Raw genomic sequence first — 56,681 nt, forward strand, 5'->3', positions numbered from 1 at the left:
GGGTCGATCGGGGGAAGCCCCTGCCTTAACGGCTCGAGCATGGTCGATCCATTCATCCCCATGCGAGGCACTCCCGGGATTCGCGGTCGCGGCGATACTGCGGTGGTGCGAGACCATGGTTCCGAATGCGTACGGCAGATGCAAGGGCAGATGCACGTGCACGCGCCGGAGTTGAGCACTCTAGTACCACTTCTTGCGCATTTCTTCCTCTCTCTACTTCTGTCACTCCTCGAAAGCCTTTCCATTTCTGTAACCGCACGAGTACGGGCTGGAGCGTTTTAGTGGCAGACTTCGGGCTCTGAAACGTTGGGAAGGGTGACGAAGTGACCGCAGGCGAGTCATGGGGGTCTCCCCAGGCGTTGAGTCCTGGGGGCGGCTCCGTGGTGCGGCGCATCCTGCTGGGCTCACAGCTCCGGCGGCTGCGGGAGGCGCGCGGCGTCACGCGCGAGAAGGCCGGCTATTCGATCCGCGCGTCCGAATCGAAGATCAGCCGCATGGAGTTGGGACGGGTGAGCTTCAAGGCGAGGGACGTGGAGGATCTGCTGACGCTGTACGGCGTCACGGACGAGGCCGAGCGCAACGCGCTCCTCGCCCTGGCGAAAGAGGCCAACGTCGCGGGCTGGTGGCACAGTTACTCGGACGTGCTGCCCGGCTGGTTCCAGACATATGTGGGTCTGGAGGGTGCCGCCTCCCTCATCCGTGTCTACGAGGTCCAGTTCGTGCACGGCCTGCTGCAGACCGAGGCGTATGCGCACGCGGTCGTCGAGCGCGGCATGGGCGAGGGCGCGAATCCGGCCGATGTCGATCGGCGCGTCGCGCTGCGCCTGGAGCGCCAGAAACTGCTCGTGTCCGAACGCGCCCCGGACTTCCACGTCGTACTGGACGAGGCAGCGCTGCGACGGCCCTATGGGAGCAGGGACGTCATGCGCGGACAACTCCAGCATCTGATCGACGTGTCCGAGCGGGCGAACGTCAAGCTCCAGGTGATGCCCTTCAGTTTCGGCGGGCACTCGGGGGAGAGCGGTGCCTTCACCGTGCTCAGCTTCCCCGAGTCCGATCTCTCCGACGTCGTCTATCTCGAACAGCTCACCAGTGCGCTGTATCTGGACAAGCGGGAAGACGTCACACAGTACGCAAAGGCCATGGATCGGCTGCAGAGCGAGAGTCCGGATCCGGCCCGGTCACGGGACGTTCTCCGAGGACTGCTCCAACTCATATAAGACACAAGTACGATGACGTCTCATTAGGCGTCTGCCTCTCGCAGTTGGGGATCGTATGTCCTTCTTCACCGACCTGGCCCAGCAGTACATCGACGGCGAGTGGCGGACCGGCAGCGGCTCGTGGGACATCATCGACTTCAATCCGTACAACGGTGAGAAGCTCGCCGCGCTGACGGTGGCGACCGTCTCCGAGGTCGACGACGCCTTCCGTGCGGCCGAGCGGGCCCAGAAGTCCTGGGCGGAGGCGGGCCCCTACGCGAGACGGCAGGTGCTGGAGAAGGCGCTGCGGATCACCGAGGCCCGCGAGGAAGAGATCGTCGAGGCCATCGTCGACGAACTCGGCGGGACCTGGTCCAAGGCGCGGTACGAGGTGCATCTCGCCAAGGAGTTCATCCGCGAGGCGGTGCAGGTCTCGATGTGGCCTGAGGCGCAGATCGTGCCCTCGCCCGTCCCCGGCAAGGAGAGCCGCGTCTTCCGGCAGCCGGTCGGTGTCGTGACGGTGATCAGCCCCTTCAACTTCCCCTTCCTGATCACGCTCAAGTCGGTAGCGCCGGCGTTGGCCCTGGGCAACGCCGTCGTCGTCAAGCCCAACCAGAACACGCCCGTCGTCGGCGGCGGACTCATCGCCCGTATCTTCGAGGACGCGGGCCTGCCGGCCGGGCTGCTGAACGTCATCGTCACGGACATAGCGGAGATCGGCGACGCCCTCATCGAGCATCCGCTCGCGAAGGTCATCTCGTTCGCGGGGTCGGACAAGGTGGGTCGGCACATCGCCTCCGTGGCCGCCGGTCACCTCAAGCGCGTCGTCCTCCAGATGAGCGGGAACAGCGCGCTGGTCGTCCTCGACGACGCGGACATCGACTACGCCGTGGACGCCGCGGTCTTCAGCCGCTACGTGTACTCGGGGCAGGTCTGCATGGCCGCCAACCGCATCCTGATCGACCGCTCCGTGGAACAGGAGTTCACGGAGAAGTTCACCGCCCGGGTCGAGGCGCTGAAGACCGGCGACCCGCGTGACCCGGACACCCACATCGGCCCGCTCATCAACGCCTTCCAGGCAGACGCGCTCACCGCCCTCGTCGACCAGGCGATCGAAGGCGGCGCCACGGCGCTCGTACGCGGGCGGACCATGGGCAACCTGGTCGAGCCGACCGTCCTCACCGGCCTGCCGGAGGACTCGCCCGTGCTGCGCCAGGAGATCTTCGGCCCGGTGGCCCTCCTCATCCCGTTCGACGGCGAGGAGGAGGCGATACGTATCGCCAACGACACGCCGTACGGGCTCAGCGGCGCCGTGCACGCCGCCGACATCGAGCGTGCGGTGGGCTTCGCACGGCGCATCGAGACCGGCATGATCCACGTCAACGACGGTACGGTGCACGACGATCCGCTGGTCGCCTTCGGCGGCGAGAAGGACTCGGGGCTGGGGCGGCTGAACGGCGAGTCCACGGTGGACGCGTTCACCACGAAGAGGTGGATCTCGGTGCAGCACGGGCGGAGCGAGTTCCCGCTCTGAGCCCGCGTTGCCTTCACTGAGCCCGCGTTCCGTTCGCTGATCCCGCGTACTTTCGCGGAGTCCACGTTCCTGCGCCCCGCCGCGAAGTTGCGGACCGAACCTGACCGCAAGGGTTTCTAACGTCGTACGTACGCAAAGCGCGACGCAACGACGAAAGGCGGCCCCTCATGGTCATGCACGTTTCCGCAGAGGCACACGGCGACGAGCGCGGAGCCCTGCTCGGCTTCCTGGAGGAGGCGCGGGGTGGCATCCGGCGGGCACTCCTCGGCCTGACCGAGGAGCAGGCGGCGAAGAAGCCCAGCGCGAGCGAGCTGTCGCTGTCCGGACTGCTCAAGCACGTGGCCGAGGTCGAGCAGAGCTGGCTGGCCCGGGCCAAGGGTGAGGAGCCGCCGGTCCATCGCACCGAGGAGAACTGGCACGAGTGCTTCCAGCTCGTCGGCGAGGAGACCGTCGAGCAGCAGCTCGCGCACTGGGCGGAGATCGCCGGTCAGATTGAGGAGTTCATCCGCGCGGTGCCCAGCCTGAACGACACGTTCGCGCTGCCGGACCAGCCCTGGTTCCCCAAGGAGCGCGTCTCCATGCGCTGGCTGATGCTCCGGCTGATCAGCGAGATGGACCGGCACGCCGGACACGCCGACATCATCCGCGAGTCGCTCGACGGCAGGACGGCCTTCGAGCTGGTGGCCGTGGAGCAGGGCTACGCTGGTCAAAGTTGACCAGCGTGGAAGCGAGGGGCGTGGGGATGTCGGCGATCCGGTTGCTGGTGCTCGGTGCGGTCCGCCAGCACGGACGGGCCCATGGGTACCAGGTGCGCAACGACCTCGAGTACTGGGGCGCCCACGAGTGGTCGAACGCCAAGCCGGGGTCGATCTACCACGCCCTCAAGCAGATGGCCAAGCAGGGCCTGCTGCTCGCCCACGAGATCGCGCCCTCCACGGCCGGCGGCCCGCCGCGCACCGAGTACGAGATCACCGACAACGGGACCCAGGAATACCTCAAGCTGTTGCGCGAGGCCCTGACGGCGTACGACCAGAAGCCGGACGTCCTGTCGGCCGCCATCGGGTTCATGGTGGATCTGGAGCGCGAGGAGGCGCTCGAACTCCTCGAGGAGCGGGTGCGCGTCATAGAGGAGTGGCGCGCGTCCGTCACCGAGTACTACACCCCGGCGGACGGCCCCGAACAGCTCGGCCACATCGGCGAGATCATGAACTTCTGGGTGTACTCGGCGGACCGGGGGGCCGAGTGGACCCGGGGTCTGATCGAGCGCATCAAGGGCGGGGCGTACACGTTCGCGGGCGAGGGCGAGCCGTTTGTGGGCGTGTTGGCGGAGGGTGAAGAGAACCCGTATGCGACGGGTGAGTCCCATCCGGGAGACCGCCAGTAGTTCCCGGCGCTCAGGCGTGCGCTGCCGCGGGTAGTTCATCCGCGCGATTAATCAAGTTTGACCAGTCGCTGCTCGGGTACTAGCTTGTTGCTGATAGTCAAGTTTGACTAATACCTAGGGAGAGGTCTGTGACCGACTCGGCGATCCTCGTCGAAGGGGTACGGAAGAACTACGGAGGCAAGCGCGCACTGGACGGCCTCGACCTGACGGTCGGACGCGGCACCGTCCACGGCGTGCTCGGCCCGAACGGCGCGGGCAAGACGACGCTGGTGCGGGTGCTGGCCACGCTGCTGCGGCACGACGAGGGCCGCGTCGAAGTGGCGGGACAGGACGTACGCACGCGTGCCGACGAGGTGCGCCGCCGCATCGGACTGCTGGGGCAGCACGCCGCCCTGGACGAGGACCTCGGGGGCCGGCAGAACCTCGAGATGTTCGGACGGCTGTACCACCTGGGCAGGCGCCACGCGCGCGTGCGCGCCGGCGAGCTCCTGGAGCGGTTCGGGCTCGCGGACACCGGACGCAAGGCGGTCAAGCAGTACAGCGGCGGCATGCGGCGCCGCCTGGACCTCGCCGCGTCGCTGATCACCGAACCGGAGGTGCTGTATCTGGACGAGCCGACGACGGGGCTCGACCCGCGCGGCCGCGCCGAGGTGTGGGGTGCGGTGCGCTCGCTGGTCGACGGCGGTACGACGGTGCTGCTCACCACCCAGTACCTCGAAGAGGCCGACCAGCTCGCCGACCGTATCTCGGTGGTGGACCACGGCCGGGTCATCGCGGAGGGCACCGCGGACGAGCTGAAGTCGAAGACGGGCGGCGACCGGATCGACGTGGTGCTGAGGGACGCGGGCCAACTGGGAGCGGCCGTCGCTCTGTTGCCGGAGGAGACGGACGACGTCTCGGTCGACACGGACCGCCGGCTGATCAGCGCCCCGGTCGCCGACCGCATGGCCGCACTCACCGGCACCGTACGGGCCCTGGAAGAGGCCGGAATCGAAGCGGAGGACATCGCGGTGCGGAGGCCGACGCTCGACGAGGTCTTCCTGCACCTCACGAAGGGAGTCGCGGCATGAGCGTCATGAGCGGCATGAGCGGAACGGTCGACGCGAACGTGAGGGGCACGCCGCTGGGCTGGGCGCTCGCCGACTGCTGGACCATGACCCGCCGCGAACTCGCCCACTGGGGGCGACAGCCCGTGCAGGTCGTCGTCGGGCTCGTCTTCCCGGTGATGCTGCTGCTGATGTTCGGCTATCTGATCGGCGGCGGCCGGGGCGTCGAGGGCGACTACGTCGACTTCCTGGTGCCGGGCATGCTCGCGCTGACCATGGCGTTCGGCCTGGAGTCGACGATGCTGGCCGTCACCCAGGACCTCAACAAAGGGGTGATCGACCGGTTCCGGTCGATGCCGATGACCAACGGCGCGGTCCTGGTGGGCCGTTCGGCCGCCGACATGCTGCAGTCGGCGCTGAGTCTGGCCCTGCTGATCGGGGTCGGTTACGCGATCGGCTGGCGGCCGCACGCCTCCTTCGGTGCTTTCCTGGCGGCCGTGGGGCTTCTGCTGCTCCTCAGGTTCGCGATGCTCTGGATCGGGATCCACCTGGCGATGGTGGCGGGCCGCCCGGAGATGGTGCAGGCAGTGCAGATCCTGGTCTGGCCGGTCGGTTTCCTGTCCAACGCGTTCGCGACGCCTGAGTCGATGCCCGGCTGGCTGGGCGCGGCGGTCGAGTGGAACCCGATGTCGGCGACGGCGACGGCGGTACGGGATCTGTTCGGCAGCCCGGGCGCGGCGGGGTCCTCGGGGGCGTCATGGGCGGCCGAGCACGCGGGAATGCTGGCCGTGGCCTGGCCTCTGGTACTGGTGGCGGTGTTCTTCCCGCTGGCGGTACGGAGGTTCGGGGCGCTCAGCAAATAGTTCGCGCCAAGGGGGAACCCGGAGCCGGTCCCCGGTGTACCAGAGGCAGTTGCCGTTCGTCGCAGACCGGGGGTTGCCATGGCATGGGGGAAGGCACGGGCGAGGACCGGGGCACCGGCGCAGGCGAGAAGGCGGGCGTTCGGGGCGGTGGGCGGGTTCGCACCCGCGACGGTGCTGGCGCTCCTGGTGCTGCTGGCGGGCTGTGCGGGTGCGGACACCGGTGCGCGGTCCGGTGGGACCGGGGCCGGCGGGTCGACGACCGTCACCCTGCCCGGCGGGAAGCCGCTGCGGTCGTACCCGGCCCTTCCGTACGCGGCGCCGCCCCCACACATCCCGTCGGCGGCCCACCTGCCCGGCTGGTCGCACAGCGTCGGATTCGCCGCAGACGGCAGCGGATTCGTACTGCTCGCTGACTGCACGTCGGGGGGCGAGGCGCGCTGCCGGCAACGGGTGGCCGTGCTCGACAAGGGAGCTCGCGCCTGGCGGCTCGGTCGATCCCCGCTGCCGGACGTGACGGGCGACCTCGGTATCGGATCGGGGCTCATGTCGCTGGGCCCCGGCCGTGCGCTGATCACCGAGGGCTGGACGCCGGAGGGGGAGCGCACCTGGTTCACGCGCGACGGCGGCCGCACCTGGCGGCGCGGCACGACGGAGGCCGTGGGCAGCACACCGTCGGTGCCGCCGGGCGGTGCCCTCGTCGACGACTGCCTGCGGATGGACGCCGACGGCAACGGCTGTGTGCGCAGCAGGCTGGCCGTGGTCATGCCCGACACGGGCAAGTACCGCGTACTCGCCACGCAACCACCGCTGAAGGGCGTGATGCGCCCGGCAAGTGAGCCCACCGGCGATCTTCTCTTCGCCTCCGGCACCGACCCGGAGTCCGGCCTTCCCACGCTCGCCGTGAGCGAAGACCGTGGTCGGAGTTGGCGGATCGCCCAGATGCCCGGCGTCGCCGAACAAGGCTGGTCCCTACAGGTCGTCGCGGGAAGGGACGGACTCTTCGCGGCTCAGCCCGGCCAACTGCCCGAGGACGAGACGGTGAAGAACGGGCTGCTCACCATCCACCGCAGTGTCGACAGCGGCCGCACCTGGGAACGGATCTGGCAGTACCGCAAGGGCGTCGAGCCGCGCTCGCTGCTCGGCGCCCTCGTCGTAGCCGACGACTCGAGCCTCACCGTCCATGGCGAGAACGGAGTCTGGCGCAGTACGGACCGTGGCCGCACGTTCCAGCACGTCGGCGGCACGCGAGGTATTTCGGGGTCCGTGGCCGTGACACCACTCGGCTATCTGTGGAGCGACAGCATCGGTGGCGGGAGCCATCGCATATCCACCGACGGCCTTCACTGGGCGGACTTCCACCTCGGCCGCTCCTGATGTCCATGGGGCGAAATGGGACCTGCACCTCATGTGGCAGCGTGCCGTAGAGACGGGGCTTGCGCCTCACGTCGCGTGAGGGCTCATCGTGAGGGGAGTACCGAGAAGGGAGCGGGAACGATGAGCTACTCCGTGGGACAGGTGGCCGGGTTCGCAAAGATCACCGTGCGCACTCTGCACCACTACGACGAGATCGGGCTGCTCGTACCGAGTGAGCGAAGTCACGCCGGCCACCGCCGGTACAGCGACGCGGACCTCGACCGGCTGCAGCAGATCCTCTTCTACCGGGAGCTCGGATTTCCGCTCGAGGAGGTCGCGGCCCTTCTCGACGACCCGGGCGCGGACCCGCGGGAGCACCTGCGGCGCCAGCACGAGTTGCTGACCGCCCGGATCGCCGAGCTGCAGAAGATGGCCGAGGCCGTGGAGCACGCCATGGAGGCGAGGAAGTTGGGCATCAATCTCACGCCCGAGGAGAAGTTCGAGGTCTTCGGGGACAAGGACCCAGAGGCGTACGCGGAAGAGGCCGAGGAACGCTGGGGCGGCACGGAGGCGTACGCCGAATCCCAGCGGCGTGCCGCCCGCTACACGAAGGCGGACTGGAAGCGGATGCAGGACGAGGTCGCTGACTGGAGTGCGCGCTACGACGCCCTGATGGCGGACGGGGAGCCGTCGTCGGGCGAGCGGGCCATGGACATGGCCGAGGAGCACCGGCAGCACATCACCAAGTGGTTCTACGAGTGCACCCTCGAGATCCACCAGGGCCTGGGCGAGATGTACGTCTCGGACGAGCGGTTCAAGGAGTTCTACGACTCCATGCGGCCAGGGCTTGCCATCCATCTGCGGGACGCGATCGTGGCCAACGCCACACGGCGCCAGGGCTGACCCGGGCCGGGCCGTGGGGTGCCGGGAGGCCGTCGGCCCGGCGCACCACCGGCCCGAGCCACGGACAACTGTGCAGCTCGCCGGGGCGCCCACAGAATTGCCCCAGTTCGCTCACAGTGCACCCCGAGGCCGCCGGTGGAACCTGGCGGAGTCACCGCGCGTTGGTAGCTTTGTGCGGCAAGACCGCCCGCCAGGACGCCCGACTGTCCCATGACGCCCCAGGAGCCCGGAACCCGTGAACACGCTTGCCCTCGGCCCGGAGTGGCTCAGCCCGGACTACCTGATCGAGACTTTCAGCCTGCCGGGCATCCTCCTGATCGTCTTCGCCGAATCCGGATTCTTCGCGTTCCTGCCCGGTGACTCGCTCCTGTTCACGGCGGGTCTCCTCGTGGCCCAGGGGAAGTACATCAGCGAGCCGCTCTGGCTCGTCTGCTTCCTGATCGTGCTCGCGGCCGTTCTCGGTGACCAGGTCGGCTATCTCATCGGCAAGTTCTTCGGACCGAAGATCTTCAACCGGCCCAACTCGAAGGTCTTCAAGCCGGAGAACCTCGAGAAAGCCCACGAGTTCGTCGAGAAGTACGGCCCCAAGGCCATCGTGCTCGCCCGGTTCGTGCCCATCGTGCGCACGTTCGCCCCGATCGTTGCGGGCGCCGGCCGTATGAAGTACCGCACGTTCATCACGTACAACCTCATCGGCGGTGTCGCCTGGGGCACGGGCGTCACGGTCGCCGGGTACTGGCTGGGCCAGATCGACTTCATCAAGGACAACGTCGAGTCCATCCTCATCCTGATCGTGCTGCTCTCCGTGGTGCCGCTCGTCATCGAGTACCTGCGCGAACGGTCCAAGAAGAAGCGCCTCGCCGCCGAGGCCCCCGCGGCCGGGGCGGAGACCACACCGGCGTGGGCGAACAGGGATCGGGAGCGCGGCCGTCACGCCAAGCGCTGAGGCCCCTTCTTGCGCCTGAACCGGCGCCGCTCTCGCGGACCGGGTTGCTCGGCCCCTTTTTGCGCCTAAGCCGGCGCCGCTCTCGCGGACCGGGTTGCTCGCCGTCTTGGTTCCTCAACTGATGGCTGAGGTGACCTGGGGACTCAGAAACCTCTGGTTCGCTTGGCCGCTCGGCGGCCCTCCGCCGTGGCGCCCGGCACCCGGAGGAACAGCCGGGAGATCTCTGACCCCAGGTTCACGCCGATCGCGATGGCCATCGCGAGCGCGGCGGCCTTGGTGAGCGAGACCATGCCCTTGTCGACGTTGTTCTGAGCGATCGCCAGAAGGCCGAAATACGTGGCAGAACCGGGCAGCAGGGGGCCGATCGCGGCCGTGACGTACGGCAGCGCGGACGCGAACCGGTAGCGCGACAGGAGCTGGCCGAAGAGGCCCACCAGGCCCGCCGCGACCGCCGTCGACGCGACGGGCGAGAGGCCCCCCGCGTAGTGCAGCGCGCCGTAGACCACCCAGGCCACGCCGCCGTTCAGCGTCACCAGCAGCACGGTGGACCGTTCCTGCTGGAGGAGCACCGCGAAGGCCAGTGACAGCAGCATCGACGCGGCGATCTGCCACACCGGGCGCTCGACGGTGAGCAGCGCCGCGTCAGGATTGAGCTTGGCGCCGAACTTCACGCCGAAGTAGAGCACCACCAGGACGCCGGTGACGATGCCGACGAACAGGTACAGAACCTCCAGCAGACGCGCTGAAGCGGTGATGTAGTAACCGGTCAGCCCGTCCTGCACGCCCGCCACGAGGGCCCGCCCCGGCAGCAGTGCGAAGAGCCCACCGGTGACCACCGCGGAGGCCGCCACCGGGACGTGTGCCAGCGTCAGGGCGATGCCCATCGCGGCGGGTGGCATCGCGGCCACCACGAACTGGTAGAACTCCGGCAGCCCGCGCCCCGCGCAGAGCCAGGCGAGCCTGTCGCCCAGAATCGCGCCGACTGCCGCCGCCACGAAGACGATGAAGCCGCCGCCGACCAGAATCGACGCGGCACCCGCGAGAAGGCCGCCCGCCGCGGTCAGCACCCAGCCCGGATACGGGTGCCGGTTTCGGCGGATCTCCGCGAGGCGCCGGTAGGCCTCCTCCAGGGAGATCTCGGTGTCCGGGTCGCTGATGTCGTCGACCAGCCGGAAGACGGCCGCGAGCCGCGTGTAGTCGGTGCCCCGGCGGCGGACGATCCGCGAGGCCGTCACCGGATCGTCCACGAGCGACGGCTGGTGCGTGATCGACAGCTGCGTGAACGTGACGGTCGGCTCGCAGCGGTCCAGGCCGTAACTGCGGCAGACGGCGAACATCGCCGCCTCCACGTCCTCGGCGCCCTCACCGCCGGCGAGCAGCAGTTCGCCGATACGCAGGGTCAGGTCCAGCACACGCGGTACCGCAGGCCCGGACTCGTCGTCGTGCTTCTGTACGGGTTCCGGCGCCGGGCGCTCGGCCACCGGCATGCGCAGCATCGTGCGCATACGGTCCTGCCAGGGAGCCTCCTTGGTCAGCCGGACCATGGGGATGCCCGACGGCGGTGTGAACGTGGGGATGCTGTGCCGGGCGCTGTACGCGCTGGGTGTGCTGAACGCCGAGCCCTCCGGCTCCGCGGTGGCGGCCGGAGGCGAGGCCAGCCCGTCCGGGATGGCGAACTCGGACGTCGTCTGCGACTCGTCCTCGGCCTCCGGTGGTTGGGACACCACGCCGGTCGGCTGGGTGAACGCGCTCCTCGCCTCGTCCGACTGCGGCTTGCGGTCCTCCGCCTCGGGGTGAGCCACTGACTGTTGCCCTCCTTTTTGCGGCTAAACCGCCGCCGCTCTCGCGGACCTGGTTGCTCGCCGTCGTGGTTCCTCAATTGATGGTTGCTGTCGCAATACGCCCCAGTATGCGCACGCGAGGGGCACCACCCGTCCGGCGCGGATGCACGAACGGGCCGCGCGGTCCCGTGAGGGATCACGCGGCCCGTTCGGGAACGCGGGGGTCAGTGACCGCCCTGCTCCTTCAAGCGCTTGTAGGAACGCTCGATCTCGGCCTCGGCGTCCGCGCGGCCCACCCAGTTGGCGCCCTCGACGGACTTGCCGGGCTCCAGGTCCTTGTAGACCTCGAAGAAGTGCTGGATCTCCAGGCGGTCGAACTCCGACACGTGGTGGATGTCACGCAGGTGCTCCACGCGCGGGTCGTGCGCCGGGACGCACAGCAGCTTGTCGTCGCCGCCCGCCTCGTCCGTCATCCGGAACATGCCGATGGCACGGCACTGGATGAGGCAGCCGGGGAACGTCGGCTCGTCCAGGATGACCAGGGCGTCCAGCGGGTCGCCGTCCTCGCCGAGGGTGTTCTCGACGAAGCCGTAGTCCGCCGGGTAGCTGGTCGAGGTGAAGAGCCGACGGTCCAGGCGAATCCGACCGGTCTCGTGGTCCACCTCGTACTTGTTCCGCGATCCCTTCGGAATCTCGATCGTGACGTCGAACTCCACCGGTGGCTCCTCCATGATCAGCACATGCATGCACATACATCGGGTGGTGCTGCATCCTCCCGGGGCCGTATGTGTCAACGGCTCCGCCGCAGGGCCCCCGGACACCCGGCCGGACGTGTGGCCGGGCCTGCCGTGGAGCGGTCCCGCGGCAAGACGCAGTGATTAAGTGTCCCTCACGCAAGTGTGTGATCGCGAAAGGGGCTGGTGCTCGTGCCAGAGCTGACGGCTGGGCGGTTCGCGAGGCGGTGCGGGGTACGGTTCGCGAAACTCACAACCTGGCAGCTCACGGGGGGCGCGGCCGTGGTCGGCCTGGCCCTCGCGGTCGGCTCGGTTGCCGCGGCCGGTCCCTGGGACTCCGGCCAGCGTACGGCCGAGCGGGACCGGGCCGCCGCACTCGAGGACGGGGGTGGCACAGATCACGGCAGCCCCGCCTCCCGTAAGGACGGCAACGGAAAGGACACGCGGGCCCGGAAGACACCGGCGGCCGCCCCGAGCGCTCCATCCGTACTGGCCGCGCTCGCGGCACCCACGGGCACGGGCTCCGCACCGGTCCCCGACGAGCGCGCACTCGCCAAGGCGCTCGACCCGCTGCTGAACAGCGGCTCCCTGGGCGCCCAGCGCACGGCCGCCGTCGTCGACGCCGCCACGGGCAAGCAGCTGTACGGCAAGGGGGCGGGCGAGGCCCTCACGCCCGCGTCGACCACCAAGATCGCGACGGCTGTGGCGGTGCTGACCGCGGCGGGCCCGGACCACCGCATCACGACGCGGGCGGTCGTCGAGCCCGGCTCCGACAAGGTCGGGAAAGTCGTGCTGGTCGGCGGTGGCGACCCGACGCTCACTGCCCGCAAGGACGCGGAAGGCAACGCGAGCCTGCGCGCTCTGGCCGACGACACCGCCCGCGCGCTCAAGGCCAGGGGCGTGGAGAAGATCTCCCTCGGTTACGACACGTCGCTGTACTCGGGGCCGCTGCTGCACCCCATCGGCCCGAACTGGAACATCGCGCCGGTCAGCGCGCTGATGGCCGACGAAGGCCGCCTCGACGACTCCGCAAGCGGTCCGGCGCCGCGCAGCGGGGATCCGGCGGCGGATGCGGCGGGTACGTTCGCGGAGCTGCTGCGCGACCGCGGCATCAAGACCGAGACGCCCGACCCGTCCTCGGCCAAGGCGTCGGACCATGCCGAGTCACTGGCCTCGGTGCAGTCCCCGACCCTGGCGGCGCTGGTCGAGCGGATGCTGACGAACAGCGACAACGACATCGCCGAGGCGCTGGCCCGGCAGACGGCGCTCGCCACGGACGAACCCGCGAGCTTCGACGGCGGAGCGAAGGCGATCAGTACGCAGCTGAAGAAGCTGAAACTCCCCCTGTCCGGCGCTCAGTTCGCCGACGGCAGTGGCCTGAACCGTGCCGGCAGGCTCAGCGCGAGCCTGCTCACCGCGCTCCTCGCCCGCGCCGCCGACCCGGACCACGCGGAGCTCCGCCCGGTCCTGACAGGCCTGCCGGTCGCAGGCTTCACCGGCACACTGCGCAACCGTTACGCCGACGACGCGGACGCCCCTGGCACCGGCCTCGTCCGCGCCAAAACCGGCACCCTGACCGGCGTGAACACCCTCGCAGGCACAGTGGTCGACACAGACGGCCGCCTCCTGGCATTCGCTTTCCTGACGACCGGCACGACAGACCCGAAGACGGCCCAGTCAACGCTGGACAGAGCAGCGTCAGCACTGGCGGCCTGCGGCTGCAACTGACCGATACCGCTGTGGGCAATCGTTCCTCCTCCAGCTACCGCTGAGGGTGCCCCCAGGAGGTGCCCCAGACGATGGGGGTACCTCCCATGCCCTTGAGGCAATAGGGGAGGGCGGGCACAGCACCACGACGCACGGTGCCGTCGACCCGGAGGTCCGCCAAGGCTGGGGGCTCCAACAACCTCCGCAGCCGGACATGCTCACGTACCGTTGACGCATGACGAGCATCGGTGGTGCCGAGATGGTCGACTGGAATCTCGCGGTGGCGACCGCGACCCGGCTCGTACGGCCGGGTCCCGAGGTAACCCGCGACGAGGCCCGCGCCGTCGTCGCGGAGCTGCGCCGGCATGCCAAGGCCTCCGAGGAGCACGTCCGGGGGTTCACCCGGTTGGGCACCGACGAGGCCCACGACACCCCCGTACTCGTCGTCGACCGGCCCGGCTGGGTCCGGGCCAACGTCGCCGGGTTCCGCGAACTCCTCAAGCCCCTCCTGGACAAGATGCAGCAGCGCCGCGGCGGCGGCCCGGGCGGGGCCGTCCTCGGCGCCGTCGGCGGCAAGGTCACCGGCGTCGAGCTGGGCATGCTGCTGTCCTTCCTCGCCTCGCGCGTCCTCGGCCAGTACGAGACCTTCGCCCCGGCGACGCGCGAGCTCCCGGCCGGCAGCAACGGCGGCGGCAGGCTGCTGCTCGTGGCGCCGAACGTCGTCCACGTGGAGCGCGAGCTCGACGTGGACCCGCACGACTTCCGGCTCTGGGTGTGCCTGCACGAGGAGACGCACCGCACCCAGTTCACGGCCGTTCCCTGGCTGCGCGACCACCTCGAGGGCGAGATCCAGTCGTTCCTTGCCGAGACGGACGTCGATCCCATGACCGTCCTCGAGCGGATCAGGGAGGCCGCGCAGTCGCTGGCCGGCGGCCGCCCGGAGGGCGAGGAGGACGACGGCGGCCACTCCCTCGTCGAGCTGGTGCAGAGCCCCGCCCAGCGGGAGATCCTCGGCCGGCTGACCGCCGTGATGTCGCTCCTCGAGGGCCATGCGGACTTCGTGATGGACGGCGTCGGCCCGGCGGTCGTGCCGTCCGTGGGCGAGATCCGCGAGAAGTTCCAGCAGCGCCGCGCCCGAGGCGCCTCCCGCCTGGACGTGGCCCTGCGCAAGCTGCTGGGCCTCGACGCGAAACTGCGGCAGTACAAGGACGGCGAGCGGTTCGTACGGTCCGTCGTCGAAGAGGTCGGCATGGACGGCTTCAACCGGATCTGGACCTCGCCCAACACGCTCCCCACCAAGTCCGAGATCTCCAAACCGGCGGACTGGGTCGCGCGGGTGCACCGCAAAGCGGAGTCGTGAGCTGGGATGAGCCGGGCAGCGACGATCTGGATGCACCGACCGCGAAGAACGCCCGTTATCACCCGTCCGAGGGACCGTGAGGCTTGAGAAGGCGTGCAATGCTCGGGTAACGGCTCGGCTCTGTCACCATCGAACCACTCTGAGTGACTGAACGGCCCGTGCGAGACGGGCGGCCGGCGCAGGCACTCGGTGACCGAGTGACAGATTCCGAGGCACACTCCCGAACTCCCGAAGGGAACCGGACATGGGTCCCCATCCAGCGGTCGCGGCGATACGCCTGGCGGTCCGCCGCGTCCTCCACGACGTCCTCATCGACCTCAGCGCCCAGCGCACTCCTGAGCCCCATGCGGCCCACGCCGAGCGCGCGCCCGGGGATGCCCTGGTACTCGTGGCCTGCTCCGGCGGCGCCGACTCCATGGCGCTCGCCTCCGCCCTCGCTTTCGAAGCCCCCAAACTCGGCATCCGCGCCGGTGGCATCACCGTCGACCACGGTCTGCAGCCCGGCTCTGACCTCCGCGCCGCCGAAGTCGTCGCGCGGCTCACCGCCCTCGGCCTGGACCCCGTCGACTCCGTCGTCGTGTCGGTCGGCCGCGACGGCGGTCCCGAGGCTGCCGCCCGCGAGGCCCGGTACGCGGCGCTGGACGCCGCCGCAGAGCGCCACGGCGCCGCGGCGATCCTGCTCGGCCACACCCGCGATGACCAAGCGGAAACCGTCCTGCTGGGCCTCGCCCGCGGCTCCGGCATCCGCTCCCTGTCCGGAATGGCTGCTGTTTCCGGGGGACCGGGAGCCGCCGGCCGTTACCGCCGCCCCTTCCTGCACCTCGACCGGCAGACCGCCCGCAAGGCCTGCATGGTCCAGTCGCTGCCCGTCTGGGACGACCCGCACAACACAGACCCCGCGTACACGCGCTCGCGCCTGCGCCACGAAGGCCTGCCCGCCCTGGAGAAGGCGCTCGGCAAGGGCGTCGTGGAGGCCCTCGCCCGCACGGCCCAGCTCTCCCGCGACGACGCCGATGCCCTGGACGCCTGGGCCGCCGAGGCCGAGGCCTCCGTCCGCGACGCCTCCGGCCTGCTGGAATGCGCCAAGCTCTACGCGCTGCCGCCCGCCGTACGCCGCCGCATCCTGCGCCGCGCGGCCATCGCCGCGGGCGCCCCGGCCGGTTCGCTGTTCGCCCGCCACATCGAGGAAGTCGACCGGCTGATCACCGGGTGGCGCGGTCAGGGCGCCATCAATCTCCCCGGCCGGGTCGTCGCCCAGCGGCAGGGTGGCAGACTGGTGATTCGGCAAGGCTGACGAAGAGCCCCGGTACGCCTGGTACGGCAGACGACCGGGACGTCGGCGGACACGACCGAAAGTGATGCGGGTGGACGCGAAAGACATGGGTGCCGATCTCAAGTCGGTGCTCATCACCAAAGAAGAGATCGACGCGAAGCTGGCCGAGCTGGCCGCGAAGATCGACGCGGAGTACGCGGGCAAGGACCTGCTGATCGTCGGTGTCCTCAAGGGCGCGGTGATGGTCATGGCCGACCTGGCCCGTGCGCTGTCCACCCCCGTCACCATGGACTGGATGGCCGTGTCGTCGTACGGCGCGGGCACCCAGTCGTCCGGTGTCGTGCGGATCCTCAAGGACCTCGACACCGACATCAAGGGCAAGCACGTCCTCATCGTCGAGGACATCATCGACTCGGGGCTGACGCTGTCCTGGCTCATCTCGAACCTCGGCTCGCGCGAGCCGGCGTCGCTGAAGGTGTGCACGCTGCTGCGCAAGCCGGAGGCGGCCAAGGTCGCGATCGACGTGGAGTGGGTCGGCTTCGACATCCCCAACGAATTCGTCATCGGGTACGGCCTGGACTACGCCGAGAAGTACCGCAACCTCCCGTTCGTCGGTACGCTCGCGCCCCACGTCTACGGCGGTTCCTGAGCGGCGACGGGTGTTCCCTCAGCCGGTGGTCCGGGTGTGCCCGGGCCCACAGGACATTCGGGAACCCCCAGGCGTTTTCCGCCGTTGGACCATCCGAGGCGGTATTGCCGGTCTTCTCCGCAGCGTCGGGTGACGATCCTGGGGTACCGTCCGAAGAACAGTCTTTATCAAACTCACTATGGCAGGAGGGACGGAGCGGCACCGCTCCGTATGGATGGACGTGAAGCGATACTTCCGTGGGCCGGTCATGTGGATCGTGCTGGCCGTCCTTGCCGTGGTCGTGTTGATGCAGGTCGTCGGCTCGTCCGGCGGCTACAAGACAGTGGACACCGGTCAGGTCGTCCAGGCCATCAACGACAACCGGGTGAAGTCGGCCAAGCTGACCACCGGTGACGAGCAGACCATCAAGGTCGAGCTGAAGGATGGCCAGAAGGTCGAGAACAGCGGCAAGATCCAGGCGAGCTACATCGGCGACCAGGGCGTCGACCTCGCCAAGGACCTGCAGGCCAAGTTCGAGGACAAGCAGATTCCCGACGGCTACACCGTGTCGCCGTCGAAGCAGAACCCGTTCGTCGGGATCCTGCTCTCCCTGCTCCCCTTCGTCCTCATCGTGGTCGTCTTCCTGTTCCTGATGAACCAGATGCAGGGCGGCGGCTCCCGGGTCATGAACTTCGGGAAGTCCAAGGCCAAGCTCATCACCAAGGACACCCCGAAGACGACGTTCTCCGACGTCGCGGGCTCGGACGAGGCCGTAGAGGAGCTCCAGGAGATCAAGGAGTTCCTGCAGGAGCCGGCGAAGTTCCAGGCCGTCGGCGCCAAGATCCCCAAGGGCGTGCTGCTGTACGGCCCGCCTGGTACGGGCAAGACGCTGCTCGCGCGCGCCGTCGCCGGCGAGGCGGGCGTGCCGTTCTACTCGATCTCGGGTTCCGACTTCGTCGAGATGTTCGTCGGTGTCGGTGCCTCCCGGGTCCGTGACCTGTTCGAGCAGGCCAAGGCGAACGCCCCGGCGATCGTCTTCGTCGACGAGATCGACGCCGTCGGCCGGCACCGCGGTGCGGGCCTCGGCGGCGGCCACGACGAGCGCGAGCAGACGCTGAACCAGCTGCTCGTCGAGATGGACGGCTTCGACGTGAAGGGCGGCGTCATCCTGATCGCCGCCACCAACCGGCCCGACATCCTCGACCCGGCGCTGCTGCGCCCGGGCCGCTTCGACCGGCAGATCGCCGTCGACCGCCCGGACATGCAGGGCCGTCTGGAGATCCTCAAGGTCCACCAGAAGGGCAAGCCGGTCGCCCCGGACGTCGACCTGTCGGCCGTCGCGCGGCGCACCCCGGGCTTCACGGGTGCCGATCTGTCGAACGTGCTGAACGAGGCGGCGCTGCTGACCGCCCGCAGCGACAAGAAGCTGATCGACAACCACTTCCTGGACGAGGCGATCGACCGCGTCGTGGCGGGCCCGCAGAAGCGGACCCGGATCATGTCGGACAAGGAGAAGAAGATCACCGCGTACCACGAGGGCGGTCACGCCCTGGTCGCGGCGGCCTCGCCGAACTCCGACCCGGTCCACAAGATCACGATCCTGTCCCGCGGCCGTGCCCTGGGCTACACGATGGTCCTGCCGGACGAGGACAAGTACTCGACCACGCGCAACGAGATGCTCGACCAGCTGGCGTACATGCTGGGTGGCCGCGCGGCCGAGGAGCTCGTCTTCCACGACCCGACCACGGGTGCGGCCAACGACATCGAGAAGGCGACCGCGACCGCGCGGGCCATGGTCACGCAGTACGGCATGACCGAGCGGCTCGGCGCGATCAAGTTCGGCGGCGACAACACCGAGCCGTTCCTGGGCCGCGAGATGTCGCACCCGCGGGACTACTCGGAAGAGGTCGCGGCGCTCGTCGACGAAGAGGTCAAGAAGCTCATCGAGAACGCGCACAACGAGGCCTGGGAGATCCTCGTCGAGAACCGCGACGTCCTCGACAACCTGGTCCTCGCGCTGCTGGAGAAGGAGACGCTGAACAAGGAGCAGATCGCCGAGATCTTCGCTCCCATCGTCAAGCGCCCGGCCCGTCCCGCGTGGACCGGCTCCTCCCGGCGTACGCCGTCGACCCGTCCGCCGGTGCTCTCCCCGAAGGAGCTGTCGCTGACGACCGGTGCCAACGGCTCCACGCCCGCGGTGACGGCAGGCGCGGCTTCGGAGGCGGCACCCGTGTCGTCGACCGAGATCGCTCCGGCCCCGGAGGAGCGCACCGACAGCTGACCGCCTCGGCCCCACCGAGGGTGATCACTTCGGTGGTCGCGCAGCTCACAGCTGTACCGGAATGATGCCGCGCCCCCCAAGGTTTTAGCCTTGGGGGGCGCGGCATTGTCGTTTGCCCGTATGCGACACCACAGGAACGAGGCACACATGACCGACCCCGTGACGCTGGACGGCGAGGGCACCATCGGCGAGTTCGACGAGAAGCGCGCCGAGAACGCCGTACGCGAATTGCTGATCGCGGTCGGCGAGGACCCGGACCGGGAGGGCCTGCGCGATACGCCGGGGCGCGTGGCGCGCGCGTACAAGGAGATATTCGCCGGTCTGTGGCAGAAGCCCGAGGACGTCCTGACGACGACGTTCGACCTGGGGCACGACGAGATGGTCCTGGTGAAGGACATCGAGGTGCTCAGCTCCTGTGAGCACCATCTCGTGCCGTTCGTGGGGTTCGCTCACATCGGGTACATCCCGTCCAACGACGGCAAGATCACCGGGCTGTCGAAGCTGGCACGGCTCGTGGACGTCTTCGCGCGCCGCCCGCAGGTGCAGGAACGTCTGACCACGCAGATCGCCGACTCGCTGATGGAGATCCTGGAGCCGCGCGGGGCGATCGTGGTCATCGAGTGCGAGCACATGTGCATGACCATGCGGGGTGTGCGCAAGCCCGGGGCCAAGACGATCACCTCGGCGGTCCGTGGCCAGCTGCGGGATCCGGCCACGCGCGCTGAGGCGATGAGCCTGATCATGGCGAAGTGAGCGCGCTTGCAGGTGCCTCGTGAGAGGCGTTTCCTCCATCGCACGGAGGACCCTGGTGCGGTGCCGCCCGGGTGCCGGGTGCCGGGTGCCGAATGCCGGGTGCCGGGTGCCGCTCGGGTCCGGGGCCCGCGCGGCGGTTTACGTCGCCGGCGTAGCGCCCTGGCCGGGGGTGTCCTCGTCCTCGGGAAGCTTGCACACACGCTCCATGAAGAACGCGGCCGCGATCACGGCGATACCGGCGAGGACCGAGAAGCCCGCGTAGATCGCCTGGTCGCGGCGGGCCGGGACATCGAGGGACTCCAGCAGGAAGACGCCCGCCCCGCCGTACATCCCGGAGACGAGGGCCGCGACGAGTGCGCTGGCCTGGCCGAAGACGACGGCGCGGGCCGCCATCAGCGGGTCGACGCCCTTCGCACCCGGGCGGCGCTCGCGCTGGGCCCGGAGCCGCGTCCGGATGGAGAGCGCCGTCGCCAGCAGGACGACGGCGATCAGCGCCAGCACGATGGGCGCGGCCAGCGGAACCCGCGGCAGGGTGCCGACCGAGTCCCACAGCCGGGCGCCCGCCCAGGACAGCACCCCGGCTACCACGAAGAGGCCGGCCAGCACCCTGATGCGCAGCTGTTTCACGTCGTCCCTTCGTCGCCACCGGCCTTCGCAGCCCTCGGCGAAAGCTTGGTCCGCTCGACCCTAACGTGGGTCCGGTAGACCCTAACGACTATTCGGGCAGCCGGAGTTCCAGGTCGGCGCGCGGCGTCACACCCGCTCGGGTGACGCCGGCCAGCAGCTGGGCGACGGGGCCGCGGCCGGGCAGCTGGGCCTCCGGCTCGACGTCGTGCCACGGCGCGAGGACGAAGGCGCGCTCATGGGCGCGCGGGTGGGGGAGCGTCAGCGTCGGGTCGTCCGAGACCACGTCGGCGTAGGCGACGATGTCCACGTCGATCGTGCGCGGGCCCCAGCGCTCGTCCCGTACGCGGCTGAAGGCCTCCTCGATCGCGTGCGCGCGATCCAGGAGCGAGGAGGGCGGGAGGGTGGTCTTCACGACGATCACCGCGTTGAAGTAGGCGGGCTGGCTGCCCGGCTCGACGCCCCAGGGCTCGGTCTCGTAGACGGGGGAGACGGCCTTGACGCGCATGCCCGGCGTGTCCTCCAGGGCGTCGATGGCGCCCTGCAGGGTCTCCAGGCGGTTGCCCAGATTCGACCCCAGGGAGATCACAGCCCGTTTCGGATTGCTCAGGGTCGTGTCGGCGGCGTCCACCTGTTCCACCACGGACGCGGGCACTGGCTGGACGGTCGGGTCGCTCTGTCCCCAGCTGACAAACGCAGTCATACTCGGCTCCGGGTGATCGTGACGGTCACGTCGTCGAAGGGCACGGTGATCGGGGCGTCCGGCTTGTGGACGCAGACCTCGACCTCCTGGACCCCGTCGTGCTTCAGGCAGGTGCGCGCGATGCGGTCGGCCAGCGTCTCGATGAGATCGACCGGCTCGCCCTCGACGACGGCCACGACCTCCTCCGCCACGATGCCGTAGTGCACGGTCTTCGCCAGGTCGTCGTCGGCCGCGGCAGGCCGCGTGTCCAGCCCCAGCACCAGGTCCACGATGAAGACCTGGCCCTCCTCGCGCTCCTTCGGGTAGACGCCGTGGTACCCACGGGCCTTGAGGCCGCGCAGCGCGACACGATCCACGCGAATCACTCCTGCAGTCGTCGGACGGTTTTCATTTGGCGGACACGACCTGTTCCCCACGGCCGGGGCGCCCGGCCGCAGTGGGGTCAACGCCCATGATCCGAACCGCCTCGTCCGAGAGCGGTTGGCTCACCAGCACGGTCGAATCTACCCGTGAGCACCGACAATCCCAGCCCACGGAGGGTCAGGGCGGGCTGGATCAAGGGCCCTCCGGGCGGCCGGACGTGGCCACGACCGGGGTGGTAGCCGTCCATACCCGGGCCGACGTGATTCCAACCACTCCTCGTCCCTGCCAGGCCCCTACCCACTCAGGCGGGGGTCTCGTCGTCCTCGTCCCCGTTGGATTCGGCCAGTACGGGAGAGGCGTGGTGGGACCAGAGCTTCCAGCCGGCCGAAGTGCGGCGGAACACGTTCGTGGCGACGACCAGCTGGCCGACGAGCGGGCCGGGTTCGGGGCCGCCGTCCGGGGCGGGGGCGCCGCTGAGGATGTTCTCGGTACAGGTCACCAGCGCGGTGTCACCGCTGACCGAGACGTGCACATCGGTCAGGAAGAACTGGATGTACTCGGTGTTCGCCATGATCAGCGCGTACGACCTGAGGACCTCGCCGCGGCCCGTCAGCAAAGGCCAGCCGGGGTGCACGCAGGAGATCTCGGGCCGCGCGGAGACCACGGCGTCCGGCATGTCCTCCTCGTCGGTGATGTCGGTCTCGTCGAGTGCGTCTGCCGTGACCGCGGCATCCGCTCCGTCCTCGCTGTCCGAGGCTGTCAGCCACAGGGCCGACAGCTCCTCGAAGTCGCCGCGCTCCATCGCCTCGTAGAAGGCGGTGTTGGCGCGTTCGACCTGCTCGACGTCGGTACGGGGGCCGGTCACCGGGCTCCTTCTACGGCGCGGGCGACGCGGACCGCGTCCGCGGTGGCCCGGACCTCGTGGACACGTACCGCCCACGCGCCCTGGTGGGCGGCGATGGCCGAAACCGCGGCGGTGGCGGCGTCCCGCTCCCGGGCGGGCGGCGGGGCGCCGTCGGGGCCCGCCAGCACCTGGCCGAGGAACCGCTTGCGGGACGCGGCGACCAGCAGCGGGTAGCCGAGCGCGTGCAGGCGGTCCAGGTGCGCAAGCAGCGCCAGATCGTGCGCGGTCTCCTTGGAGAAGCCCAGGCCCGGGTCGACGACGATCCGGTCCGGGGCGATGCCGCCCCCGATGACGGCCTCCACGCGCGCGTGCAGCTCCGATACGACTTCGGCGACCACGTCGTCGTACGTCCCGGGGATGTTCCCGCCCTCCAGGAGCCCGCGCCAGTGCATGACCACGAACGGCGCGCCGGCCTCGGCGACGACGGGGACCATCGCGGGATCCGCGAGACCGCCGCTGACATCGTTGACGAGCGCGGCACCGGCCGCCAGGGACTGCTCCGCCACGGAGGCGCGCATCGTGTCCACGGAGACGGTGACGCCCTCGGAGGCGAGGCCGCGGACGACGGGGATGACCCGGCGCAGCTCCTCGTCGGCGTCCACCCGGGTCGCGCCCGGACGGGTCGACTCGCCGCCGACGTCGATCAGGTCCGCGCCCTGCGCGACGAGGTCGAGGCCGTGCTTGACGGCGGCCGTCGTGTCGAACCAGCGGCCGCCGTCCGAGAACGAGTCGGGGGTCACATTGACGACGCCCATGACCGCGCAGCGGTCCCACTTGGGCAGACCGGTCACCTGGCCGTGGCTACGCAACGTACTCATGGCTTCCAGCCTAGGCCCGAGGGCGGGGTGCTTGGGTCTCCCCGCCTCGGCGGGGGATCACTCTTGCGGCCAGGGGCGGGGCGCCCCGATGCGCCTGCGGCGGGGCTTTCCCGCCTCCGGCGGGGGCTGTGGGCCGCACCGCGGCCGGTTCCCATGCACCCGCCCTTTCTTTTGCCCGCCTTGGGCGGGGTGTGTCCGGCGGAACGTGCCCGAACCCCGCGCCCCTATGGGGCCGCCTCGACCCTCCGCCTCCGCCCCACCTCCGCCCCATGCGCGCACTGCCGCCGCGCCTGCGCACCGATGCCGGTGAGCCGGGTCAGCCTCGGTGTCACGAAGCCCTCCGCCTGCAGCGCGGCGAAGCCGATACGCGGCAGGTCCCGGGTGCTGCGGAACACCACGAACCTCGGCTCCCAGCGCGGGTGGAACTTCGCGTTGAACCTGTACAGCGACTCGATCTGGAACCAGCGCGAGAGGTACACCAGCAGACCGCGCCAGGCGCGCAGGACCGGGCCCGCACCGAGCTTCTCGCCGCGCGAGAGGGCCGAGCGGAACATGGCGAAGTTCAGGGAGACGCGCTCGATGCCGAACCTCGGGGCGGCCTGCAGTGCCGCCACGATGAGCAGTTCGTTCATGCCGGGGTCCGCGGCGCGGTCGCGGCGCATGAGGTCGAGCGAGACGCCATCCGTACCCCAGGGGACGAAGTGGAGTACGGCCTTCAGGTCGCCGTACGACCCCGGTGCCGGGTCGTCCCGCCCGTCTCCCACCACCGCCCTACCCGAGGCTCCCCCAGAGCCGAAAGCCTGGGGGGACCCCCATCGCGCCGCCCCTTCGATTCTGTGCGCCGTCGCGATCAGGCAGTCGCCGTCGGCGGCGTCGCCCACGCGTCCGAGGGCCATGGAGAACCCACGTTCGGTGTCGGTGCCGCGCCAGTCGTCGACGGCTCTCCGGATCCGGTCCAGCTCCTGGTCGCCGAGATCACGGACGCGCCGTACACGGGTCTCGTAGCCGGCCCGCTCGATCCGCCTCACCATCTGGCGCACATTGCGCATCGCGCGCCCGGAGAGGGAGAAATCCGCGACGTCCACCACCGCTTCGTCGCCCAGTTCGAGCGCGTCCAGACCGGTCTCGCGGGCCCACACCTCGCCACCCGTCTCGGAGCAGCCCATGACGGCGGGCGTCCACGAGTGGATCCTGGCCTCGTCCATGAAGCGCTCGATCGCGCCAGGCCAGGCCTCGACGTCGCCGATGGGGTCGCCGCTGGCGAGCATGACGCCGGATACGACGCGGTAGCACACGGCGGCTTTGCCGCTGGGCGAGAAGACGACGCCCTTGTCGCGGCGGAGCGCGAAGTGGCCGAGCGAGTCGCGGGCGCCGTGCCGGGCGAGGAGCTCGCGCAGCCGCGCCTCGTCGTCCGCGGTGAGGCGCGCGACCGGGTGCTCCGGCCGGAGCGCGAGGTAGATCGTGGTGATGGCGGTGAGCAGGCCGAGGGCCCCGAGCGAGTACGCGACCGTCCATGACGTACGACCGGTGTAGTCGACGGGGCCCTCGAAGCCGAACAGTCCGTACAAGACGTGCTCGAGACGCTCCGCGAGACTCGGGTCGCCGACCGTCTCGCCGGGGTGGACGCTGACGATGACCAGGCCGAGGGCGAGAGAACCGGCGCCCACGAGGACGAAGTTGGCGAGCGCGAGCCAGCGGCTGCGCGGATCGGGCAGCGCCGCGAACTGGTCCCGGTGGCGCAGCAGCAGCGCCAGCAGCACGAGGGAGATCAGCACGCCGACGATCGAGTGCCGGTACAGGAACTCCGCCACGGCGCCGGCCGGCAGCAGCCCCACGGCGGCCCGCCAGGCCCGCCGCTTGTGGCGCCGCAGCCCGTGGGCGAGGAGCAGAAGCAGGATGCCGGCGCTGAGCGAGAGGGCGGCGGCGAACGGGCCGAGCGCGCCCGGCAGTACTTCTGTGATGGCGTGCACGCGGCTGTGCCGGAAGCGCGGGAAGACGCCTGCCGCGATGTCTACCAGGCCGACGAACGTACAGGCCCGGGTGACGATGGCGGGCACGGCGTCGGCACGGGGGCCGCGAAGCATGCGCCCGAATGTGAGGGGCTGAGGCTCGGTGTGCCGAAGCGTGCCTGCGTCTTCGGGCGCCAAGTGCCCGCGAATCCTGCCGCCCTGCACGGTGCCGTCAGGAGTCATGCCCGATATGCCCCTATCTATCCTGGCGGGCATCGTCTCCCGTAGCTCTGCCAACACCTTGTCGGCCAACACCTTGACCCCAGGCGGTTCCGGGGGCCCATGAGGCCCGACGCCGAACCGGCGTCGGGGGGACGGTGCGTTCTCTAGGAGGGCGCACCGGCGGGGCGGGTTCACCCAGGGAAGGACAACAGGGGGAAAAGCGACGGCAAAGGTATGCAGGGGGTACAGGCCTGGGTCCGACGAACGACCGCAACAGCCGGCACGCGGTCGTGTCGGGCGGTTGTGTCTGCGGTCGGCCGGCTGCCCGCGAGATTCAGGAACGGGAGTGGGAGAAGGGCGCAATCGACGTCGTTCCCGAATACGCCGCGACACTCGCCGAATTCCTCGATCTCAAGGAGAACGGGCCGAACACGAAGCAGGTCGCCTCGAGTGATGAGGTGGTGCTTCACCGCGAATTCCGCACTCACCGCGAACGCGTTCTGGTCGACCGTGTCGCCCGCCGGAAGCAGCTTTAGCCCCCGCGTGCTCCACGAGCCTCCGCAACGCGGTTCGCCGCACGGGGCGTCGGGCTGCCGGTCGCATCACGCGGGCAGCACCGATATAGCCGACGTACTGGGGAAGTTGACGAAGACAATCACGACGGCCGGTCTCGTCGAACTCGGCGGGTAGGTCAACGCGGAACGCAAGCTGATCAAGAAGGGCGCGACCGGCGTACCATGTTTTTGCCTGCCGGGGCACCATGATTCGCCTACGCGCGGTAAGTTTCTGGCCATGCCACGTGGACGTCACCGCCATTCGCCACCCCTGCACAGGCTGCTGCCGCCCTCGACGATCGCAGGCGCCTCGCTCGTCTGCGCCGCCGGCGCCTGGTTGTTCACGGAGCCGGTGGTGCTCCGTGGGCTGGCCGGGGCCGCCGCGGCGGTGACCGTCGCGGGTGCGGTCGTCATGCGCCGCTGGGACCGGCTGGCGGGCAAACGTGTCGCGGAGCTCATTCGGGCGCGCCAGAGCGACGAATGGCGTTACGAGGAGCGGACGGCCGAGCTCGAGTCCGACCTCGACGAGTCGCGTGAGCTGCGTATCAAGCTGGAGCACAAGTTGCGGGCGAAGCGCGCCGAGCTGGCTGCGCTGCGCACCGAGCACGCGGCACTGCTGCGGCGTTACGCGACCGCGGAGACCGAGCGGGCCTCCGCGCTGGAGGGACGGCGGCTGCTGGCCATAGAGGCGGCGGCCCCGGCGAGGGCGTTGCCGCCGGCGGGCGGGGCCACGGGGGCCGGGGTGGCGCCGGCGTCCACGGTGCTCGCTCCCGCGGGGGCTGCGTCCAGGGTTCCCGCTCCTGCGGAGCCTGTGTCCAACGAGCGCGCGTCCGACGGGTCCGCGGGTGCGGGGCCTGAGCCCGCCCGGCGCGTGTCCGCGGCTTCCGGCCAGGCGGCTCCGAGTCCGGAACTCTTCCTGCGAGCCAACTCCGCGCTGGACCGCCTTGCGAGGGGTGGCGCGTCGGTGAAGACGGACTCGGCCGGTACCGGCCGGGCGGAGAGCGGCAGGGCCCCGGCGGAGCATGCGGCCGCCGGCGAGCGCGCTGCCGCGCGGGAGGGCGCTGCCGCTGGGGAGGGTGAGTCGCAGGGGAAGTCCGTGGCGGCCGGCGAGCACACGCGCGCGGCCGCCGCACCCATCGGCCACTATCTGGTGCCGACTGCCGCGGCGGTCGTACCGCCCGCCCCCGCGCGACGCCGAGCGGTCGAGGGGAGCTTCGACTTCTTCGGCACCAAGAGCGTGGCGCCGGCCGCACTCGCAGCGGTGCAGAACCAGGACCTGGCGGACGTCGTCGGCGAGGAGGTTCTGGCCCTCCACAAGTCGGAGGCCGAGGCCGAGTTCAAGCCGGCCACCGACAACGGTCGGGCGGTCGGCCAGGTCATCGACCTGACGGAGCACGACGAGACTGAGCAGATCGACGTGGCGGACCTGAGGTCGGCGCTGCAGGCCTGACGGCGTTTCGTCTCGCGAGGGCACGAGGGCACCCGCCGTCGTGTGGGGTACCCCCCATGCACCTCCTGGGGGCACGCCCCAGCGGTAGCTGGGGGAGGAACGCCTGCCCGCCCACAACGGGAGGGTCCCGCCGCCCGGGTGTCAGCCGCCCTCCGGTCGAAGGTGACGCACATCCCGGCGCTGCCCGACCCGCCCACCGGCAGGTTGCGCAGCGCCGCCGACCGTGAGCCGTCGCACGGGTCCCGAACCGCCCACCGGAAGACGGCGAACGCACCCGCGTGCGGGCCGCCGCAGGCCGTCGCTCAGGCCATCCAGCGGTCCGGGCGGGCCTTGCGGCGGCCCGTACGGGAGCGGTCCGCCTGGGCGTGGAGGAGGGTCGCCGCCTCGGCGGCGTCGCGGAGGCCGGCGGTCACGGTCTTGTTGGCGCCCGTGTCCACATGGACGTCGGCCAGCGACCGGGCGCGCTGCCAGGGCCCCTGGACAAGCCGTACGCTCTGCACCTTCGCGTGCGGCACCAGCGACAGGCTGCGGCGCAGCAGCCCGTGGCGCGAAGCGAACACCGTGTCCGTGACGGCGAGACCGTAACCACGCCACCAGAACGGTGCGCACCAGCGCGCCCGGCTCGGCGGGCGGGACAACACGCCCGGCACCGTCACGCCCGGCAGAACCCGCGATATCACCGTCTCCGCGACCTCCCGCGAAGCCACCGGAACGAGTATGGAGTTGGACGAACCGGCCACGTCGAGCTCGACACGGACCCAGCCGCGCCGCCGCCACAGCAGCGGTTCGATGATGCGGACGGTCTGCACCCGGCCCGGCGGCACGGTCTCGTGCGTACGGTCGAGCAGCCCGTGGTCGATACGGAGCCCGTCCGGGGATTCGGCGACCGTCCAGTCGTACTCGCCGATGAACCGGCCCACACTGTTCGCCCCGGCGGCGCCCAGCAGCGGCAGTGCCGTGGCCAGCACCGTCCACACGTTGTGGGTGGCCATCCAGATCAGCGGCGGTACGACAAGCGAGGCCAGCAGCATCACCCAGGGCGCGCCGGTGAGCAGCAGCGACACCGCGAGCATCCGCGGCGGAACGTGCACCAGCCGCTGTGCCGGGGCCTCGCCGACCTCCTGTGCCGTCTCGGGCGCGAACCCGGCGGCGCGGGCGAGGAGTTCGGCCCGGAGGACGCGGGCCTCCTTCTCGCCGAGATAGGCGAGTTCGTCCTTCTTGTCCGTCCCTATGACGTCGAGTCTGAGTTTCGCGACGCCTGCGAATCGGGCCAGCAGGGGCTGGGTGACGTCCACGGCCTGGAGCCGGTCGAGGCGGATATGGGCGGTACGGCGGAACAGCAGCCCGGTGCGGATGCGCAGTTCCGTGCCGGTGACGGCGAAGTGCGTGTACCACCAGGTCAGAAAGCCGTAGAGGGCGGCGACCGGTATCAGTACGGCCAGGCCGAGCAGCAGCGTGAACGTGGTGAGCTCGGTCAGCCGCCGTTGCGCCTGGTCCGGGTCGTGCACCGCCCAGCCGGCGACAACGGCGATGGGCGCCCACGCGCGCCGCAGGGGCGTGACGGGATGCAACCGCCGCTCGGCCACGCCCTCGCCGTCGCCCCGGCCCGTACCCGTGCCGGTGCCCGTACCCGTGCCCTCGGCTGTGTGCGTCCGGCTCGCGGCGGCCCCTGGCTCCTGCGGCTGGTCCGCAGCCGGCCCCTCGTCGGCCGGTCCGGGGTTCGAGGGCGCCTCGCCGTTCGCAGACCCCTGGCCGTTCACAGTCCGGCCGATCGGGCTTCGCCCAGTTCCGTGAGGCGGTCGCGCAGGCGTTCCGCCTCGGTCGGGAGCAGGCCGGGGATGCGTGCGTCGGAGGCTGCGGCCGCCGTGTGCAGTTGCACGCTTGCGAGGCCGAAGTGGCGTTCGACCGGGCCCGACGTGACCTCGACCAGCTGCATCCTGCCGTACGGCACGATCGTCTCCTCCCGCCACAGCACACCCCGGCTGATCAGCAGGTCGTCCGCGCGCTCCGCGTACCGCCACGAGCGCCAGTTGCGTCCCAGCATCGACCAGCCCCACACCAGCAGCGCGAACGGCACCAGTGCGAAGGCCGCCCAGCCGGGACCGGCGAGCAGCCCCGGCAGCAACCCCGCCGCCACGGTCAACGGCACCAACCACACCACGAGCAACAGCCGCCGCATCCGCAGCAGCCCCGGCGGCAGTCCCGTCCACTCGGGCTCAGCCCCGGCGTTTCCTGTCCCAGCGGCCTTTACGCTGCCCCCACCGCCAACGCCAACGCCAACCCCAGCCCGGGCCTCGGCTCCATTCCCCGCCCCGGCCCCGGTGCCGTCCCCTGCCCCAGTCCCCGTCTCCATACCGCAAGCCTACGTACGAGAGACTGTTCCCATGACTCCTACGACGGAGACCACGATCGGCATCGGCGGCGCCGCCGAGAGCACCGACATGGTGCTCAACATCGGTCCTCAGCACCCGTCAACGCACGGCGTGCTGCGGCTGCGGCTCCTCCTGGACGGCGAGCGGATCCGGCATGCGGAGCCGGTCATCGGCTATATGCACCGCGGTGCCGAGAAGCTGTTCGAGGCGCGCGACTACCGGCAGATCGTGATGCTGGCCAACCGCCACGACTGGCTCTCCGCGTTCTCGAACGAACTCGGTGTCGTGCTCGCCGTCGAGCGCATGCTCGGCATGGAGGTTCCGGAGCGCGCGGTGTGGATGCGCACGCTGCTCGCCGAGCTGAACCGCGTCCTCAACCACCTCATGTTCCTCGGGTCGTACCCCCTTGAACTGGGTGGTATCACCCCGGTCTTCTACGCGTTCCGGGAGCGCGAGGAGCTCCAGGCCGTGATGGAGGAGATCTCCGGCGGCCGCATGCACTACATGTTCAACCGGGTCGGGGGCCTCAAGGAGGACCTGCCCGCCGGGTGGCTCGGGCGGGCCCGGCACGCCGTCGCCGACGTCCGCTCCCGCATGGACGTGTACGACCGGCTGGTCCTCGGCAACGAGATCTTCCGCGGCCGCACCCGCGGCGTCGGCGTCCTCACGCCGGAGACGGTCCACGCGTACGGCGTGAGCGGCCCCATCGCCCGCGCGTCCGGCGTCGACTTCGACCTGCGCCGCGACGAGCCCTACCTCGCGTACGGCGAGCTCCAGGACACCCTCGAGGTCGTGACCCGCCAGGAGGGCGACTGCCTGGCCCGCTTCGAGTGCCTCCTTGAGCAGACGCACATCTCGCTCGACCTCGCCGACGCCTGCCTCGACCGCATGGCCGAGCTGCCGCCGGGCCCGATCAACCAGCGCCTTCCGAAGGTCCTGAAGGCGCCTGAGGGACACACGTACGCCTGGACCGAGAACCCCCTCGGCATCAACGGCTACTACCTGGTCAGCAAGGGCGAGAAGACCCCGTACCGGCTGAAGCTCCGCTCCGCCTCGTACAACAACATCCAGGCGCTCACCGAGCTGCTGCCGGGCACGCTGGTCGCGGACATGGTGGCGATCCTGGGGTCGATGTTCTTCGTCGTCGGGGACATCGACAAGTAGCCCGACCAGAGCGTCACCCGTCGGTACGTACGTCCCCGGCCGGCACGTCCACCAGGTCCGCCGCTACGCCGACGGCCTGCAGGAGCCAGCCGAAGTCGCCGAGTCCGCCCGGCGCGGTGAGCTCGGCGGCTGCCCCCGCGTCCGCGAGGGCGCGTACGTACGCCGCAGGATCCGACGAGGCCAGGGACAGGGGCGGCCTCGCCCCCGTCACGCCCAGCGCCCGCAGGGCGGCGCGCTGGGTGACAATCCGGGCACCCGGCAGCGCGCACGCGTCCAGCGCGACATGCGCCGTGATGTCGCAGGAGCCGTCCGGCACCGGCGTCGTCTCCCGGCCCTGGCGGAAACCGGTCAGCGTTCCGAAGGGCGGCCGCGCGTCCTTGAGGTGGGCGTAGTCGACGGCGACGGCGAGCCCGCGGGCAAGCGTGGCGACGGCGGCGGCCCATGCGTCGTCCCGGGGGTGACCGATCTCGGCACGCAGGCCGGGTTCGGCGTGCGGCGGCCCGGGTGCTGCGTATGCCTCGGGGCCCGCGTCCGACTGGCCCCCCGCGTCCGACTGGCCCCCCGCGTCCGACTGGCGCCCCGCGCCCGACCGGCCCCTGGCTCCAGACCGGCCCCCGGCGCTCGACCCGCCCCCCGCCCCCAACGGCCACCACCGCGCGAGCCACTCCGCGTCGCGGCCGTCGACCGGAGCCCCGAGGTTCTCGGTGCCGTCCGCGCGTACGAGGACCAGCCGCGGCACACCGGCGGAGTCCGTCTCGACGACATCCAGGGGGACGTTGTCGAGCCACTCGTTGGCGAACAGCAGCCCCGTCACATCCCGGGGCGGTTCGGCAAGCCACTCGATCCGGTGGTCGAGCCCGGCCGGTCTGGGCACGGCCAGTTCGACCGCGTACGCGCGCGTGCGGGCCGCCGGATCGGGGGGCAGCGCGGCGAGAACCCCCGACACGAGCTCACCCCGGCCCGCGCCCATGTCGACGAAGGCCAGTTCGGCGGGGTGCCCCAGCGCCTCGTCCACCCGGCACAGCAGCCGTGCCACCGCTGCGGCGAAGAGCGGCGACGCATGCACTGACGTGCGGAAATGGCCCGCTGGACCCTCCGGCCCACGATAGAAACCGGCCGGCCCGTACAGCGCCTCGACGGTGGCCTCCCGCCAGCCGCACCCGTCCTCGTTCCGCTCATCCGTCACGGCGCCAGGTTATGTGCAATGGCCATGCGGACCTCCACCTTGGGGAGTACAAGGCCGAGGTACGGATCGCACCTCCGGTTGACTCCTGTGCTCTGCACGCTTCCCTACTCTGGGTGACGTGCAGCGCGTCTACGACTTTCTCCACAGGCACCCGACATGGGTCGACGTCTTCTGGGCCGTCGTCCTCCTCGGGATCGCCGGCGTGCATGTCGTGGGCGGGCTGAGTTCTCCGCGGGAGGAGGATCCGCCCCTCGCGTCCGTCCCGATCGCGCTGGTCCTCTGCCTCGTCGTCGCCCTGCGCCGCCGTATGCCCGAGAAGATGCTGCTGGTCGCGGCGGCGACGGGCGTGGCCCAGCTGATCCTGGACGTCGAGGTGATGCCCGCCGACTTCGCGATGCTGGTGATCATCTACACCGTGGCGGCGGACGGGGGCGGCCGACGCTGGGCGTCCCGCCTCGCGCTGTTCGGCGGCCTGTGTGCGGCGCCGCTGTCCGAGCTGCGCTGGCCGGCGGAGAATGTCAGCGGCGCGGGGCACGTGCTCGTCACGGTCTTCCAGACCGTGCCCTTCGCGCTTGCCTGGGTGCTCGGCGACTCCCTCCGCACCCGCCGCGCCTACCTCGACCAGCTCGAGGAGCGCGCCGCCCGCCTGGAGAAGGAGCGCGAGGCGCAGTCCAAGGTCGCGGTCGCCGCCGAGAGGGCCCGGATCGCCCGGGAACTGCACGACGTCGTCGCGCACAACGTGTCGGTCATGGTGGTGCAGGCGGACGGCGCCGCCTACGTCATGGACACCGCACCCGACCAGGCGAAGAAGGCCCTGGAGACGATCTCCGGCACCGGCCGCCAGGCGCTCGCGGAGATGCGGCGGCTGCTCGGCGTGCTGCGCACCGGGGAGCACGAGGAGAGCGGCGAGTACGTTCCACAGCCCGATGTCGAGCAGATCGACGAGCTGATCGAACAGGTACGCAGCGCCGGCCTGCCCGTCGACTTCAAGGTCGAGGGCACCCCGCGCCCGCTGCCCAGCGGCGTGGAGCTCACCGCGTACCGGATCGTGCAGGAGGCGCTCACCAACACCCGCAAGCACGGCGGCCCCAACGCCGGGGCGAGCGTGCGGCTCGTCTACTTCGACGACGGCCTCGGCCTGCTCGTCGAGGACGACGGCAAGGGCGCCCCGCACGAGCTGTGCGAGGAAGGCGGGCCCGACGGCAAGGGCCACGGCCTGATCGGCATGCGGGAACGCATCGGCATGGTCGGCGGCACGCTGGACGCCGGGCCGCGGCCCGGGGGAGGCTTCCGTATCAGCGCCCTGCTGCCGCTCAAGCCCGCCGGCTGGCACGGTTGACACGTTCTCATGTCTCTGACCTCCTCATGTGTCTGACCTCCGCTCTCACGTCTTCTCCTCATGATCTTCTGAGGTCCACGAAGGGACTCACCCCATGCCGCCGATCCGCGTGATGCTCGTCGACGACCAGGCGCTGCTGCGCACCGGCTTCCGGATGGTGCTCGCGGCCCAGCCCGACATGGAGGTCGTCGCGGAGGCGGGCGACGGCGTCGAGGCGCTTCAGGTGCTGCGGTCGACCGCGGTCGACGTGGTGCTGATGGACGTCCGCATGCCGAAGCTGGACGGCGTGGAGACGACCCGCCGCGTCTGTGCGGACGGGCAGCGGGAAGGCGCGCCGAAGGTGCTGATCCTCACCACCTTCGACCTCGACGAGTACGCCTTCTCGGCGTTGAAGGCGGGCGCCTCCGGATTCATGCTCAAGGATGTGCCGCCCGGCGAGCTGCTGGCCGCGATACGGGCCGTGCACAGCGGCGACGCCGTCGTCGCGCCGTCCACGACCCGGCGGCTGCTCGACCGTTTCGCGCCGATGCTGCCGACCACCGGCAAGGAGCCGCAGCACAAGGAGCTGGAGCGGCTGACGGACCGCGAGCGCGAGGTGATGGTGCTGGTCGCGCAGGGCCTGTCGAACGGCGAGATCGCGGCGCGGCTGGTTCTGTCGGAGGCGACGGTGAAGACGCACGTCGGCCGCATCCTCACCAAACTGGGGCTGCGGGACCGGGTACAGGTGGTCGTCCTCGCGTACGAGACGGGGCTTGTCCGGGCGGGCGGCGGGGCCTGACTCAGTCGGTGCCCTGCTCGGCCCAGGTCGTCGGGCCAACGCGGGACGTTTCACTACCCACCTGCGGCGTTCCCGCCGGCGGCGTACGGCAGCCGGGACTCGGTCGTCGGATGGACCGTACGCAGACCGCTGAGGGTCTCGAGGGCGCCGCGCTCGTGCTGCTCCGGGTGCGGGAGGGGATGCAGGCGACGGTGGGGTTGCCGGTGCGCCCTGCCCAGCAGCGGAGCGCCACCTGCTGTGCCATCGTCCCGGTGGGAAAGAAGGCCCCGGCATCCTTGCCGAGCAGCGAGGCGACGCGGCGCTCCAGTTCCTCGACGACACCATCCCCGTAGACGTCGGAGGCCTCTTCGAGGTCGTATACGGAAGGTGCGCCGTCCGTCAGCTGAGCGAGCTGTTCCCGGAGGGTGCTCTCCATCGCTGTGCGGGACAACGTCCGCTCGGCGCTGCGCTGCGCTGCGCAGCGCGGCGAGGCGCCGCTTGCGCTTCTGCTCTGTCGGATCGGGCATCCACAGATCATGTCGTACGGCCCCAGGGGTGCCCACAGCCTGTGGACAAACCCCGAGCCTGTGGACAGAGGAAGAACCCCCCGAACCGATCGCGTTAGCATGACGAGAAATCGTCCGGTACCCCGAGCGGACTGGAACGGAAGGCCGTCGTCGAGTGAACACACCTCAACCGCCCGATCCGAAGGACCGCCCCGCGCGGCTCTCCGTCGGGGTCGTGGGAGCAGGCCGGGTCGGACCGGCGCTGGCCGCCTCCCTCCAGCTCGCCGGGCACCGCCCGGTCGCCGTCTCCGGGGTTTCCGACGCATCGAGGCGCAGGGCCGCCGCGATGCTGCCCGATGTCCCGATAGTGTCCCCTGCGGAGGTCCTGGAGCGGGCCGAGCTGGTGCTGCTGACCGTGCCCGACGACGCCCTGCCGGGCCTCGTCGAGGGCCTCGCCGAGACGGGCGCGGTGCGGCCAGGGCAGCTCCTCGTGCACACCTCCGGGCGGTACGGCGCCAAGGTGCTCGATCCCGCGCTGCGCGCCGGTGGGCTGCCCCTCGCCCTGCATCCCGCGATGACCTTCACCGGCACTCCCGTCGACGTACAGCGGCTGGCCGGATGCTCCTTCGGCGTGACCGCGCCCGAGGAACTGCGGCTCGCTGCCGAAGCGCTGGTCATCGAGATGGGCGGCGAGCCGGAGTGGATCGAGGAGGAGAACCGCCCGCTGTACCACGCGGCGCTCGCCCTCGGTGCGAACCACCTGGTCACGCTGGTCGCCGAGGCCATGGAGCTGCTGCGCGCCGCGGGCGTCGGGGCCCCGGACCGCATGCTCGGCCCGCTCCTCGGCGCCGCGCTCGACAACGCGCTGCGGTCCGGCGACGCGGCGCTCACCGGCCCTGTCGCGCGCGGGGACGCCGGCACGGTCGCGGCCCATGTCGCGGAGCTGCGCAAGCACGCGCCGGGCACCGTCGCCGGATATCTCGCCATGGCGCGGGCCACCGCCGACCGCGCGCTCGCCCACGGCCTGCTGAAGCCCGAGCTCGCAGAGGATCTGCTCGGGGTACTGGCCGATGGGGCGGACATCGACGGCGCGGACGGAGAGGTGCGATGACCACGCTGCTGCACACCGCCGAGGAACTGCGCGCACGCGCGCGTGCCGGCCGCCGGGCCGTCGTCATGACCATGGGCGCCCTGCATGAGGGGCACGCCACCCTGGTCCGCGAGGCGCGGCGGCTGGCGGGACGCGAGGGCGAGGTCGTCGTCACGGTCTTCGTCAACCCGCTGCAGTTCGGCGCGGGAGAGGACCTCGACCGCTACCCGCGCACCCTGGACGCGGATGTGAAGGTCGCCGAACAGGCGGGCGCCGACGTGGTGTTCGCCCCGTCCGTGGACGAGGTCTACCCGGGCGGCGAGCCCCAGGTGCGTATCTCCGCGGGCCCCATGGGGGAGCGCCTGGAGGGCGCGTCGCGGCCCGGGCACTTCGACGGCATGCTGACCGTCGTCGCCAAGCTGCTCCACCTCACCGCGCCCGACATGGCGCTCTACGGGCAGAAGGACGCCCAGCAGCTCGCCCTCATCCGCCGCATGGTGCGCGACCTCAACTTCGGCATGGAGATCGTGGGCGTGCCGACCGTGCGCGAGGAGGACGGGCTCGCCCTGTCCAGCCGCAACCGCTACCTCTCGCCCGCCGAGCGGCGCACCGCGCTCGCCCTCTCCCAGGCCCTCTTCGCGGGCCAGGACCGGCATGCCGCGCAGGAGGCGCTCCGCGCGCGTGCCGTTCTCGCACCGTCCACGCACGCGCGTGCCGAGGCGCTGAGCGCGCTGGGCGAGTCCCGCGCCGCCGCTGACGCCCACGCCGTCGCCACAGCCGTGCCCGGCGGCCCCGCCGCCGTCCGCGCCGCCGCCCAGCTGGTCCTCGACGAGGCGTCCCGCCTCGATCCGCCGCTCGTACTGGACTATCTCGCCCTGGTCGACCCGTCCGACTTCACGGAGGTCCCCGACGACTTCACGGGCGACGCGGTCCTCGCGGTCGCCGCGAAGGTCGGCACGACCCGGTTGATCGACAACCTTCCCCTCACCTTCGGAGCCGCCTCGTGACCGGCACAGGAACGTCATCCTCCGGGACAGGACCCGCGATAGCCCCTCCGGGCGGCACGACCACGGCGCCGGGCCGCGCCACCGGCATACGGCTGCACGCGCCCGCTCCCGGCTGGTCCCTGGCCGCCGACGTCGTGGTCGTCGGCTCCGGCGTGGCCGGACTCACCGCGGCGCTGCGCTGCGAGGCGGCGGGCCTGCAGACCGTCGTGGTCACCAAGGCCCGGCTGGACGACGGCTCCACGCGCTGGGCGCAGGGCGGCATCGCGGCCGCCCTCGGTGACGGGGACACCCCCGAGCAGCATCTGGAGGACACGCTCGTCGCGGGCGCGGGCCTGTGCGACGAGGAGGCCGTGCGCATCCTCGTCACCGAGGGCCCCGACGCGGTACGCCGTCTCATCGACACGGGCGCCCACTTCGACACATCGCCGGAGACGGGCGACATCGAGCTCACCCGCGAGGGCGGCCACCACCGCCGCCGTATCGCGCATGCGGGCGGCGACGCGACCGGCGCCGAGATCTCCCGCGCGCTCGTCGAGGCGGTACGCGCGCGTGGCGTGCGAACCGTCGAGAACGCACTCGTCCTGGACCTGCTGACGGACGCCGAGGGCCGCGCGGCCGGCGTCACGCTGCACGTCATGGGCGAGGGCCAGCACGACGGCGTCGGTGCGGTACACGCACCCGCCGTGGTCCTCGCGACCGGCGGCATGGGCCAGGTCTTCTCGGCGACGACCAACCCGTCCGTGTCGACGGGCGACGGCGTCGCGCTCGCACTGCGCGCCGGAGCCGAGGTCAGCGACCTGGAGTTCGTCCAGTTCCACCCCACGGTGCTGTTCCTCGGCGCCGACGCGGAAGGCCAGCAGCCGCTGGTCTCCGAGGCGGTACGCGGCGAGGGCGCGCACCTCGTCGACGCGGACGGCGTGCGCTTCATGGCCGGACAGCACGAACTCGCCGAGCTCGCGCCCCGGGACATCGTCGCCAAGGGCATCATGCGCCGCATGCAGGAGCAGGGCGCCGAGCACATGTACCTGGACGCCCGCCACTTCGGCGCCGAGATGTGGGAGCAGCGGTTCCCGACGATCCTCGCGGCGTGCCGCGCCCACGGCATCGACCCCGTTACCGAGCACGTCCCGGTCGCCCCGGCCGCGCACTACGCCTCCGGCGGCGTCCGCACCGACGAGCACGGCCGCACCACGGTGCCCGGCCTGTACGCGTGCGGTGAGGTCGCCTGCACCGGTGTCCACGGCGCCAACCGCCTCGCCTCCAACTCCCTCCTGGAGGGCCTCGTCTACGCGGAGCGCATCGCGGCCGACATCGCAGAGGCGGCTCGGGAAAACGGCCTCCACGCGCGCGTGCCGTCCCCCGAGGAGCACCCCGAGACGCCCGCGCACCCGCTGCTCGCGCCCGAGGCCCGGTTCGCGATCCAGAGGATCATGACCGAGGGCGCCGGAGTCCTGCGCTCCGCGGAGTCCCTGGCGCGCGCCGCCGAGGAGCTGCAGCGGCTGCACTCCGACGCGAAGGACGCCCTCGCCGAGAACGGCAAGACCGCCGAGCCCGGCGTCGACACCTGGGAGACGACCAACCTGTTGTGCGTCGCCCGCGTGCTGGTCGCCGCCGCGAGGCAGCGCGAGGAGACCCGCGGCTGCCACTGGCGCGAGGACTACGCCAACCGGGACGACGAGGTGTGGGGCCGCCACATCGTCGTACGGCTGAACCCGGACCGGTCCCTGGCCGTGCATACGACCGAGAGTGCCGCGTTCTCCCCCACCCGGCCCGGCCGGCCATTGCCGCCGCCGGCCCAGGACACCCCGGCCCCGGACCCGGCCCGGTCCCCGTCCGGCGACCTCCCCCCGACCCACCCGCAGTCCCGTCCCCAGGAGCAGTGACCGACGTGAGCACTCCCGACCTTCCCGTCTTCCCGAGCGGTGGCTGCGGCGACGGCTGCGGCTGCAGCGGCGAGGACGAGCACGACCCCATGGAGTGCGGGCTCGACCCCGCGCTCGCCCAGCTCCTGGCCGACGCCGGGCTCGACCCGGTCGAGGTCGAGGACATCGCGCACATGGCCGTCGCGGAGGACCTCGCCGGCGGCGTGGACGTCACGTCCGTCGCGACCATCCCCGAGAACGCCGTCGCGACCGGCGACTTCACCGCGCGCGAGGCGGGCACCGTCGCCGGTCTGCGTGTCGCCGAAGCCGTCCTGTCCGTCGTCTGCACCGACGAGTTCGAGGTGGAGCGGCACGTGGAGGACGGCGACCGGGTCGCCGCTGGCCAGAAGCTGCTCAGCGTCACCGCCCGTACGCGCGATCTGCTGACCGGGGAGCGCAGCGCGCTCAACCTGCTGTGCCGCCTCTCCGGCATCGCGACGGCCACGCGCGCGTGGGCGGACATCCTGGAGGGCACGAAGGCGAAGGTCCGCGACACCCGCAAGACCACGCCGGGCCTCAGGTCGCTGGAGAAGTACGCGGTGCGCTGCGGCGGCGGTGTCAACCACCGCATGTCGCTGTCCGACGCCGCGCTGGTCAAGGACAACCACGTGGTCGCCGCGGGCGGCGTGGCACAGGCCTTCAAGGCGGTGCGCGAGGAGTTCCCGGGCCTGCCGGTCGAGGTGGAGGTGGACACCCTGCACCAGCTGCGCGAGGCCGTGGACGCGGGCGCCGACCTGATCCTCCTGGACAACTTCACGCCCGGCGACACGGAGGAAGCCGTGTCGCTCGTGCACGGCCGCGCGATCCTCGAGTCCTCCGGCCGCCTCACCCTGGACAACGCCCGCGCGTACGCGGAGACGGGCGTCGACTACCTGGCGGTGGGGGCCCTCACGCACTCCTCGCCGATCCTCGACATCGGCCTGGACCTGCGGGAGGCCCCGGCCGCGACGGAGGCGGAGTAAAACCACATGCTTCTCACCATCGACGTGGGTAACACCCACACCGTGCTGGGGCTTTTCGACGGCGAGGACATCGTCGAGCACTGGCGTATCTCCACCGAGGCCCGTCGCACCGCCGACGAGCTCGCCGTCCTGCTCAACGGCCTCATGGGCATGCACCCGCTCCTCGGCGAGGAGCTCGGCGACGGCATCGACGGCATCGCGATCTGCTCGACCGTCCCGTCGGTCCTGCACGAGCTGCGCGAGGTCACCCGCCGGTACTACGGCGACGTGCCCGCCGTCCTGGTCGAGCCCGGCATCAAGACCGGCGTGCCGATCCTGATGGACAACCCCAAGGAGGTCGGCGCCGACCGCATCATCAACGCGGTCGCGGCGGTCGAGCTCTACGGGGGCCCGGCGATCGTGGTCGACTTCGGCACGGCGACGACGTTCGACGCGGTCTCCGCGCGCGGGGAGTACGCCGGCGGCGTCATCGCCCCCGGCATCGAGATCTCGGTCGAGGCACTCGGCGTCCGAGGCGCGCAGCTCCGCAAGATCGAGATCGCGCGCCCGCGGAGTGTGATCGGCAAGAACACCGTGGAGGCCATGCAGTCGGGCATCATCTACGGCTTCGCGGGGCAGGTCGACGGTGTCGTGAACCGGATGGCCCGTGAGCTCGCCGGCGATCCGGACGACGTCACGGTCATCGCCACCGGTGGGCTTGCGCCGATGGTTCTCGGCGAGGCCTCGACCATCGACGAACACGAGCCGTGGCTGACGCTAATCGGGCTCCGCCTGGTCTACGAACGCAACGTTTCCCGCACCTGACGGCGCGCCCGGTCCCCCGTACCGGGGGCTGGGGCACCGTCCACGCCACCCGCCGTCGTCGGTTGCGCCCCCCCCGCCGTGCTGCATGCCATACGCCACGTGACCCGCCGTCGTGGTTTGTGCCCACCTCCCCCGGCCACCGCTGGGAGGTGCCCCAGCCCTGCGGAACGCCTGCCCACAACGGACCGGCGCGGCCCGACCCGGCCACCGACAGGTGGCGCACCAGCCGACCGCCAGCGGGTAGCCGCGTGCGCGCCTGGACCCGCCACCGGCAGGTGGCGCCCCCGCCCCGCTCCGCCGCCGTCGGCGGCCGATGGCAGCCACGGGAACCCCGTAATGGCAGCCACGGGAACCCCGTAGGAGAGCCACGCCCAGGATTGGGCGAAAGCTGGCTTTTGTCTGATTAGCGCGTATCGTCAGGCCATGCCCACGCCTTACGGATCCCGCGGTGGCATGGCGTTCGGTGCGGAGGAGCTGCGTGTGCTCCGACGTGCCCTCGCTCTTGCCCTTCACCCCAGCTCCGTCTCCGCCGAGGACGTCCAGGCCTGCCTGCGCCTCGCCGAGTCCGTCGATGAGGCGGTCCGCGAGGGCGACCGGCTCTGCGCCTTCCTGGTGGCGGACCTCGCCCGCTACCGGGCCGCGCTCCCGGGCAGCGCCATCGGCTATCTCGCGCTGCTGGAGGACGCCCTGAACACCGGCCACCAGCCGGGCCCGGAGGACGTCACGGCCCTCCGCGCACTGGGTGCCAACGGCAACCCCGTCGCCGGGGCCCTCCTCGACCGCTGCCCCGGCCACACCGATCAGGCCGCAGCCGAGACCGTACGGGACGACACCGCCGTACGCGGCGACACCGCCGTGCGCGGCGAGCCCGCGGCAGCTCGGCAGACAGCTCGGCAGCCAGGCCGCCAGACGTCGGCGGCCGCCACGGCGGGGCGCCCGCGCCCGTTCCTGGCCGCCACCCCCCGTATCCGCCTGCTGGCCCTCCCCGGCGGCCGCGCCGCCGCCAAGGAACCGGCGAAGCCGAAGCCGGAGCAGCCCCCGGCCGAGCGCCCCGCCCCGCAGCGCCCCGTGCCGACCCCGGCCGAGGTCTTCCCTCCCAAGCGCAAGCCCGCGCCACCGCCCGCCCCACCGCAGAAGCTCGCCGCTGTCTAAGCGGCCCCGGGGAAGTTCAGGCACGCCCCCACGCCCCACGCCGCCCGGCACGCTCCCTCACTGCCTTAAGGGCGTGGGAGGTGTCCCCACTCGCCGCACCGGCCAAAGGCCCGGGTAGTTCCTCCCCCATTGCCTTAAGGGCATGGGAGGGGCCCATCGAGGGCCTTCGTCCGGCACGCCGAGAGCACGCACCGGCTGTTGACACAAGCCGCTGCCGCGGCGGCGCGGGAACGCACCCGCACTTCCCCGGCACCGCTTAGCTACCCTGGGGGCATGGAATACGTCTCCGCGCTCTTGCCCCCGGTAGTGATGGCAGTGTTCTTCACCGGCCTGGTGGTGACGATCGTGAAGTCCCAGGGCGGCGCCAACAAGGCCAAGGAGGACGCGGCCGTCGACGCCGCCATCGCGCGTGCCGAGGCCGCCCGTCCGACCCGTGGGCCCGGCGACGCCTGACCCGTCGCAGGGGCCCCAAAGCGGCGTATGGCTCGTAGCTTTTCGAGTCATACGCCCTTTTTGTTGCAGAAAAGCCACGTTCGGCGCGTCATTGGCGGCTTCTCCCACTATTGTTCTGGTGTGCCTCGCCCATTGGGAGAACTCGAAGACGCGGTCATGACGCGGGTGTGGAAGTGGAACCGCCCGGTGACCGTTCGAGAAGTCCTGGAAGATCTCCAGCAGGAGCGGTCGATCGCGTACACCACCGTGATGACCGTTTTGGACAATCTCCATCAGAAGGGCTGGGTACGCCGCGAGGCGGAAGGCCGCGCCTATCGATATGAGGCGGTCTCCACACGTGCCGCCTACGCCGCCGCACTCATGAACGAAGCCTGGTCGCAGAGCGACAACGCGGCCGCCGCACTCGTCGCCTTCTTCGGCATGATGTCGCCGGAACAGCGCGAGGCACTACGCGCGGCCATCCGCATCGTGCAAGGCCCCGAGATCCTGGAAGGCCGGGAGAGCCCCGGTTCAGCGGAGGGTGAGGCCGGGCGATAGCGTCCGCTCATGCCAGCAGAGTCACCGGAAGCCACCGCTAAAGCCGTCACCGTGCGCAGGGCACGCACCGCGGATGTACCGGCCGTACGCCGTCTCCTCGACTCGTACGTCCGTCAGCGGATCCTGCTCGACAAAGCGACCGTGACGCTTTACGAGGACATCCAGGAGTTCTGGGTGGCGGAACGCGACGACAACGCGGAGGTCGTCGGTTGCGGTGCCCTGCATGTGATGTGGGAAGACCTCGCAGAAGTCCGCACACTCGCCGTGAACCCCGTGGTCAGGGGTGCGGGGGTCGGACATCAGTTGCTGGAGAAGCTGCTCCAGACCGCCCGCTGGCTCGGTGTTCGCCGCGTATTCTGCCTCACCTTCGAAGTGGAGTTCTTCGCCAAGCACGGCTTCGTGGAGATCGGCGAGACGCCCGTCGACACAGATGTCTACAGCGAGCTGTTGCGTTCCTATGACGAGGGCGTCGCGGAGTTCCTCGGTCTCGAACGAGTGAAACCGAACACCTTGGGCAACAGTCGGATGCTTCTGCATCTGTGATCATCGGGCGCTATTCCAAGCCGGACCCTGTTCCCGGGTGCCCTATGTCCGAAACGCGCACGTTTCCAGGCGTCCTTGGGTCCCCGGTCTCTGTCAGGGGTTTGTGTTTTTCCGGGAAAAGCGGTTTGCTTTCCGACGTACTGCAGCACTGCATATAACAGGGGCCGGCGAATCAGCGGCTGAAGCCGCAGGCCCCGGTCCTGAAGTTTCGATGAAAGGAAATCCGGTGGCACAGAAGGTTCAGGTCCTTCTTGTCGATGACCTCGACGGCGGCGAGGCGGACGAGACCGTGACGTTCGCGCTGGACGGCAAGACGTACGAGATCGACCTCACCACCGCCAATGCCGACAAGCTCCGCGGACTGCTGGAGCCCTTCGTCAAGGGCGGTCGTCGTACCGGAGGCCGCGGCGCCGGCGCCCGCGGCAAGGCACGCGCAGCAGCGTCCGGCGGCAGCCAGGACACCGCACAGATCCGCGCCTGGGCGAAGGAGAACGGCTACGAGGTCAACGACCGCGGCCGTGTCCCCGCAACCATCCGTGAGGCCTACGAGAAGGCCAACGCCTGAGCGCTCAGACGCCGCAGCCGGGCCCGGTGGCACTCCGTCGCCGCCGCGTCCACCAGTCGTACGAGATCGAGAGCGGGGGCGCCCCCACCGCCCCCCAGCGAAGCCAGGGCCGGCAGCGCCGGTTCCGCCTCGCGACCTGACTCGGGGGGCCGCAACCAGCGGGCGGCCCCCGGCGAGCCCGGCCACCCCGGGGGCGTCGGCGCGTCGATCCGCCCGCCCGCCCCGATCGCGGTGAGATCCCGGGCGAGAGCGCCCCACTCCAGCCAGTCGAGCAGCCCCGGCAGCTCCTCGGCGCTTCCCGCGGCCACCAGCAGCCGCATCACCGGCCCCTGCAGTGCCACCGGGCACCGCGGCGCGAGCCGCCCCAGGACCGCGTGACCCGCATCTGCGGGCATTTCCATTACGTCGAAGCGCAGCCCCGTCAGCAGCTGCACCGGCGTCCCCTCGGGCGTCCCCTCGGCCACCGCCCAGCCCAGTTCGTGCTCGTACCAATGCCGTACCGGATCGGCCGGGCGGCTCGGGTGGACCGGGCGCGAAGGAGGGGGGACCGTAGGAACCATGCAAGGAGCAACCCCAGGGAGTGGCTCTGAGTTACGCAAGGTGGTGTGATCGATGCGCAGAGTATCCGTGGTGGGGGCGTGTGGATGCATGCGGGCGCGCAAGGTTGTTCGCCCGTAGCGGAGGGAACCGGGGCACGCCGCATGGAGTGTCAGTCGTTACGGGTAAGACATCCCTAGTGGGGAGGGGCGACACGCAGTGTTGGGGCGTCTCGCGTTCGCCATCGGCGTACTGGCGGCGTGGGTAACTACCTGGCCTGCGGGAACATCGTCTCGCACCATCGGGTTGGAGCAGTTGTCGGCGTTCCGGGTTGGGAGGCCAAGGACGGGTGTCGGCAGTTGGAATGAGCGGTCCCCGCTTGCGGGACTAAGCTGCGGAAGGACAGGGAGGGGAGCGTCCCCTTACTGCCTGACCGCTCTGAGGAGCGATTAACGATGTTCGAGAGGTTCACCGACCGCGCGCGGCGGGTTGTCGTCCTGGCTCAGGAAGAAGCCCGGATGCTCAACCACAACTACATCGGCACCGAGCACATCCTCCTGGGCCTGATCCACGAGGGTGAGGGTGTCGCCGCTAAGGCCCTGGAGAGCCTCGGGATTTCGCTCGAGGCGGTCCGCCAGCAGGTGGAGGAGATCATCGGCCAGGGCCAGCAGGCTCCGTCCGGGCACATCCCCTTCACCCCCCGTGCCAAGAAGGTCCTGGAGCTGTCGCTCCGCGAGGCCCTTCAGCTGGGCCACAACTACATCGGCACGGAGCACATCCTGCTCGGCCTGATCCGTGAGGGCGAGGGCGTCGCCGCCCAGGTCCTGGTCAAGCTGGGCGCAGACCTCAACCGGGTGCGGCAGCAGGTCATCCAGCTGCTCTCCGGATACCAGGGCAAGGAGACCGCCGCCGCCGGTGGTCCTGCCGAGGGCACCCCCTCCACGTCCCTGGTCCTCGACCAGTTCGGCCGGAACCTCACCCAGGCCGCGCGCGAGTCCAAGCTCGACCCGGTCATCGGGCGCGAGAAGGAGATCGAGCGGGTCATGCAGGTGCTGTCCCGCCGTACCAAGAACAACCCCGTGCTCATCGGCGAGCCCGGCGTCGGCAAGACCGCCGTCGTCGAGGGCCTGGCGCAGGCCATCGTCAAGGGCGAGGTGCCCGAGACCCTCAAGGACAAGCACCTCTACACCCTCGACCTGGGCGCCCTGGTCGCCGGCTCCCGGTACCGCGGTGACTTCGAGGAGCGCCTGAAGAAGGTGCTCAAGGAGATCCGCACCCGCGGCGACATCATCCTGTTCATCGACGAGCTGCACACGCTGGTCGGTGCGGGTGCCGCCGAGGGCGCCATCGACGCCGCTTCGATCCTGAAGCCGATGCTGGCCCGCGGTGAGCTCCAGACGATCGGTGCGACCACGCTCGACGAGTACCGCAAGCACCTGGAGAAGGACGCCGCGCTCGAGCGCCGCTTCCAGCCCATCCAGGTCGCGGAGCCGTCGCTGCCGCACACCATCGAGATCCTCAAGGGCCTGCGCGACCGTTACGAGGCGCACCACCGCGTCTCCATCACGGACGAGGCCCTGGTCCAGGCCGCCACGCTGGCCGACCGGTACATCTCGGACCGCTTCCTGCCGGACAAGGCGATCGACCTGATCGACGAGGCCGGTTCCCGGATGCGTATCCGCCGGATGACCGCTCCGCCGGACCTCCGCGAGTTCGACGAGAAGATCGCGGCCGTGCGCCGGGACAAGGAGTCGGCGATCGACTCCCAGGACTTCGAGAAGGCGGCCTCTCTCCGCGACAAGGAGAAGCAGCTGCTCTCGGCGAAGACCAAGCGGGAGAAGGAGTGGAAGGCCGGCGACATGGACGTCGTCGCCGAGGTCGACGGCGAGCTGATCGCCGAGGTCCTCGCCACCGCCACCGGCATCCCGGTCTTCAAGCTGACCGAGGAGGAGTCCTCGCGTCTGCTGCGCATGGAGGACGAGCTCCACAAGCGGGTCATCGGCCAGAAGGACGCCATCAAGGCGCTCTCGCAGGCCATCCGTCGTACGCGTGCGGGTCTGAAGGACCCGAAGCGTCCCGGTGGCTCGTTCATCTTCGCCGGCCCCTCGGGTGTCGGTAAGACGGAGCTGTCGAAGACCCTCGCGGAATTCCTCTTCGGTGACGAGGACGCGCTGATCTCCCTCGACATGTCGGAGTTCAGCGAGAAGCACACGGTGTCGCGTCTCTTCGGTTCGCCCCCCGGCTACGTGGGCTACGAAGAGGGCGGCCAGCTGACCGAGAAGGTCCGCCGCAAGCCGTTCTCCGTCGTCCTGTTCGACGAGGTGGAGAAGGCCCACCCGGACATCTTCAACAGCCTGCTGCAGATCCTGGAGGACGGTCGCCTGACCGACTCCCAGGGCCGGGTCGTGGACTTCAAGAACACGGTCATCATCATGACGACCAACCTCGGCACCCGGGACATCTCCAAGGGCTTCAACCTCGGCTTCGCCGCCGCGGGTGACACGAAGACCAACTACGAGCGCATGAAGGCCAAGGTCAACGACGAGCTGAAGCAGCACTTCCGCCCGGAGTTCCTGAACCGTGTCGACGACACGGTGGTCTTCCACCAGCTCACCGAGGAAGACATCATCCAGATCGTCGACCTCATGATCGCCAAGGTGGACGAGCGCCTGAAGGACCGCGACATGGGCATCGAGCTCAGCTCGACCGCCAAGTCGCTCCTGGCGAAGAAGGGCTACGACCCCGTTCTGGGCGCCCGGCCGCTGCGTCGGACGATCCAGCGCGAGATCGAGGACCTGCTCTCCGAGAAGATCCTCTTCGGCGAGCTGCGCCCCGGCCACATCGTGGTCGTCGACACGGAGGGCGAGGGCGAGGCCCGCAAGTTCACCTTCCGCGGCGAGGAGAAGTCGGCCCTGCCGGACGTGCCGCCGGTCGAGTCGGCGGCGGGCGGCGGCTCGGGTCCGAACCTGAGCAAGGACGCGTGACGCTCGCGCTGAGCTGAGCGCCGGAAGGGGCCGGCCCCGGAACTTCGGTTCCGGGGCCGGCCCCTTTTTGCGTTACAGCACGCTGTGGATTTCCCTGACCCTGTGTCTGCCCGGAAGAGGCCGGTGATGTGCTCGGGGAGCGCTGTCCCGTCCTCGTCCGAAGCCAGGACGAATTCATTCGACCGACCGCAGATTCGGGAAGATTACGGGCAGCTCGAACGCCGCGTCCCGGTCGCCCGGTAACGGCGTCCGGGCGATCAGCGCGTCGACCTTCGCGATGAGCTCGGCCTGGCGACGGCTCTGCTCGACGAGCGCCCGGGGCACGAACGCCGACCGCCAGGCCCGCATGGCCGAGCTCCACGCCTGTACGTCGGTCATGGTGAGGTCGCCGAGAGCGTGCAGGGTCCTGGCGAGGGCGTGTGCGGCGGCCTCTTCCTCGTCGGTGAGGAAGGGGCGCTCGCCCGTACGCAGGGCTCGCGCGACCAGTTCGGCGGCGAGCTTCGTCAGGTCCCTCTCGTCGAGGGTGCGTTGCGCTTCTCGCCCTTGAACGAGACATAGCCGAGATGCGGGTCCGCTTCTCTACGAGCCCCGCGCCCGGTCCCTCGCTCACGAAGAGCTTCTTGATCAGCGGGGTGACCACGCTCGATGCCAGCCCCCTGCAGGAAAGGCGAATTCGAGTAGCCCAGGTCACATATTCCAAGGAGCGCCGAGTAATGCAGGTCACATTCCCATGAGTAGTGCAGGTCACATTTCCCGGTGCGGGATCTTGCCTTTCGGTGACATGGCACACAGCCGTTTTGTCCGTTACTAGGCGGAATAGTGGTTGATGGAGTGGGGTCGGCCTGGATTCCCGTTCTGGATCAGGGTCGGGAATCGGCCGATGCGGCCGGAAGATCTAGGAGCATCCATGTTTGAGCGTTGTGTACCGACTGCCAAGTGCGTTTAAACCTCGTCCAGGTAAGAGGTTCTTGCGATGATTTGGGACGTTTTGGTGGCCTGACGGGGGATGTCAAGAGGTCCAGAATGTGATGTTTTCCTACGAGGAAGGCTAGTAGAAAGGGGTTTTGGGCGGGATCGATGGAGTGGGTTACCAATGTGGAGTCCCGACCGGCACATGGCTTTTAGGTGCTGGATTCGCTTAAGCCCGGAGGTATCCCGAATGTCCAAGCTCGCCACGTCCCGTATCCCCGGTTCGTCCCTGCTTCGTACGCGGGCGGCCGTCGTAGCCGTCAGCCTGGGAGCCTCGGCGTTCCTCGGTTCCGGGGTCGCGGCTGCTGCGGACACCGTCACCGCCTCCGCGCTGCCCAAGACCACCGCCGCTTCCGTCGCCGCGCAGGCCGAGGCCCAGGCCAAGGCCGCCACCGCCGCCCAGACGTCGGTCACCGAGGCCGCTGCCAAGAAGGCCCGCGGCTGGGTCGTCCCGGTCAAGGGCTACACGCTCTCCGCGAGCTACGCCCAGAGCGGCGGCATGTGGGCGGCCAAGCACTCCGGCCAGGACTTCGCGGTGCGCACCGGCACCCCGGTCGCCGCCGCCGGCAGCGGCACCGTCGTCAAGGCCGGCCCGAACGGCGCCGGTGACGGCCCGGCGTACGGCAACGCCATCGTGATCAAGCACGGCAACGGCACGTACTCGCAGTACGCGCACCTGTCGAAGGTCAACGTGCGGGTCGGCCAGGCCGTGAAGGCCGGGCAGAAGATCGCCCTGTCGGGCAACACCGGCAACTCCAGCGGCCCGCACCTGCACTTCGAGATCCGCACCACCCCGAACTACGGTTCCGCGATCAACCCGGCGGCCTTCCTGCGTGCGCACGGCGTCGCCCTCTGATCGCCGCTGATCACGGCTGATCACCGTTGACGGATCGCCGCCGGCCGCTCACCGGATGACCGCGGCGAACCCCGTCCGACGACTCAGGCGCCCGAGTGGGCCTGCGTCACCAGATCGATGGCGACCTCGAGGACAGCCTTGCGCTTGTCCTCGGGGTCGCCTACGACGTCCCTGAGGGCGAACAAGCCGGCGTGGATCGAGAACAGGGCGCTGATGCAGCGGACCTGGTCGGTCAGCGGGGCGTCGGGTTCCTTGATGATGTCCAGCAGGGCGATCATGCGGTCCTTGAACATCTCGCCGATGCTCAGTTCGCGCACCGTCGCCTGGTTCTCCTGCATGAAGCGGAAGAGCGGGGCCGCATCGGTCAGGGCCGAGCTGTAGCGGCGCAGCACCTCCTGCTTCGTCTCCAGGGTGTGCGGTTGCTCCTTGCCCCACTTGATCAGCTCGTCCAGGGGCCTCGTCAGATCCTCGAAGATGCTGATGAGGATGTCTTCCTTGGTCTTGAAGTGGTAGTAGAGCGCCGCCTTCGTGACCTCCAGGCGCTCGGCGATCTCGCGCAGTGAGGTCTTCTCGTAGCCCTGGGCCGAGAAGAGTTCGAGCGCCACGTCCTGGATGCGCTGGCGCGTGTCCCCTCGGCGCTGCTGCTTGCTCCCCGTGCTGCCCATGGCGGCTGCTCCTCGCACTCCTCGGAAACGGTCCTGCCGGCCGGATCGCAATCCGCGCATCTGCCGGGCACCCCGCTTTGCCACAAACTTACTTGACGCCCGGCAAGTAGGCGCCTAGCTTCCTCAGTGTAGAGAGCTAGCCGGGCGGCAAGTAAGTACCGCGGCCAAGTGGGCCACGCCGGTCGCCTCGCTTCCTTATCGTCCCAGGGGGAGTGCAGAAATGTCCCAGGCCAGGCCACCGGCCGACTCCGCACCGGAAGACGCACCGCAACCCCCGGAAGGGGCACCACAAACCGCGCCGGCAGGAACCCCGGACGCGGCGGCGGAAGGCGGCAGGCAGCCCCGAAGCGTACGGGTCGTGCTGCTCGCCCTCATGATCACCATGCTGCTCGCGATGCTCGACAACATGATCGTCGGCACCGCAATGCCGACCATCGTGGGCGAGCTCGGCGGTCTCGAGCACCTCTCCTGGGTCGTCACCGCCTATACGCTCGCCACCGCCGCATCCACCCCGATCTGGGGCAAGCTCGGCGACATGTACGGGCGGAAGGGCGTCTTCCTGACGTCCATCGTCATCTTTCTGATCGGCTCCGCGCTCAGCGGCATGGCCCAGGACATGGGGCAGCTGATCGGCTTCCGCGCCATCCAGGGGCTTGGCGCGGGCGGGCTCATGGTCGGCGTGATGGCGATCATCGGCGATCTGATTCCGCCGCGGGAGCGCGGCAGGTACCAGGGCATGATGGCCGGCGTGATGGCGCTCGCCATGATCGGCGGGCCGCTGGTCGGCGGCACGATCACCGACCACCTCGGCTGGCGCTGGTCCTTCTACATCAACCTGCCGCTCGGTGTCGTCGCCCTGGCCGCGGTCAGCGCGGTGCTGCATCTGCCGAAGAAGCGGACGCAGAGCCGGATCGACTACCTGGGCGCGTCCCTGCTCGCCGTCGGCATCACCGCGATCGTGCTGGTCACGACCTGGGGCGGTACGGAGTACGCCTGGGGCTCCGCCGTGATCATGGAGCTCATCGGCATCGGCGTCGCCTCGCTCGTCGGCTTCTTCTTCGTCCAGACGAAGGCTGCCGAACCGATACTGCCGCTGCATATCTTCCGTAGCCGCAACTTCACGCTGATGTCCGTGATCGGCTTCGTCACCGGCTTCGTGATGTTCGGCGCGGTCCTGTTCCTGCCGCTGTACCAGCAGTCCGTACAGGGGGCGTCCGCGACCAACTCCGGTCTGCTCCTGCTTCCCATGCTGCTGTCGATGATGGTCCTCTCACTGATCGCGGGACGGGTCACCACCAGCAGCGGCAGGTACAAGATCTTCCCCGTGGCGGGGAGCGTGCTGATGATCGCCGGGCTGTTCCTGCTGGCGCAGATGGACACCGAGACGTCACGCCTCACCTCGGGTCTGTACATGGCGGTGCTCGGCGCGGGCATGGGCTGCCTGATGCAGATCACGATGCTGGTCGCGCAGAACAGCGTCGAGATGAAGGACATGGGCGTCGCGTCTTCCTCGACCACCCTGTTCCGTACGCTCGGTTCGTCCTTCGGCGTCGCGATCATGGGCGCCCTCTTCAACCACCGGGTGCAGGACGTGATGGCCCAGCGCGCCGGGGACCTCGGCAGCCAGGTCACCGAGAAGTCCGCTCAGCTCGACGCGGCGAGCCTGGCCAAGCTGCCCGCGGCGGCGCGCGAGGCCTACCAGCATGCGGTGTCGGCCGGTACGCACTCGGCGTTCCTGCTCGGCTCGGCCGTCGCCGTGGCCGCCTTGCTGGCTGCCGTGTTCGTGACGGAGGTTCCGCTGCGGGGTGCGGCGCCGCAGAAGGGGGCCGGGGGCGCGGACGGGGAGGGCGCGCGCGCCGGGAAGACGGTGGCCGAGTCCGTGTGATCCGGCCCTCGAGTCGAGAGATTGCGGGGTTGAAGGCCCTGGCGCGCACGGCGTGCCGGGGTCTTCCGCGTGTGACCGGGCTCCCGGGCGCGGGCCGACCGGGTTCTCAGCCGGCGGTCCGGGTCGACCGGCTCTCGGCCGTGGGTCTGGGGGCGACCGGCTCTCGACATGGGTCCGGGTCGACCGGCTCTCGGCTGTGGTCTGGCGGCGGTCGACCGGCTCTCGGCTGTGGGTCTGGGGGCGACGACGTCGGCCCGAGCCTGATCTGGACGCCTGCCCGAGCCTGATCGAGAGGCCGACCCGAACGATCGGAAGGTCGGCCGTCAGTCCTCCAGCATCGGGTAGCTCCCGGTGTTCGTCGGCGCGTGCTCCGGCAGCCACAGCACCGCGACCGCGCCCTCCGCCGGTACGTCGTCGGGCGCCCCAGGAGGCCGTACGTTGCGGAAGGTCAGGCGTGCGCCGAGCACCCGTGCCTGGCCCGCCGCGATCGTCAGGCCGAGCCCATGGCCCTGCCCTGAGCGGTCCCTGCTGCCGGTCCGGAACCGGCTGGGCCCCTCGGCGAGCAGTTCCTCCGGGAATCCGGGCCCGTGGTCGCGCACCCGGATCACCCGGCCCTCCACCGTGACCTCGATCGGCGGCTTGCCGTGCCTGGCGGCATTGGCCAGCAGATTGCCGAGAACCCGCTCCAGGCGCCGCGGGTCGGTGGTGACCTCCGACTCGTGCACCACGCGCACCGCGACGTCCGCGTCCCTCACCGCGACCCGCCGGGTCACGAACTCGCCCAGCATGATGTCCTGCAACTCGGCCCGCTCCGACGCGCTGTCGAGACGCGCCACCTCCAGCACGTCCTCGACGAGTGTGCGCATGGCCTGCGCCCGGTCCCGTACGAGCTCGGTCGGCCGCCCCGGCGGCAGCAGTTCGGCCGCCGTCAGCAGTCCGGTCACGGGTGTGCGCAGCTCATGGGCGATGTCGGCGGTCACCCGGCGTTCGGCCTCCAGGCGCTGTTTGAGGGCGTCCGCCATCGCGTCGACGGCCCGCGCGAGGTCGTCCGTCTCATCGCGTACGACACCGCCTATGGCGTCGCGCACCCGTACGTCCGTCCGCCCCTGGGCGACCTCTCCCGCCGCGGCCGCGGCCTTGCGCAGTCGCCGCGACATCTGGCCGCCGATGAGCACACCGAGCGCGCAGCCGCCGAAGACCACCACGATCGAACCGACGATCAGCGCCTGGTCCAGGTCCTTCATGACCTCGGCGCTGCGGTCCGTGAACCCGGTGTGCAGCGACAGCACGCGGCCGTCGTTCAGCGGGACGGCGGCCCAGATGTCGGGCACGCCGTTGGGCTTGTCCGCCACGTAGGTGGCCCGGCGCCCGGCCGTCGCCTTCGCCAGCAGGTCCTTCGGGATGGCTGGATCGTTGATCTTGAGGCCCATGAAGTTCAGCCGGCCGGTCGTCTCGTACATGCGCTGCGCGACCTGGATGCGCTCGTCCTGGACGTCGCGTGCGTTGTCGAGCATCGAGACGCGCGCCGCGTTGTGCACGACCAGGCTCAGCGCGAGCGCCACCAGCGCGCCCACCAGCGTGATCGCGGCGCTGATCTTCCACCGCACCCCGGTGTGCAGCCGTCTGCCCACGCCCGGCAGCCGTCTGCCCACGCCCGGCAGCCGTCTGCCCACGCCCGGCAGCCGCCGGCCGCCGAAACCCCCCAGGTCCACGGTGTGCTCCTCAGGCCCTGAGCTTGTAGCCGAAGCCGCGGACCGTCTCGATCCGGTCCTGGCCGATCTTGGTGCGCAGCCGCTGCACATGGACGTCGACGACGCGAGTGTCGCCACCCCAGCCGTAGTCCCACACGCGCTCCAGCAGCTTGTCGCGGGAGAGCACCGTGCCGGGCGCGGAGGAGAACTCGAGCAGCAGCCGCATCTCGGTCGGCGTCAGCCCCACCAGCGCGCCACCGCGCCGTACCTCCATGCCCTCCGTGTCGATCTGCAGATCGCCGAAGCTCAGCACACCGCCGCTCACCTGCCCCGTGCCGTCGGCCTTACCGGCACCGGAGGCCGCCCCGCTCGCGTGCCCGAAACGGCGCAGCACGGCGCGGATCCTGGCCACCAGCACGGCACCGTCGAACGGCTTGGTCACATAGTCGTCGGCGCCCGCTTCCAGGCCGAGGACGACGTCGATCGAGTCGGCGCGCGCCGACAGCATGATCACCGGCACGGTGGACTCGTCGCGGATGCGGCGGCAGAGCGAGACACCGTCCAGGCCCGGAACCATCACATCGAGCAGCGCGATGTCGGGCCGGTCGGCCCGGAACGCCTCGAGCCCCGACAGGCCGTCGGGCATGGCGGTGACCACGAAGCCGTCGCGCTCCAGCGCCAGCTGGGTGGCCTCGCGGATGACGTCGTCGTCCTCGACGAACAGGACGTGGGTCTGCTCTGCCATCCGAATGTGCTGCCTTCTGTGTCAGTTCTCCGGGGCGGTGGGCGAACCCCCGCCCACCGCGTTGCTGTAGTCGTTGTGCGTACGGGCCTGCTCCACGAACCTGTTCGCGGACCAGTGGTAGGTGATCACGTTCTCGCCGGACGGGTACTCCACGGGATCGCCCTTCTCGTACACCTGTGTGGTGACGACGAGGTCGCCCCTGTCGATCTCCGCATAGACAGGCGGCTCCTCGACGCGGAAGACATTCTGATACTCCGTGCCGACCGCGCGGTACACATACGAGCCGACGCCGACCGCATCGCCGCAGGTCATCACGTTGACGACGATGTCGTCCGAGGAGCCGCCGGTCAGCTTGCCGTAGGACACGTCGACCGGGTACTCGTCCGCGACGCACGGTTTCAGGTCCCGCTTGACCTCGGCGCTCACCTTCGGATCGTTCTTGACCAGCGCGACCGCGTCGACGCGCTTCGCCGTGGGAGCGGGCGATGAGGAGGGCGAGGGTGCGGACTGGGCGACCGAGGCGCCCCGCGCCGGGCCCTCGTCGCGCGCACCGGTGCCGCCCGCGCCGCATCCGGCGAGGGAAAGGCCGAGGGCGGCGAGCCCGGCCGCCGCTGTGCCCCGCGCCGTCAGGGTTCGTCCCGTCCGGCCGCCGCGTCCGGCGGCGGGGACGTCGCCCCGTAGGGCCCCCACACCTCGCAGTGCCCCTACGCGTCGTAGGGCCCGTATCCCTCGTATGGCCCCCATGCCTAGGCCGCGCAACGCTCCCGCTCCTCACGTTCGAGCGCGCGCGCATCGAGGTCGCGGTTCTCCAGCTCCTGGCGGAGCCGGGCGAGCGCCCGGTGCAGCGTGCTCTTGACCGTGCCGACCGACATGCCGAGGGCGGCAGCTGTCTCCTCCGTGGACATCTGTTCCCAGTGTCGCAGCACGACGACGCTGCGCTGCTTGGGTGCCAGCACCTTCATGACGTCCATCAGCAGGGCGCGGTCGGCGTGCTGCTCGGTGGCGTCCTCGACGCTCGCGTCCGGCAGCTGCTCGGTGGGGACCTCCTCCAGCTTGCGGGCCCGCCACCACTCCGTCCGCGTATTGATCATGACGCGGCGCAGATACGCGTCGGCCAGCCGCTTGTCGGCTATGCCCTCCCAGTGGCCGTACGTCCGCACGAGCGCGGTCTGCAGCAGGTCCTGCGCGTCGACCGGGTCGGGCACCAGGCGCCGGGCGCTGCGCAGCAGGGCGTCCTGCCGACTGCGTACGTACTCCTCGAACTCGAGCACCTCGCCGTGCGCCATTCCGAACCGCCTCCGTCCGTCCCGTGTTCGCGCTGGTGCGCGCCCCTGTGCGGTACGGCAGAAGCTACGGAACGGTTGTCACGAGGCTGTCCGAAGCAGCCTGCGGCGGACGCACGGCTGTCCGGCGGTTGTGTAACAGAAGCCGGACTGCCGTAAAGCGTGGTGAGCGGCAGTATCGAGTGATGGGTGGCCGATAGTGGGCGGCGGGGGTCGGTAGCGGTAGCCGGAGGTCGGTCAGGCCAGCAGGGGCGGGAGGCCGGTCAGGCCAGCGGGAGGCGGTACAGGCCGCCCTGCAGTGGCTCGACGAGACCGTCGGCGACCAGTCCGTCCAGCGCCCGCGCCCGCTGCACGGGCTCGTCCCACACACGGTCGAGCACGGACTGCGGCACGGGCGCGACGGCCTCCCGCAGCACGGCCAGCAGTCGGCCGCGCACCTGGCGGTCGGTCCCGGCGTACGTCTGGGCGCGGCGCGGCGCCCCGTCGTGCGCCGGCTTCCCGGCCAGCCGCCATGCGCACTGCGCGGCGATGGGGCAGCGGACACAACTCTCGTTCTTGGCCGTGCAGATCAGCGCCCCGAGCTCCATGGACGCGGCGGCCCAGCGCGATGCCGTGCGCTCGTCCTCGGGGAGCAGCGCGCGGGCCAGCTTGCGCTCGGCGGCGGTGGTGGCGTTGGGCGGGTACTGCGTACCGGTCACGGCGCGCGCGAGGACCCTGCGCACATTGGTGTCGAGGACGGCATGCCGCTGCCCGTAGGCGAAGGACGCCACGGCGGCGGCGGTGTACTCGCCGATGCCGGGGAGCGCGAGCAGCTGCGCGTGCTGCGTCGGTACGTCGCCGCCGTGCCGCTCCGTTATGGCGACGGCGGCACCGTGCAGCCGCAGCGCGCGCCGCGGATAGCCGAGCCTGCCCCAGGCGCGGACGGCTTCCCCGGGCGCCTCCTCGGCCAGGTCGGCAGGGCGCGGCCAGCGGGCCATCCACTGCTCGTACACGGGCAGCACGCGGTTGACCGGGGTCTGCTGCAGCATGAACTCGCTGACCATCACACCCCATGGCCCCGCCTCGGACCGACGCCACGGCAGGTCGCGCGCGTTCTCCTCGAACCATGCGATGACGGGCGGGTGCAGGGCGGCGCCGTCCGGGGCGCCCGGGGCGGCCCCCGGGGTGCCGGAGGCGGCGCGGCAGGACGGCATGGGCGCCGTGGACGGGGTGGGCGGCATGGATTTCGTGGGAGCAGTCATGGCACGCACGATCCTGCCACGGTGCCGCACGCCGAGCGGACATCCGCGGCCGCGGCCCCACAGAAGGCCAGGTGAGAGGCGGGAGTGACACGCCGGGCGACACGGTTTCGGGCCGTACCGGGGCGGTTCAAGGC

Annotated in this window: 53 protein-coding genes and 1 pseudogene (1 of these 54 only partly in view); 33 read left to right on the plus strand and 21 right to left on the minus strand. The window is 70.5% G+C overall.

Annotated features, from left to right (window positions below; genetic code table 11):
• Positions 1-62, minus strand: the start of a protein-coding gene (locus ACSMXV_RS23515; RefSeq protein WP_473173282.1) for an ATP-binding protein. It extends 469 nt beyond the left edge of the window; only the first 62 of its 531 coding nucleotides appear in the window; the start codon lies at positions 60-62; its stop codon lies beyond the left edge, outside the window.
• 261 nt (positions 63-323) lie between these two features.
• On the opposite strand from ACSMXV_RS23515, the gene ACSMXV_RS23520 reads away from it, so the two are divergent.
• The 9 genes from ACSMXV_RS23520 to ACSMXV_RS23560 all read left to right on the plus strand — a co-directional run bounded on the left by ACSMXV_RS23520 (position 324) and on the right by ACSMXV_RS23560 (position 9,228).
• A complete protein-coding gene (locus tag ACSMXV_RS23520; protein WP_473173283.1) occupies positions 324-1,220 on the plus strand; it encodes a helix-turn-helix domain-containing protein in 897 nt (298 codons plus the stop codon).
• Between the two features lie 55 nt (positions 1,221-1,275).
• The gene (locus ACSMXV_RS23525) at positions 1,276-2,733 is read left to right on the plus strand and encodes an aldehyde dehydrogenase family protein (protein WP_473173284.1); all 1,458 of its coding nucleotides are present in this window, start codon (positions 1,276-1,278) and stop codon (positions 2,731-2,733) included.
• A 167-nt stretch (positions 2,734-2,900) separates the two neighbouring features.
• Positions 2,901-3,449, plus strand: coding sequence for a DinB family protein (locus ACSMXV_RS23530; RefSeq protein WP_473173285.1), 549 nt, complete (start codon positions 2,901-2,903; stop codon positions 3,447-3,449).
• A gap of 26 nt (positions 3,450-3,475) precedes the next feature.
• Positions 3,476-4,117: a PadR family transcriptional regulator gene (locus ACSMXV_RS23535; protein WP_473179042.1), complete on the plus strand. Its 642-nt coding sequence runs from the start codon at positions 3,476-3,478 to the stop codon at positions 4,115-4,117.
• A gap of 128 nt (positions 4,118-4,245) precedes the next feature.
• Positions 4,246-5,187 (plus strand): ATP-binding cassette domain-containing protein, encoded by a 942-nt coding sequence (locus ACSMXV_RS23540; RefSeq protein ID WP_473173286.1) that lies wholly within the window; start codon positions 4,246-4,248, stop codon positions 5,185-5,187.
• A 5-nt stretch (positions 5,188-5,192) separates the two neighbouring features.
• A complete protein-coding gene (locus ACSMXV_RS23545) occupies positions 5,193-6,026 on the plus strand; it encodes an ABC transporter permease (RefSeq protein ID WP_473179043.1) in 834 nt (277 codons plus the stop codon).
• Between the two features lie 147 nt (positions 6,027-6,173).
• Entirely contained in the window at positions 6,174-7,400 is a 1,227-nt protein-coding gene (locus tag ACSMXV_RS23550; protein WP_473173287.1) for a WD40/YVTN/BNR-like repeat-containing protein, read from the plus strand.
• A gap of 120 nt (positions 7,401-7,520) precedes the next feature.
• Positions 7,521-8,282, plus strand: coding sequence for a MerR family transcriptional regulator (locus tag ACSMXV_RS23555; protein ID WP_473173288.1), 762 nt, complete (start codon positions 7,521-7,523; stop codon positions 8,280-8,282).
• A gap of 235 nt (positions 8,283-8,517) precedes the next feature.
• Positions 8,518-9,228, plus strand: a complete 711-nt coding sequence (locus ACSMXV_RS23560) for a DedA family protein (protein ID WP_473173289.1) — start codon at positions 8,518-8,520, stop codon at positions 9,226-9,228.
• Positions 9,229-9,371: 143 nt separating this feature from the next.
• On the opposite strand, the gene ACSMXV_RS23565 is transcribed toward ACSMXV_RS23560, so the two are convergent.
• Positions 9,372-11,030 carry a threonine/serine exporter family protein gene (locus ACSMXV_RS23565; RefSeq protein ID WP_473173290.1) on the minus strand — a complete coding sequence of 553 codons (1,659 nt, stop codon included), beginning with the start codon at positions 11,028-11,030 and terminating at the stop codon, positions 9,372-9,374.
• A 203-nt stretch (positions 11,031-11,233) separates the two neighbouring features.
• On the minus strand, positions 11,234-11,725 hold the full coding sequence (locus tag ACSMXV_RS23570) for an inorganic diphosphatase (protein WP_053746895.1): 492 nt from the start codon (positions 11,723-11,725) through the stop codon (positions 11,234-11,236).
• Between the two features lie 210 nt (positions 11,726-11,935).
• Between ACSMXV_RS23570 and dacB the strand changes: the two genes are divergently transcribed.
• The 6 genes from dacB (at position 11,936) to folE (ending at position 19,745) form a co-directional block, all read left to right on the plus strand.
• Positions 11,936-13,471: a D-alanyl-D-alanine carboxypeptidase/D-alanyl-D-alanine endopeptidase gene (dacB, locus tag ACSMXV_RS23575; RefSeq protein ID WP_473173291.1), complete on the plus strand. Its 1,536-nt coding sequence runs from the start codon at positions 11,936-11,938 to the stop codon at positions 13,469-13,471.
• Positions 13,472-13,685: 214 nt separating this feature from the next.
• Entirely contained in the window at positions 13,686-14,810 is a 1,125-nt protein-coding gene (locus ACSMXV_RS23580) for a zinc-dependent metalloprotease (protein WP_181655971.1), read from the plus strand.
• A gap of 244 nt (positions 14,811-15,054) precedes the next feature.
• Entirely contained in the window at positions 15,055-16,104 is a 1,050-nt protein-coding gene (tilS, locus tag ACSMXV_RS23585) for a tRNA lysidine(34) synthetase TilS (protein WP_473173292.1), read from the plus strand.
• Positions 16,105-16,168: 64 nt separating this feature from the next.
• Positions 16,169-16,732: a hypoxanthine phosphoribosyltransferase gene (gene hpt, locus ACSMXV_RS23590; RefSeq protein WP_181656383.1), complete on the plus strand. Its 564-nt coding sequence runs from the start codon at positions 16,169-16,171 to the stop codon at positions 16,730-16,732.
• Between the two features lie 214 nt (positions 16,733-16,946).
• Positions 16,947-18,992 (plus strand): ATP-dependent zinc metalloprotease FtsH, encoded by a 2,046-nt coding sequence (gene ftsH, locus ACSMXV_RS23595; RefSeq protein ID WP_473179044.1) that lies wholly within the window; start codon positions 16,947-16,949, stop codon positions 18,990-18,992.
• A gap of 147 nt (positions 18,993-19,139) precedes the next feature.
• A complete protein-coding gene (gene folE, locus ACSMXV_RS23600) occupies positions 19,140-19,745 on the plus strand; it encodes a GTP cyclohydrolase I FolE (RefSeq protein ID WP_181655969.1) in 606 nt (201 codons plus the stop codon).
• A 138-nt stretch (positions 19,746-19,883) separates the two neighbouring features.
• On the opposite strand, the gene ACSMXV_RS23605 is transcribed toward folE, so the two are convergent.
• The 6 genes from ACSMXV_RS23605 to ACSMXV_RS23630 all read right to left on the minus strand — a co-directional run bounded on the left by ACSMXV_RS23605 (position 19,884) and on the right by ACSMXV_RS23630 (position 25,241).
• Positions 19,884-20,372, minus strand: a complete 489-nt coding sequence (locus ACSMXV_RS23605) for a DUF3180 domain-containing protein (protein ID WP_181865596.1) — start codon at positions 20,370-20,372, stop codon at positions 19,884-19,886.
• 88 nt (positions 20,373-20,460) lie between these two features.
• Entirely contained in the window at positions 20,461-21,072 is a 612-nt protein-coding gene (gene folK, locus ACSMXV_RS23610; RefSeq protein ID WP_473173293.1) for a 2-amino-4-hydroxy-6-hydroxymethyldihydropteridine diphosphokinase, read from the minus strand.
• Positions 21,069-21,428 (minus strand): dihydroneopterin aldolase, encoded by a 360-nt coding sequence (gene folB / locus ACSMXV_RS23615; RefSeq protein ID WP_473173294.1) that lies wholly within the window; start codon positions 21,426-21,428, stop codon positions 21,069-21,071. The genes folK and folB overlap by 4 nt, the downstream gene beginning before the upstream one ends.
• A 308-nt stretch (positions 21,429-21,736) precedes the next feature.
• On the minus strand, positions 21,737-22,300 hold the full coding sequence (locus tag ACSMXV_RS23620) for a nuclear transport factor 2 family protein (RefSeq protein WP_473173295.1): 564 nt from the start codon (positions 22,298-22,300) through the stop codon (positions 21,737-21,739).
• A complete protein-coding gene (gene folP, locus ACSMXV_RS23625) occupies positions 22,297-23,157 on the minus strand; it encodes a dihydropteroate synthase (RefSeq protein WP_473173296.1) in 861 nt (286 codons plus the stop codon). Before folP ends, ACSMXV_RS23620 begins: the two co-directional genes overlap by 4 nt.
• A 224-nt stretch (positions 23,158-23,381) precedes the next feature.
• On the minus strand, positions 23,382-25,241 hold the full coding sequence (locus tag ACSMXV_RS23630) for a phosphatidylglycerol lysyltransferase domain-containing protein (RefSeq protein ID WP_473173297.1): 1,860 nt from the start codon (positions 25,239-25,241) through the stop codon (positions 23,382-23,384).
• Between the two features lie 413 nt (positions 25,242-25,654).
• Here ACSMXV_RS23630 and ACSMXV_RS23635 point away from each other — a divergent pair.
• Positions 25,655-25,783, plus strand: a pseudogene (locus ACSMXV_RS23635) (amino acid ABC transporter substrate-binding protein); the annotation flags it as partial.
• 337 nt (positions 25,784-26,120) lie between these two features.
• Complete coding sequence (locus ACSMXV_RS23640; protein ID WP_473173298.1) at positions 26,121-27,332, plus strand: coiled-coil domain-containing protein; 1,212 nt, start codon at positions 26,121-26,123, stop codon at positions 27,330-27,332.
• A 302-nt stretch (positions 27,333-27,634) separates the two neighbouring features.
• On the opposite strand, the gene ACSMXV_RS23645 is transcribed toward ACSMXV_RS23640, so the two are convergent.
• A complete protein-coding gene (locus ACSMXV_RS23645; protein WP_473179045.1) occupies positions 27,635-28,918 on the minus strand; it encodes a PH domain-containing protein in 1,284 nt (427 codons plus the stop codon).
• Positions 28,919-29,088: 170 nt separating this feature from the next.
• Positions 29,089-29,685 (minus strand): PH domain-containing protein, encoded by a 597-nt coding sequence (locus ACSMXV_RS23650; RefSeq protein WP_473173299.1) that lies wholly within the window; start codon positions 29,683-29,685, stop codon positions 29,089-29,091.
• Positions 29,686-29,716: 31 nt separating this feature from the next.
• Between ACSMXV_RS23650 and ACSMXV_RS23655 the strand changes: the two genes are divergently transcribed.
• Positions 29,717-30,868 (plus strand): NADH-quinone oxidoreductase subunit D, encoded by a 1,152-nt coding sequence (locus ACSMXV_RS23655; RefSeq protein WP_473173300.1) that lies wholly within the window; start codon positions 29,717-29,719, stop codon positions 30,866-30,868.
• Between the two features lie 13 nt (positions 30,869-30,881).
• On the opposite strand, the gene ACSMXV_RS23660 is transcribed toward ACSMXV_RS23655, so the two are convergent.
• Entirely contained in the window at positions 30,882-32,054 is a 1,173-nt protein-coding gene (locus ACSMXV_RS23660; protein WP_473173301.1) for an SAM-dependent methyltransferase, read from the minus strand.
• Positions 32,055-32,172: 118 nt separating this feature from the next.
• Here ACSMXV_RS23660 and ACSMXV_RS23665 point away from each other — a divergent pair, with 118 nt between their 5' ends.
• Positions 32,173-33,393: a sensor histidine kinase gene (locus ACSMXV_RS23665; protein WP_473173302.1), complete on the plus strand. Its 1,221-nt coding sequence runs from the start codon at positions 32,173-32,175 to the stop codon at positions 33,391-33,393.
• A 94-nt stretch (positions 33,394-33,487) separates the two neighbouring features.
• On the plus strand, positions 33,488-34,171 hold the full coding sequence (locus tag ACSMXV_RS23670) for a response regulator (protein ID WP_473173303.1): 684 nt from the start codon (positions 33,488-33,490) through the stop codon (positions 34,169-34,171).
• Between the two features lies 1 nt (position 34,172).
• Here the strand turns inward: ACSMXV_RS23670 and ACSMXV_RS23675 are convergent, their stop codons facing one another.
• A complete protein-coding gene (locus ACSMXV_RS23675) occupies positions 34,173-34,586 on the minus strand; it encodes a beta-eliminating lyase-related protein (RefSeq protein ID WP_473173304.1) in 414 nt (137 codons plus the stop codon).
• A gap of 245 nt (positions 34,587-34,831) precedes the next feature.
• On the opposite strand from ACSMXV_RS23675, the gene ACSMXV_RS23680 reads away from it, so the two are divergent.
• The 10 genes from ACSMXV_RS23680 (at position 34,832) to ACSMXV_RS23725 (ending at position 43,691) form a co-directional block, all read left to right on the plus strand.
• On the plus strand, positions 34,832-35,767 hold the full coding sequence (locus ACSMXV_RS23680) for a Rossmann-like and DUF2520 domain-containing protein (protein ID WP_473173305.1): 936 nt from the start codon (positions 34,832-34,834) through the stop codon (positions 35,765-35,767).
• Complete coding sequence (panC, locus tag ACSMXV_RS23685) at positions 35,764-36,753, plus strand: pantoate--beta-alanine ligase (RefSeq protein ID WP_473173306.1); 990 nt, start codon at positions 35,764-35,766, stop codon at positions 36,751-36,753. Before ACSMXV_RS23680 ends, panC begins: the two co-directional genes overlap by 4 nt.
• A 38-nt stretch (positions 36,754-36,791) precedes the next feature.
• On the plus strand, positions 36,792-38,636 hold the full coding sequence (locus ACSMXV_RS23690; RefSeq protein WP_473179046.1) for an L-aspartate oxidase: 1,845 nt from the start codon (positions 36,792-36,794) through the stop codon (positions 38,634-38,636).
• Positions 38,637-38,641: 5 nt separating this feature from the next.
• Positions 38,642-39,637, plus strand: coding sequence for a carboxylating nicotinate-nucleotide diphosphorylase (gene nadC / locus ACSMXV_RS23695; protein ID WP_473173307.1), 996 nt, complete (start codon positions 38,642-38,644; stop codon positions 39,635-39,637).
• A gap of 6 nt (positions 39,638-39,643) precedes the next feature.
• Complete coding sequence (locus tag ACSMXV_RS23700; protein WP_473173308.1) at positions 39,644-40,441, plus strand: type III pantothenate kinase; 798 nt, start codon at positions 39,644-39,646, stop codon at positions 40,439-40,441.
• Positions 40,442-40,864: 423 nt separating this feature from the next.
• Positions 40,865-41,593: a hypothetical protein gene (locus ACSMXV_RS23705; protein WP_473173309.1), complete on the plus strand. Its 729-nt coding sequence runs from the start codon at positions 40,865-40,867 to the stop codon at positions 41,591-41,593.
• Between the two features lie 273 nt (positions 41,594-41,866).
• Positions 41,867-42,046, plus strand: a complete 180-nt coding sequence (locus ACSMXV_RS23710; protein WP_181655950.1) for a hypothetical protein — start codon at positions 41,867-41,869, stop codon at positions 42,044-42,046.
• A 120-nt stretch (positions 42,047-42,166) separates the two neighbouring features.
• The gene (locus ACSMXV_RS23715) at positions 42,167-42,583 is read left to right on the plus strand and encodes a BlaI/MecI/CopY family transcriptional regulator (protein WP_181656380.1); all 417 of its coding nucleotides are present in this window, start codon (positions 42,167-42,169) and stop codon (positions 42,581-42,583) included.
• A gap of 9 nt (positions 42,584-42,592) precedes the next feature.
• Positions 42,593-43,126, plus strand: coding sequence for an amino-acid N-acetyltransferase (locus tag ACSMXV_RS23720; RefSeq protein ID WP_181655949.1), 534 nt, complete (start codon positions 42,593-42,595; stop codon positions 43,124-43,126).
• A 226-nt stretch (positions 43,127-43,352) separates the two neighbouring features.
• On the plus strand, positions 43,353-43,691 hold the full coding sequence (locus ACSMXV_RS23725) for a histone-like nucleoid-structuring protein Lsr2 (RefSeq protein ID WP_451395956.1): 339 nt from the start codon (positions 43,353-43,355) through the stop codon (positions 43,689-43,691).
• Here ACSMXV_RS23725 and ACSMXV_RS23730 read toward each other — a convergent pair.
• The gene (locus tag ACSMXV_RS23730; protein ID WP_473173310.1) at positions 43,670-44,251 is read right to left on the minus strand and encodes an SCO3374 family protein; all 582 of its coding nucleotides are present in this window, start codon (positions 44,249-44,251) and stop codon (positions 43,670-43,672) included. The genes ACSMXV_RS23725 and ACSMXV_RS23730 overlap by 22 nt on opposite strands.
• Before the next feature lie 432 nt (positions 44,252-44,683).
• On the opposite strand from ACSMXV_RS23730, the gene ACSMXV_RS23735 reads away from it, so the two are divergent.
• The gene (locus ACSMXV_RS23735; protein WP_181655946.1) at positions 44,684-47,212 is read left to right on the plus strand and encodes an ATP-dependent Clp protease ATP-binding subunit; all 2,529 of its coding nucleotides are present in this window, start codon (positions 44,684-44,686) and stop codon (positions 47,210-47,212) included.
• Positions 47,213-47,386: 174 nt separating this feature from the next.
• Here ACSMXV_RS23735 and ACSMXV_RS23740 read toward each other — a convergent pair whose 3' ends face one another.
• The gene (locus ACSMXV_RS23740; protein ID WP_473179047.1) at positions 47,387-47,719 is read right to left on the minus strand and encodes an NACHT N-terminal Helical domain 1-containing protein; all 333 of its coding nucleotides are present in this window, start codon (positions 47,717-47,719) and stop codon (positions 47,387-47,389) included.
• 652 nt (positions 47,720-48,371) lie between these two features.
• On the opposite strand from ACSMXV_RS23740, the gene ACSMXV_RS23745 reads away from it, so the two are divergent.
• Positions 48,372-49,037 carry a M23 family metallopeptidase gene (locus ACSMXV_RS23745; protein WP_473173311.1) on the plus strand — a complete coding sequence of 222 codons (666 nt, stop codon included), beginning with the start codon at positions 48,372-48,374 and terminating at the stop codon, positions 49,035-49,037.
• 83 nt (positions 49,038-49,120) lie between these two features.
• Here the strand turns inward: ACSMXV_RS23745 and ACSMXV_RS23750 are convergent, their stop codons facing one another.
• On the minus strand, positions 49,121-49,702 hold the full coding sequence (locus tag ACSMXV_RS23750; RefSeq protein WP_473173312.1) for a TetR/AcrR family transcriptional regulator: 582 nt from the start codon (positions 49,700-49,702) through the stop codon (positions 49,121-49,123).
• Between the two features lie 220 nt (positions 49,703-49,922).
• On the opposite strand from ACSMXV_RS23750, the gene ACSMXV_RS23755 reads away from it, so the two are divergent.
• On the plus strand, positions 49,923-51,587 hold the full coding sequence (locus ACSMXV_RS23755; RefSeq protein WP_473173313.1) for an MDR family MFS transporter: 1,665 nt from the start codon (positions 49,923-49,925) through the stop codon (positions 51,585-51,587).
• A gap of 323 nt (positions 51,588-51,910) precedes the next feature.
• On the opposite strand, the gene cseC is transcribed toward ACSMXV_RS23755, so the two are convergent.
• The 5 genes from cseC to ACSMXV_RS23780 form a co-directional block, all read right to left on the minus strand.
• Positions 51,911-53,389 carry a two-component system sensor histidine kinase CseC gene (gene cseC / locus ACSMXV_RS23760; protein ID WP_473179048.1) on the minus strand — a complete coding sequence of 493 codons (1,479 nt, stop codon included), beginning with the start codon at positions 53,387-53,389 and terminating at the stop codon, positions 51,911-51,913.
• The gene (cseB, locus tag ACSMXV_RS23765; protein ID WP_473173314.1) at positions 53,310-54,023 is read right to left on the minus strand and encodes a two-component system response regulator CseB; all 714 of its coding nucleotides are present in this window, start codon (positions 54,021-54,023) and stop codon (positions 53,310-53,312) included. Before cseB ends, cseC begins: the two co-directional genes overlap by 80 nt.
• Before the next feature lie 21 nt (positions 54,024-54,044).
• Positions 54,045-54,713: a hypothetical protein gene (locus ACSMXV_RS23770; RefSeq protein ID WP_473173315.1), complete on the minus strand. Its 669-nt coding sequence runs from the start codon at positions 54,711-54,713 to the stop codon at positions 54,045-54,047.
• Positions 54,714-54,769: 56 nt separating this feature from the next.
• The gene (locus tag ACSMXV_RS23775) at positions 54,770-55,309 is read right to left on the minus strand and encodes a SigE family RNA polymerase sigma factor (RefSeq protein WP_473173316.1); all 540 of its coding nucleotides are present in this window, start codon (positions 55,307-55,309) and stop codon (positions 54,770-54,772) included.
• Between the two features lie 260 nt (positions 55,310-55,569).
• Positions 55,570-56,547 (minus strand): HhH-GPD family protein, encoded by a 978-nt coding sequence (locus tag ACSMXV_RS23780; protein ID WP_374064133.1) that lies wholly within the window; start codon positions 56,545-56,547, stop codon positions 55,570-55,572.
• Positions 56,548-56,681 lie beyond the last annotated feature (134 nt).

Source organism: Streptomyces sp. DSM 42067 (assembly GCF_055792885.1).

Bases quoted from the DNA above. Each gene is read 5' to 3' on its own strand.
- ACSMXV_RS23700 (WP_473173308.1), top strand. From the start codon at position 39,644: ATGCTTCTCACCATCGACGTGGGTAACACCCACACCGTGCTGGGGCTT.
- ACSMXV_RS23630 (WP_473173297.1), bottom strand. From the start codon at position 25,241: ATGCTTCGCGGCCCCCGTGCCGACGCCGTGCCCGCCATCGTCACCCGG.
- ACSMXV_RS23670 (WP_473173303.1), top strand. From the start codon at position 33,488: ATGCCGCCGATCCGCGTGATGCTCGTCGACGACCAGGCGCTGCTGCGC.
- ACSMXV_RS23775 (WP_473173316.1), bottom strand. From the start codon at position 55,309: ATGGCGCACGGCGAGGTGCTCGAGTTCGAGGAGTACGTACGCAGTCGG.
- ACSMXV_RS23530 (WP_473173285.1), top strand. From the start codon at position 2,901: ATGGTCATGCACGTTTCCGCAGAGGCACACGGCGACGAGCGCGGAGCC.
- cseC (WP_473179048.1), bottom strand. From the start codon at position 53,389: ATGTGCAGCGGCTGCGCACCAAGATCGGCCAGGACCGGATCGAGACGG.
- cseB (WP_473173314.1), bottom strand. From the start codon at position 54,023: ATGGCAGAGCAGACCCACGTCCTGTTCGTCGAGGACGACGACGTCATC.
- ACSMXV_RS23735 (WP_181655946.1), top strand. From the start codon at position 44,684: ATGTTCGAGAGGTTCACCGACCGCGCGCGGCGGGTTGTCGTCCTGGCT.
- ftsH (WP_473179044.1), top strand. From the start codon at position 16,947: ATGGACGTGAAGCGATACTTCCGTGGGCCGGTCATGTGGATCGTGCTG.
- ACSMXV_RS23535 (WP_473179042.1), top strand. From the start codon at position 3,476: ATGTCGGCGATCCGGTTGCTGGTGCTCGGTGCGGTCCGCCAGCACGGA.
- ACSMXV_RS23525 (WP_473173284.1), top strand. From the start codon at position 1,276: ATGTCCTTCTTCACCGACCTGGCCCAGCAGTACATCGACGGCGAGTGG.
- ACSMXV_RS23750 (WP_473173312.1), bottom strand. From the start codon at position 49,702: ATGGGCAGCACGGGGAGCAAGCAGCAGCGCCGAGGGGACACGCGCCAG.
- ACSMXV_RS23730 (WP_473173310.1), bottom strand. From the start codon at position 44,251: ATGGTTCCTACGGTCCCCCCTCCTTCGCGCCCGGTCCACCCGAGCCGC.
- folK (WP_473173293.1), bottom strand. From the start codon at position 21,072: ATGACTGCGTTTGTCAGCTGGGGACAGAGCGACCCGACCGTCCAGCCA.
- ACSMXV_RS23720 (WP_181655949.1), top strand. From the start codon at position 42,593: ATGCCAGCAGAGTCACCGGAAGCCACCGCTAAAGCCGTCACCGTGCGC.
- panC (WP_473173306.1), top strand. From the start codon at position 35,764: ATGACCACGCTGCTGCACACCGCCGAGGAACTGCGCGCACGCGCGCGT.
- ACSMXV_RS23780 (WP_374064133.1), bottom strand. From the start codon at position 56,547: ATGACTGCTCCCACGAAATCCATGCCGCCCACCCCGTCCACGGCGCCC.
- hpt (WP_181656383.1), top strand. From the start codon at position 16,169: ATGCGGGTGGACGCGAAAGACATGGGTGCCGATCTCAAGTCGGTGCTC.
- ACSMXV_RS23640 (WP_473173298.1), top strand. From the start codon at position 26,121: ATGCCACGTGGACGTCACCGCCATTCGCCACCCCTGCACAGGCTGCTG.
- ACSMXV_RS23555 (WP_473173288.1), top strand. From the start codon at position 7,521: ATGAGCTACTCCGTGGGACAGGTGGCCGGGTTCGCAAAGATCACCGTG.
- folP (WP_473173296.1), bottom strand. From the start codon at position 23,157: ATGAGTACGTTGCGTAGCCACGGCCAGGTGACCGGTCTGCCCAAGTGG.
- ACSMXV_RS23745 (WP_473173311.1), top strand. From the start codon at position 48,372: ATGTCCAAGCTCGCCACGTCCCGTATCCCCGGTTCGTCCCTGCTTCGT.
- ACSMXV_RS23580 (WP_181655971.1), top strand. From the start codon at position 13,686: ATGACGAGCATCGGTGGTGCCGAGATGGTCGACTGGAATCTCGCGGTG.
- ACSMXV_RS23655 (WP_473173300.1), top strand. From the start codon at position 29,717: ATGACTCCTACGACGGAGACCACGATCGGCATCGGCGGCGCCGCCGAG.
- ACSMXV_RS23705 (WP_473173309.1), top strand. From the start codon at position 40,865: ATGCCCACGCCTTACGGATCCCGCGGTGGCATGGCGTTCGGTGCGGAG.
- ACSMXV_RS23710 (WP_181655950.1), top strand. From the start codon at position 41,867: ATGGAATACGTCTCCGCGCTCTTGCCCCCGGTAGTGATGGCAGTGTTC.
- ACSMXV_RS23675 (WP_473173304.1), bottom strand. From the start codon at position 34,586: ATGGAGAGCACCCTCCGGGAACAGCTCGCTCAGCTGACGGACGGCGCA.
- folE (WP_181655969.1), top strand. From the start codon at position 19,140: ATGACCGACCCCGTGACGCTGGACGGCGAGGGCACCATCGGCGAGTTC.
- ACSMXV_RS23755 (WP_473173313.1), top strand. From the start codon at position 49,923: ATGTCCCAGGCCAGGCCACCGGCCGACTCCGCACCGGAAGACGCACCG.
- ACSMXV_RS23650 (WP_473173299.1), bottom strand. From the start codon at position 29,685: ATGGAGACGGGGACTGGGGCAGGGGACGGCACCGGGGCCGGGGCGGGG.
- ACSMXV_RS23545 (WP_473179043.1), top strand. From the start codon at position 5,193: ATGAGCGGCATGAGCGGAACGGTCGACGCGAACGTGAGGGGCACGCCG.
- tilS (WP_473173292.1), top strand. From the start codon at position 15,055: ATGGGTCCCCATCCAGCGGTCGCGGCGATACGCCTGGCGGTCCGCCGC.